63 protein-coding genes and 5 pseudogenes (2 of these 68 only partly in view) are annotated in these 54,340 nt (G+C 56.0%); 41 read left to right on the forward strand and 27 right to left on the reverse strand.

From position 1 onward, the window contains the following. Positions 1–426: the end of a pyridoxal phosphate-dependent aminotransferase gene (locus NMP98_RS01490; RefSeq protein ID WP_254859744.1), read on the forward strand. The gene continues 753 nt to the left of window position 1, outside the view; the window shows 426 of its 1,179 coding nt (coding positions 754–1,179); the start codon falls outside the window, past its left edge; it ends in the stop codon at positions 424–426. A gap of 762 nt (positions 427–1,188) precedes the next feature. Continuing rightward, a complete protein-coding gene (locus NMP98_RS01495) occupies positions 1,189–2,076 on the forward strand; it encodes a DMT family transporter (protein ID WP_254859746.1) in 888 nt (295 codons plus the stop codon). 28 nt (positions 2,077–2,104) lie between these two features. Here NMP98_RS01495 and NMP98_RS01500 read toward each other — a convergent pair whose 3' ends face one another. The 6 genes from NMP98_RS01500 to NMP98_RS01525 form a co-directional block, all read right to left on the reverse strand. Further along, positions 2,105–2,530, reverse strand: coding sequence for a universal stress protein (locus NMP98_RS01500; RefSeq protein ID WP_254859748.1), 426 nt, complete (start codon positions 2,528–2,530; stop codon positions 2,105–2,107). A 97-nt stretch (positions 2,531–2,627) separates the two neighbouring features. Next, positions 2,628–3,503, reverse strand: coding sequence for a DMT family transporter (locus tag NMP98_RS01505; RefSeq protein ID WP_254859750.1), 876 nt, complete (start codon positions 3,501–3,503; stop codon positions 2,628–2,630). A gap of 7 nt (positions 3,504–3,510) precedes the next feature. Then, the gene (locus NMP98_RS01510) at positions 3,511–4,338 is read right to left on the reverse strand and encodes an aspartate dehydrogenase (RefSeq protein ID WP_254859751.1); all 828 of its coding nucleotides are present in this window, start codon (positions 4,336–4,338) and stop codon (positions 3,511–3,513) included. Positions 4,339–4,381: 43 nt separating this feature from the next. After that, positions 4,382–5,200 (reverse strand): 3-(cis-5,6-dihydroxycyclohexa-1,3-dien-1-yl)propanoate dehydrogenase, encoded by an 819-nt coding sequence (hcaB, locus tag NMP98_RS01515; protein ID WP_254859752.1) that lies wholly within the window; start codon positions 5,198–5,200, stop codon positions 4,382–4,384. A 100-nt stretch (positions 5,201–5,300) separates the two neighbouring features. Beyond that, positions 5,301–6,314, reverse strand: coding sequence for an ABC transporter substrate-binding protein (locus NMP98_RS01520; RefSeq protein ID WP_254859754.1), 1,014 nt, complete (start codon positions 6,312–6,314; stop codon positions 5,301–5,303). A 68-nt stretch (positions 6,315–6,382) separates the two neighbouring features. Next, positions 6,383–6,811, reverse strand: a complete 429-nt coding sequence (locus NMP98_RS01525; protein WP_254859756.1) for a VOC family protein — start codon at positions 6,809–6,811, stop codon at positions 6,383–6,385. A gap of 125 nt (positions 6,812–6,936) precedes the next feature. Between NMP98_RS01525 and NMP98_RS01530 the strand changes: the two genes are divergently transcribed. From NMP98_RS01530 to NMP98_RS01540, 3 genes are read left to right on the forward strand one after another with little or no spacing between them, the layout of a single operon-like run. Next, positions 6,937–8,316, forward strand: coding sequence for an aromatic ring-hydroxylating oxygenase subunit alpha (locus NMP98_RS01530; protein WP_254859758.1), 1,380 nt, complete (start codon positions 6,937–6,939; stop codon positions 8,314–8,316). Beyond that, a complete protein-coding gene (locus NMP98_RS01535) occupies positions 8,313–8,825 on the forward strand; it encodes an aromatic-ring-hydroxylating dioxygenase subunit beta (protein ID WP_254859759.1) in 513 nt (170 codons plus the stop codon). The genes NMP98_RS01530 and NMP98_RS01535 overlap by 4 nt, the downstream gene beginning before the upstream one ends. Next, on the forward strand, positions 8,822–9,286 hold the full coding sequence (locus NMP98_RS01540) for a hypothetical protein (protein WP_254859761.1): 465 nt from the start codon (positions 8,822–8,824) through the stop codon (positions 9,284–9,286). Before NMP98_RS01535 ends, NMP98_RS01540 begins: the two co-directional genes overlap by 4 nt. A 14-nt stretch (positions 9,287–9,300) precedes the next feature. Here NMP98_RS01540 and NMP98_RS01545 read toward each other — a convergent pair whose 3' ends face one another. After that, positions 9,301–10,176 (reverse strand): alpha/beta hydrolase family protein, encoded by an 876-nt coding sequence (locus tag NMP98_RS01545; RefSeq protein WP_254859762.1) that lies wholly within the window; start codon positions 10,174–10,176, stop codon positions 9,301–9,303. 68 nt (positions 10,177–10,244) lie between these two features. Next, on the reverse strand, positions 10,245–11,906 hold the full coding sequence (locus NMP98_RS01550) for a thiamine pyrophosphate-binding protein (protein ID WP_254859765.1): 1,662 nt from the start codon (positions 11,904–11,906) through the stop codon (positions 10,245–10,247). A 188-nt stretch (positions 11,907–12,094) separates the two neighbouring features. Between NMP98_RS01550 and NMP98_RS01555 the strand changes: the two genes are divergently transcribed. Both NMP98_RS01555 and NMP98_RS01560 read left to right on the forward strand, forming a co-directional pair. Beyond that, on the forward strand, positions 12,095–12,904 hold the full coding sequence (locus NMP98_RS01555; RefSeq protein ID WP_254859767.1) for an ABC transporter permease: 810 nt from the start codon (positions 12,095–12,097) through the stop codon (positions 12,902–12,904). Further along, positions 12,904–13,731 carry an ABC transporter permease gene (locus tag NMP98_RS01560; RefSeq protein WP_254859768.1) on the forward strand — a complete coding sequence of 276 codons (828 nt, stop codon included), beginning with the start codon at positions 12,904–12,906 and terminating at the stop codon, positions 13,729–13,731. Before NMP98_RS01555 ends, NMP98_RS01560 begins: the two co-directional genes overlap by 1 nt. A 220-nt stretch (positions 13,732–13,951) precedes the next feature. Here the strand turns inward: NMP98_RS01560 and NMP98_RS01565 are convergent, their stop codons facing one another. Beyond that, on the reverse strand, positions 13,952–15,013 hold the full coding sequence (locus NMP98_RS01565; protein WP_254859770.1) for a 2,5-dihydroxypyridine 5,6-dioxygenase NicX family protein: 1,062 nt from the start codon (positions 15,011–15,013) through the stop codon (positions 13,952–13,954). Between the two features lie 237 nt (positions 15,014–15,250). On the opposite strand from NMP98_RS01565, the gene NMP98_RS01570 reads away from it, so the two are divergent. Next, the gene (locus tag NMP98_RS01570) at positions 15,251–15,832 is read left to right on the forward strand and encodes a VOC family protein (RefSeq protein WP_254859771.1); all 582 of its coding nucleotides are present in this window, start codon (positions 15,251–15,253) and stop codon (positions 15,830–15,832) included. Between the two features lie 79 nt (positions 15,833–15,911). Here NMP98_RS01570 and NMP98_RS01575 read toward each other — a convergent pair whose 3' ends face one another. Then, complete coding sequence (locus tag NMP98_RS01575) at positions 15,912–16,667, reverse strand: ABC transporter ATP-binding protein (RefSeq protein ID WP_254859772.1); 756 nt, start codon at positions 16,665–16,667, stop codon at positions 15,912–15,914. Between the two features lie 208 nt (positions 16,668–16,875). Between NMP98_RS01575 and NMP98_RS01580 the strand changes: the two genes are divergently transcribed. The 4 genes and pseudogenes from NMP98_RS01580 to NMP98_RS01595 all read left to right on the forward strand — a co-directional run bounded on the left by NMP98_RS01580 (position 16,876) and on the right by NMP98_RS01595 (position 20,149). After that, the gene (locus tag NMP98_RS01580) at positions 16,876–17,646 is read left to right on the forward strand and encodes an IclR family transcriptional regulator (protein WP_254859774.1); all 771 of its coding nucleotides are present in this window, start codon (positions 16,876–16,878) and stop codon (positions 17,644–17,646) included. Positions 17,647–18,406: 760 nt separating this feature from the next. Continuing rightward, a pseudogene (locus NMP98_RS01585) lies at positions 18,407–18,706 on the forward strand (acetyl-CoA C-acyltransferase); the annotation flags it as partial. A 327-nt stretch (positions 18,707–19,033) separates the two neighbouring features. Beyond that, entirely contained in the window at positions 19,034–19,735 is a 702-nt protein-coding gene (locus tag NMP98_RS01590; RefSeq protein ID WP_254859775.1) for a hypothetical protein, read from the forward strand. A gap of 243 nt (positions 19,736–19,978) precedes the next feature. After that, positions 19,979–20,149 carry a hypothetical protein gene (locus tag NMP98_RS01595; protein ID WP_254859776.1) on the forward strand — a complete coding sequence of 57 codons (171 nt, stop codon included), beginning with the start codon at positions 19,979–19,981 and terminating at the stop codon, positions 20,147–20,149. Positions 20,150–20,570: 421 nt separating this feature from the next. Here the strand turns inward: NMP98_RS01595 and NMP98_RS01600 are convergent, their stop codons facing one another. The 3 genes from NMP98_RS01600 to NMP98_RS01610 form a co-directional block, all read right to left on the reverse strand. Continuing rightward, entirely contained in the window at positions 20,571–21,761 is a 1,191-nt protein-coding gene (locus NMP98_RS01600) for a HesA/MoeB/ThiF family protein (protein WP_254859778.1), read from the reverse strand. A 303-nt stretch (positions 21,762–22,064) separates the two neighbouring features. After that, a complete protein-coding gene (locus tag NMP98_RS01605) occupies positions 22,065–22,466 on the reverse strand; it encodes a hypothetical protein (protein WP_254859779.1) in 402 nt (133 codons plus the stop codon). Continuing rightward, positions 22,463–22,684: a hypothetical protein gene (locus NMP98_RS01610; protein WP_254859781.1), complete on the reverse strand. Its 222-nt coding sequence runs from the start codon at positions 22,682–22,684 to the stop codon at positions 22,463–22,465. Before NMP98_RS01610 ends, NMP98_RS01605 begins: the two co-directional genes overlap by 4 nt. Before the next feature lie 162 nt (positions 22,685–22,846). Between NMP98_RS01610 and NMP98_RS01615 the strand changes: the two genes are divergently transcribed. After that, positions 22,847–23,983, forward strand: a complete 1,137-nt coding sequence (locus NMP98_RS01615; RefSeq protein ID WP_254859783.1) for an AAA family ATPase — start codon at positions 22,847–22,849, stop codon at positions 23,981–23,983. 13 nt (positions 23,984–23,996) lie between these two features. Here NMP98_RS01615 and NMP98_RS01620 read toward each other — a convergent pair whose 3' ends face one another. From NMP98_RS01620 to NMP98_RS01625, 3 genes are all read right to left on the reverse strand, one after another. Then, positions 23,997–24,293, reverse strand: coding sequence for a hypothetical protein (locus NMP98_RS01620; RefSeq protein WP_254859785.1), 297 nt, complete (start codon positions 24,291–24,293; stop codon positions 23,997–23,999). A gap of 341 nt (positions 24,294–24,634) precedes the next feature. Then, positions 24,635–25,087: an SHOCT domain-containing protein gene (locus tag NMP98_RS19520; protein WP_367997250.1), complete on the reverse strand. Its 453-nt coding sequence runs from the start codon at positions 25,085–25,087 to the stop codon at positions 24,635–24,637. 141 nt (positions 25,088–25,228) lie between these two features. Then, positions 25,229–25,510, reverse strand: a complete 282-nt coding sequence (locus tag NMP98_RS01625; protein WP_254859786.1) for a DUF8153 family protein — start codon at positions 25,508–25,510, stop codon at positions 25,229–25,231. A gap of 95 nt (positions 25,511–25,605) precedes the next feature. On the opposite strand from NMP98_RS01625, the gene NMP98_RS01630 reads away from it, so the two are divergent. The 3 genes from NMP98_RS01630 (at position 25,606) to NMP98_RS19645 (ending at position 27,453) form a co-directional block, all read left to right on the forward strand. Next, positions 25,606–25,743 (forward strand): hypothetical protein, encoded by a 138-nt coding sequence (locus NMP98_RS01630; RefSeq protein ID WP_254859788.1) that lies wholly within the window; start codon positions 25,606–25,608, stop codon positions 25,741–25,743. Positions 25,744–26,018: 275 nt separating this feature from the next. After that, positions 26,019–26,234, forward strand: coding sequence for a hypothetical protein (locus tag NMP98_RS01635; protein ID WP_254859790.1), 216 nt, complete (start codon positions 26,019–26,021; stop codon positions 26,232–26,234). A gap of 916 nt (positions 26,235–27,150) precedes the next feature. Beyond that, entirely contained in the window at positions 27,151–27,453 is a 303-nt protein-coding gene (locus NMP98_RS19645; RefSeq protein ID WP_497007560.1) for a DUF8011 family protein, read from the forward strand. Between the two features lie 225 nt (positions 27,454–27,678). On the opposite strand, the pseudogene NMP98_RS01640 reads toward NMP98_RS19645, so the two are convergent. Beyond that, positions 27,679–27,885: pseudogene (locus NMP98_RS01640) on the reverse strand (DUF955 domain-containing protein); the annotation flags it as partial. Between the two features lie 227 nt (positions 27,886–28,112). On the opposite strand from NMP98_RS01640, the gene NMP98_RS01645 reads away from it, so the two are divergent. Together NMP98_RS01645 and NMP98_RS01650 are read left to right on the forward strand one after the other, a co-directional pair. Then, a complete protein-coding gene (locus tag NMP98_RS01645; RefSeq protein WP_254859793.1) occupies positions 28,113–28,484 on the forward strand; it encodes a MarR family transcriptional regulator in 372 nt (123 codons plus the stop codon). After that, complete coding sequence (locus tag NMP98_RS01650) at positions 28,481–28,828, forward strand: type II toxin-antitoxin system PemK/MazF family toxin (protein WP_254859795.1); 348 nt, start codon at positions 28,481–28,483, stop codon at positions 28,826–28,828. The genes NMP98_RS01645 and NMP98_RS01650 overlap by 4 nt, the downstream gene beginning before the upstream one ends. Before the next feature lie 145 nt (positions 28,829–28,973). On the opposite strand, the gene NMP98_RS01655 is transcribed toward NMP98_RS01650, so the two are convergent. From NMP98_RS01655 to NMP98_RS01670, 4 genes and pseudogenes are all read right to left on the reverse strand, one after another. After that, a complete protein-coding gene (locus tag NMP98_RS01655) occupies positions 28,974–29,639 on the reverse strand; it encodes an HD domain-containing protein (protein ID WP_254859797.1) in 666 nt (221 codons plus the stop codon). Between the two features lie 176 nt (positions 29,640–29,815). After that, a complete protein-coding gene (locus NMP98_RS01660) occupies positions 29,816–30,649 on the reverse strand; it encodes an aldo/keto reductase (RefSeq protein ID WP_254859799.1) in 834 nt (277 codons plus the stop codon). 187 nt (positions 30,650–30,836) lie between these two features. Beyond that, positions 30,837–31,145, reverse strand: a pseudogene (locus NMP98_RS01665) (DMT family transporter); the annotation flags it as partial. Positions 31,146–31,156: 11 nt separating this feature from the next. After that, positions 31,157–32,401 carry an RNA-guided endonuclease InsQ/TnpB family protein gene (locus NMP98_RS01670; protein WP_254859802.1) on the reverse strand — a complete coding sequence of 415 codons (1,245 nt, stop codon included), beginning with the start codon at positions 32,399–32,401 and terminating at the stop codon, positions 31,157–31,159. A 308-nt stretch (positions 32,402–32,709) separates the two neighbouring features. On the opposite strand from NMP98_RS01670, the gene NMP98_RS19525 reads away from it, so the two are divergent. The 8 genes and pseudogenes from NMP98_RS19525 to NMP98_RS01710 form a co-directional block, all read left to right on the forward strand. Continuing rightward, positions 32,710–32,982 carry a DUF1450 domain-containing protein gene (locus NMP98_RS19525; protein ID WP_367997251.1) on the forward strand — a complete coding sequence of 91 codons (273 nt, stop codon included), beginning with the start codon at positions 32,710–32,712 and terminating at the stop codon, positions 32,980–32,982. Further along, positions 32,975–34,582: a sulfatase family protein gene (locus NMP98_RS01680; protein ID WP_254859806.1), complete on the forward strand. Its 1,608-nt coding sequence runs from the start codon at positions 32,975–32,977 to the stop codon at positions 34,580–34,582. The genes NMP98_RS19525 and NMP98_RS01680 overlap by 8 nt, the downstream gene beginning before the upstream one ends. A gap of 104 nt (positions 34,583–34,686) precedes the next feature. Then, positions 34,687–35,370: a helix-turn-helix domain-containing protein gene (locus NMP98_RS01685; protein WP_254859807.1), complete on the forward strand. Its 684-nt coding sequence runs from the start codon at positions 34,687–34,689 to the stop codon at positions 35,368–35,370. A 187-nt stretch (positions 35,371–35,557) separates the two neighbouring features. Beyond that, positions 35,558–36,811, forward strand: a complete 1,254-nt coding sequence (locus NMP98_RS01690) for an alkyl sulfatase dimerization domain-containing protein (RefSeq protein WP_254859809.1) — start codon at positions 35,558–35,560, stop codon at positions 36,809–36,811. Then, positions 36,808–38,157, forward strand: coding sequence for an APC family permease (locus tag NMP98_RS01695; RefSeq protein ID WP_254859811.1), 1,350 nt, complete (start codon positions 36,808–36,810; stop codon positions 38,155–38,157). Before NMP98_RS01690 ends, NMP98_RS01695 begins: the two co-directional genes overlap by 4 nt. A 134-nt stretch (positions 38,158–38,291) precedes the next feature. After that, complete coding sequence (locus NMP98_RS01700; RefSeq protein WP_254859813.1) at positions 38,292–39,515, forward strand: outer membrane protein assembly factor BamB family protein; 1,224 nt, start codon at positions 38,292–38,294, stop codon at positions 39,513–39,515. 235 nt (positions 39,516–39,750) lie between these two features. After that, complete coding sequence (locus NMP98_RS01705) at positions 39,751–40,521, forward strand: pirin family protein (RefSeq protein WP_254859815.1); 771 nt, start codon at positions 39,751–39,753, stop codon at positions 40,519–40,521. Positions 40,522–40,925: 404 nt separating this feature from the next. Continuing rightward, positions 40,926–41,077, forward strand: a pseudogene (locus NMP98_RS01710) (RNA-guided endonuclease TnpB family protein); the annotation flags it as partial. Positions 41,078–41,150: 73 nt separating this feature from the next. Here the strand turns inward: NMP98_RS01710 and NMP98_RS01715 are convergent. Together NMP98_RS01715 and NMP98_RS01720 are read right to left on the reverse strand one after the other, a co-directional pair. Continuing rightward, a complete protein-coding gene (locus tag NMP98_RS01715) occupies positions 41,151–41,399 on the reverse strand; it encodes a hypothetical protein (protein ID WP_254859816.1) in 249 nt (82 codons plus the stop codon). A 101-nt stretch (positions 41,400–41,500) separates the two neighbouring features. Continuing rightward, positions 41,501–41,941 (reverse strand): hypothetical protein, encoded by a 441-nt coding sequence (locus NMP98_RS01720; protein WP_254859817.1) that lies wholly within the window; start codon positions 41,939–41,941, stop codon positions 41,501–41,503. Between the two features lie 222 nt (positions 41,942–42,163). Between NMP98_RS01720 and NMP98_RS01725 the strand changes: the two genes are divergently transcribed. Then, positions 42,164–42,343: a hypothetical protein gene (locus NMP98_RS01725; protein WP_254859819.1), complete on the forward strand. Its 180-nt coding sequence runs from the start codon at positions 42,164–42,166 to the stop codon at positions 42,341–42,343. A 108-nt stretch (positions 42,344–42,451) separates the two neighbouring features. Next, positions 42,452–42,805: a winged helix-turn-helix transcriptional regulator gene (locus NMP98_RS01730; protein WP_254859821.1), complete on the forward strand. Its 354-nt coding sequence runs from the start codon at positions 42,452–42,454 to the stop codon at positions 42,803–42,805. Here the strand turns inward: NMP98_RS01730 and NMP98_RS01735 are convergent. Beyond that, positions 42,751–43,593: a hypothetical protein gene (locus NMP98_RS01735; protein ID WP_254859822.1), complete on the reverse strand. Its 843-nt coding sequence runs from the start codon at positions 43,591–43,593 to the stop codon at positions 42,751–42,753. The genes NMP98_RS01730 and NMP98_RS01735 overlap by 55 nt on opposite strands. A 59-nt stretch (positions 43,594–43,652) precedes the next feature. After that, a pseudogene (locus tag NMP98_RS01740) lies at positions 43,653–44,286 on the reverse strand (IS6 family transposase). Positions 44,287–44,387: 101 nt separating this feature from the next. Here NMP98_RS01740 and NMP98_RS01745 point away from each other — a divergent pair. From NMP98_RS01745 to NMP98_RS01770, 6 genes are all read left to right on the forward strand, one after another. Next, positions 44,388–45,194, forward strand: coding sequence for a hypothetical protein (locus NMP98_RS01745; RefSeq protein WP_254859823.1), 807 nt, complete (start codon positions 44,388–44,390; stop codon positions 45,192–45,194). Then, positions 45,187–45,630, forward strand: coding sequence for a DUF8135 domain-containing protein (locus tag NMP98_RS01750; protein ID WP_254859824.1), 444 nt, complete (start codon positions 45,187–45,189; stop codon positions 45,628–45,630). Before NMP98_RS01745 ends, NMP98_RS01750 begins: the two co-directional genes overlap by 8 nt. A gap of 39 nt (positions 45,631–45,669) precedes the next feature. Continuing rightward, positions 45,670–45,993: a transcription factor S gene (locus NMP98_RS01755; RefSeq protein ID WP_254859825.1), complete on the forward strand. Its 324-nt coding sequence runs from the start codon at positions 45,670–45,672 to the stop codon at positions 45,991–45,993. A gap of 72 nt (positions 45,994–46,065) precedes the next feature. Further along, positions 46,066–46,767 carry a hypothetical protein gene (locus NMP98_RS01760; RefSeq protein WP_254859826.1) on the forward strand — a complete coding sequence of 234 codons (702 nt, stop codon included), beginning with the start codon at positions 46,066–46,068 and terminating at the stop codon, positions 46,765–46,767. A 62-nt stretch (positions 46,768–46,829) separates the two neighbouring features. Continuing rightward, positions 46,830–47,849, forward strand: coding sequence for a deoxyhypusine synthase (locus tag NMP98_RS01765; RefSeq protein WP_254859827.1), 1,020 nt, complete (start codon positions 46,830–46,832; stop codon positions 47,847–47,849). Positions 47,850–47,896: 47 nt separating this feature from the next. Then, positions 47,897–48,346 (forward strand): hypothetical protein, encoded by a 450-nt coding sequence (locus tag NMP98_RS01770; RefSeq protein ID WP_254859829.1) that lies wholly within the window; start codon positions 47,897–47,899, stop codon positions 48,344–48,346. A 32-nt stretch (positions 48,347–48,378) separates the two neighbouring features. Here NMP98_RS01770 and NMP98_RS01775 read toward each other — a convergent pair whose 3' ends face one another. Then, entirely contained in the window at positions 48,379–48,525 is a 147-nt protein-coding gene (locus tag NMP98_RS01775) for a hypothetical protein (protein ID WP_178917577.1), read from the reverse strand. Positions 48,526–48,725: 200 nt separating this feature from the next. Here NMP98_RS01775 and NMP98_RS01780 point away from each other — a divergent pair, with 200 nt between their 5' ends. Continuing rightward, complete coding sequence (locus NMP98_RS01780; RefSeq protein ID WP_254859830.1) at positions 48,726–49,115, forward strand: hypothetical protein; 390 nt, start codon at positions 48,726–48,728, stop codon at positions 49,113–49,115. A gap of 321 nt (positions 49,116–49,436) precedes the next feature. Here the strand turns inward: NMP98_RS01780 and NMP98_RS01785 are convergent, their stop codons facing one another. Then, entirely contained in the window at positions 49,437–49,862 is a 426-nt protein-coding gene (locus NMP98_RS01785; RefSeq protein ID WP_254859832.1) for a DUF8104 domain-containing protein, read from the reverse strand. A 238-nt stretch (positions 49,863–50,100) separates the two neighbouring features. On the opposite strand from NMP98_RS01785, the gene NMP98_RS01790 reads away from it, so the two are divergent. From NMP98_RS01790 to NMP98_RS01815, 6 genes are all read left to right on the forward strand, one after another. Further along, entirely contained in the window at positions 50,101–50,442 is a 342-nt protein-coding gene (locus NMP98_RS01790) for a hypothetical protein (RefSeq protein ID WP_254859834.1), read from the forward strand. A 311-nt stretch (positions 50,443–50,753) separates the two neighbouring features. Further along, positions 50,754–50,951: a hypothetical protein gene (locus NMP98_RS01795; RefSeq protein WP_254859835.1), complete on the forward strand. Its 198-nt coding sequence runs from the start codon at positions 50,754–50,756 to the stop codon at positions 50,949–50,951. Beyond that, positions 50,948–52,663 carry an Ig-like domain-containing protein gene (locus NMP98_RS01800; protein WP_254859836.1) on the forward strand — a complete coding sequence of 572 codons (1,716 nt, stop codon included), beginning with the start codon at positions 50,948–50,950 and terminating at the stop codon, positions 52,661–52,663. The genes NMP98_RS01795 and NMP98_RS01800 overlap by 4 nt, the downstream gene beginning before the upstream one ends. Before the next feature lie 20 nt (positions 52,664–52,683). Continuing rightward, positions 52,684–53,253 (forward strand): hypothetical protein, encoded by a 570-nt coding sequence (locus tag NMP98_RS01805; protein ID WP_254859838.1) that lies wholly within the window; start codon positions 52,684–52,686, stop codon positions 53,251–53,253. 6 nt (positions 53,254–53,259) lie between these two features. Beyond that, complete coding sequence (locus NMP98_RS01810; RefSeq protein WP_254859840.1) at positions 53,260–54,207, forward strand: hypothetical protein; 948 nt, start codon at positions 53,260–53,262, stop codon at positions 54,205–54,207. Positions 54,208–54,211: 4 nt separating this feature from the next. Further along, on the forward strand, positions 54,212–54,340 hold the 5' portion of the coding sequence (locus NMP98_RS01815; RefSeq protein WP_254859841.1) for a hypothetical protein. The gene runs 282 nt beyond the window's last position; the window shows 129 of its 411 coding nt (coding positions 1–129); it begins with the start codon at positions 54,212–54,214; its stop codon lies beyond the right edge, outside the window.

Below are 54,340 nucleotides of genomic sequence, written 5' to 3' on the forward strand. Positions count from 1 at the left end.
GATGAAACGGTCGTCGACGCAGCGCTTGAATTCCACGAAAGCATCGTAACGTGTGCTCCAGCCCCCTCTCAGAAAGCCGCCGTCGAAGCGTTAACCGGTGACCAATCGCCGGTTCAATCGATGCTCTCCGCCTTCAGCGAACGGCGGGACTACGTCGTCGACCGCGTCGACGACCTCCCGAATATCTCCTGTCCCGAACCCGATGGTGCGTTCTATGCGTTTCTCGATTGTTCGGAACTTGAGGCCGACAGCACGACCATCGCTAAACAGTTACTCGAAGAACACGGTGTAGTGGTCGTACCAGGCGTTGGCTTTGGGGACCACCTCGATGATTACATCCGCATTAGTTTCGCGAACAGTCTCGACCGCCTTGAACTTGGGTTCGACCGAATCGAATCGTATCTGGAGTCAGCCGAGACCCGTTGAGACGGCCACGTCAGTGGTCCAACGATAGGGTCTGTTCTATCGTTCCAGCTGTTCGGAAAGATCGTCCATTTCCTGTGTTCTCACTTCGCGGAAGACCGGACAGGCACCGCTTTGCCCCTCGGGAAGTCATTGACTCCACATTGGTTAGCTATCGACCAAAGACCACATTGGATACTACACTCTCATGTCGATATCTGATCCCCAATGTGATGTTCGACGTACAAAATTGCCTCTCCCAAAGGATACACAATCATTTATACTTGCGTATCTATGCGTTAACGGTTGTGAAAAGTCGTATATACGGACCTGTCGGTGTCGGTAGAACGCAGCACTGTGCAACGGCATGTATCTACGGCCTGAGAACGGTGGAATCTCCGAGGCTGTCGACGTCGGTAGAACGCAGTACGAACTGACGGCGCGTATCCACTGCCCGAAGGCCGTGGTAGTGCGCCTGTTTAGCGAATAAGTTCGGATAAGTTATCTTCCAATTGAGCCATCTCTTGGCTTCGCCAGTTGTCGTATACCGGACAGGATGGCTCGGAAGACGTCGCTAACTCGGTGATAAGTGATTGGCGGAGCTCGTGGTCACAACCTGCGGAGAATCGCTGCTGGTGTGGGCAATAACCACAACACTCTGGGAAGTTGGCTTCTCCGTCTGGCATACAGCCACATTGTGTATGCGATTATAAAAAAATTTCCTCGTACGGGGAGTCATTCACAGACATAGATTTAAATCGATTCTGACTAAAGGTCGCCATCACGATGGTGAGACAGCGGTACTACCCATTATTCGCTGGCATACTGTGGGGAACAGCATATCCTTCACTACAGATCGTTCTCAAGTCATTCACGCCTACACAAGTGGTTCTCTTCCGAGTCGTCCTTGGAACGGTCTTTCTCGGGGGCGTGCTTGCAGTAACTTACGGTCGGGAATCGTTTGCTATTTCTCGGTCACAACTACTGCCACTTACCGCTCTTGGCTGGACGAGTGTCGCACTGTTTTATCTGCTACAGACTGTCGCAGTTCAATATTCAACACCGGTGAACGTCTCATTTATCATTTCAACGTATCCGATGTTCGTCTCCGTCGCCGCACCGCTTTTACTGTCTACACGCGTTAAACTGACTGATGCCGTCGGTCTATCTGTTGCTGTTATCGGTGTGTATATTATCGTCGGTGATGGCCGTATTATCAACCTTTTTGATTCGCCAACTATCATCGGTGACCTCCTCGCGTTCGGCGGTTCGCTCTCATTTATGACCTATCTACTGTTGACACGCCACTGGAACGAACGGCTCAATATTGATTACCTCTCGTTGACCTTTTTTGCGCATCTCCTTTCGATTCCGCCGCTTGCAGTGTTCTTTATTTTTAGTGGTGAAATCGCACCGACAACGGCTACGGCCCCATCAGTGCTTATGCTGGGTTACCTAGCTATCGTCGTCACTGGTTGTGGACTGTTGTTACTCAATGCCGGACTTGAACAGACATCCGCGCCAGTCGCGGCCCTCCGACTGCTAGTCATTCCTCTTGTTTCGACACTACTTTCGGTTGTCATCCTTGGAGAACCACTGACAGTCCCCAAAATCGTCGGTGGTGTTGCTATCAGTACCGGAATCATACTCCAAGCCGTGTTTAGCGAGAATTAACAGCAACCGCGTAACCGACTATCGTTCGCTACGATTCATCCGGAACGGCGATAACTGGAACCGACGTGTGCAGTAGTACCGATTGGGTCGTACTCCCTAGAAGGGCCTTGCCGACGGGTGTACGTTTTCGTGATCCAAGCACGATGTAGGACGGGTCTTCTGAGTCAATTGCATCGAGGATTCCCTCTGCAGGGGAACCAACACGACCGATGGGCGTTATGTGTTCATCACCTCCGAGCGTCTCTCTGGCGACTCGACGAACCACTTGTTTGGCGTCGTGAACCGCATCGTCCCGAAAGTAATCATCAGTCGATTCAGACCGATCCTCGTACATCTCTTCTGAAATAACGTGGAGAACGCGTAATTCTTCATCGTGGTTCATCGCTATGTCATTCGCGACGCTGAGAACACGATCTGGTGTTTCTTTGCCGTTTACGGCTGCCAGCACAGTCATGGCAATCATTAGGGAGACATCTCAAATAAGTGTTCGGCTGAGCTATTCTTTAGACAGATGGCCAGTAAGAACCACACATTTGACCATCGTCTCAGGGTTAGGTCGACATAGTCAATACAACGACCCCAGCGACGATGCCGACAGTCCCCACGATTACCCGTCGACTGAACAGTTCGTCTTCGCGGAAAAACAACCCAGTCAATAAGAAAACGAACAACGGCGACGCGTTGAATATTGGAGTGACAATAGTTACGTTACCGAGGCTGAGTGCCGTATATAATGATGCGAGACCCAGACTAGAAACGATTCCGGCGGCTCCGAACGTGAGTAGGTCCCTGTTCGATGTCGAGAACGTCTCTAACCGACCTGTCACCGCGAGGCCAAGGGTGACAAGTACGAAGGATGTCGTGAGGTTCACTGCAGCACCGATCGTAGGTTCTGCCACCAACCTGGTCCCCAACTTCCGAAATATTTGCACACTCCCGTAAGTGACGGCCCCAAACACAGGATACAAGAGGTCAGTCTTCCGGACTTGAATTTCTCCATCGCCTCGAACAGTAGAGAGGACGACGCCCCCTCCGACAGCGAGTAAAACACCGCCATAGCCAGAGAGTGTCAGTCGTTCACCGAGCAGAGCGATTGCAAGGAAAACAGAGACAAGTGGGTTCATATTGGTAATCGGTGAGACGAGATTCACACCGACTCGTTGGATACCAACGTAGTTAGCTAACCGCCCGAGTGCTGGCGCGAATACTCCAGCAAGGATGAACCATCGCCACGCCCAGAGATTAATGTGGACATCATATTGGACCACACTCAAAGTCCACAGAACGACGACGTTCACAGCCATTGTAACCACGAGGGCGACAAGCGGGCTTGATTCTTGGACACCCACACGAACTAACACAGTTGAGACGGCAAATGCGAAAGCCGTTGCGAGTGCGAATAGAACCGGCAGAAATGTTGTTTCCATACGTGTGTCAGGTACCGACGCTTACAGTAGTACTCATGCCTCGGAGCTTTTCGATAGCCGAGATTGCAGCGAGGTAGCTCGTTTTAGGGTTCGTTGGAGAAGGAACGTTCCGAACAGTGGTTTCGATAGTACCCATCCCCCCAGTTGCCTCAATTTGGTGTACATTGTTGTCCTCATCCGGATCGGCAACGATGCGAACGTTTGTCTCGTCCGGACCGATTCCAGCCAGACTTAGAGCCATCGCGACGTTGATATTTGATGGGAACGCTATCGCAGCTTCGGTGGCCGGCCCTTCAAACACAGTCCTCGCCTCGTCGAACGCGTGTACGTCAATGTCGTTCTCCACGAGATAGTTCGCGCCCGCAAGCCCGGCCGGATTTTTCCTTGTCGTGAGTGATACCGTCTCGAGGTCGCCAGTCAGGGCGGCAGCTTTCACCGCGTCGAGACCGGCAATCGCACCCGAGGGAACATGAATCCGCTGTTGCTCGTGGGTGGCAGTTCGGAAGATGCGATCGCGCAGGTCGGCGTCAGCCAGCGCCCCGACGCTCAACAGGAGCACGTCGCAGCCGGCTTCGAGACCGGGAACAGCAACGTCGGAGACCGCCGATTGGCCGGCTGCCTCAACGACTAAATCGGCAGTTTTGAACAGGTCAGAGAACGCATCAGCTGTAATCGGACGGTCGGTCTCAGCAAACGTGTCAGCGACGGTCTGGCATTTCTCTTGGTTTCGATCGTAAACGGCAGTGAGGTCGGCAGTAATAGTTCCATCAGCGAACCGCTGAGCGATTTCACGACCGATGGTCCCACAGCCGACGAGTCCTACGCTAACAGACATACAGTGACAGTACGAACGAGCCAAGAAAAATCATTCGAAGGTATCAGAGGCCGTCGGTAACGAACTCAGTGGCTCGCCCCGCGACCGATGTGATGCCACGGACGGACCGACCGAGGTCCGCACGGATGATGGTCCCAGTCATCGGTTTAGAGTTCTCCGGCGAAGCCAAAAGTACGTACGCCCCGGTGTAATCCTCGGGAGTCGGCACGATTTCGAGCGGATGGTTCGAGGCGTCGAAGTCGTCCGGTGAGACAATGCTGCGCTCACCGCCCAGCGAGTCGGTGGCACTCAGGTCCGTCGGTACGTAACCAGGCGCGACGGCGTTGACCCTGACTGTCGGCGCCAGTTCGAACGCCAACTGGCGGACGATGCCCGCGATGGCGTGTTTCGAAGGGACATAGAGGATGCCACCACCGTCGGAGTTGAAACTTGCCTGCGAGGCGGTGAACACCATACGACCCTCCGTCTCGACGAGTTCGGGGAGCGCAGCGCGGGCACCGAGAATGTACCCCAGCACGTTGACCTCGAACAGTTCGGCGAAGTTTGCCCCGATGTCGTCGGCGTCCAACTCTGGCAGCGAGACGTTGTCGTCGAATACCCCGGCGTTGCCGACGAATACGTCAAGACGACCGAAGGAATCGACGGCCGTCGAGACCGCTCGTTCGTTGTCCGCGAGCGATGTCACGTCACCGTGTATAGTCGTGATGTCGTCGTACTCGTCGTCGAGGTCATCGAGTCGCTCCCGGTCCACATCAAGGACGGCGACCTGTGCGCCCTCCGCGAGGAACCGTTCGACAACCGCACGCCCGAGCCCGGAGCCGCCCCCTGTGACCAGTGCTACCTGATTGTCGAGCCACGTCATCGTATCGCGAAATTAGTCGGCTGATACATAAGTGTATCCGGAGTTGGGAGCGCCGCGGAACGCTAGGAGGATGGTTTACAACTGAGTTGTCCGGAGAGATTCAGGGAAGATAATCGAGATTGTAGAGGTTGTCGATGTCGACGGGTTCTTCAATCCATCCGATATCGGCGGCAAGGTTGTTGACTTTCTTCAGGCTCTCCGTGAGTGGCTGGACCTGATGGGTGTAGTTTGGCAGGTCGACGTACGTCTCCTTCGGCGTCTGGACGAACCCGGCGTCGTGGATGGCATTCTTGGATTCTTCGATATTGTTGTTGTAGTAGTCAACAGCTGTCGAATAGTCCTGGAGGAACTTCTCGACGACATCGCCATTCCGTTCAAGGAACTGGGTTGAGAACCAAAGTTCCATCAGGTCGTGTTCCCATCCCGTCGTATCGATAACGTTGAATATCGGCTCTAAGTCGTGCTTCTGCATTCCCATCCTTTCGAACACTGGTGGAAACATCGCAGTATCGACTTGTCCCTCACTTACTGCATCTGGCATCGAGGGGAACGGCGTCTTCACGAGTTCGACGTCCTCGCCAGGTTCGAGTCCAACGCTTCGCACCGCCGACTGTGCCCAGAGATCACACCACGATTTAAACGCACAGATGCCGATTTTCTTACCTTCAAGCGATTCTTTGTTGAGTCCATCCATGTCCGAATCAGGCCGAACGAGGAACTTCTCGTGGAACGTATCTTCCCGTTCTTGGGCGATGTTCGCGACAACAGTGAGCGGAAGGCCGCTGTCGGTTGAGAAGATTGCCGTAATCGCTGCCGACGTACCGGCTTGCAGTTCGCCTGCTTGGAACGCCTGCAAACGCTGGTTGTTAGCCGGGAAGCCTTTGAAATCAACCTCGTATGCGTCACCCCAATGTTCGAGGATATCGGATTTGGCGTCCATAAGCCAAAGCGGCTCTTCGGACGCGATTCCATGCCCTAGCGTGAAGGATACTGTAGACGAGTCATCACCACCACCGCCATTGCCTAAACAGCCTGCTAGACTACCGACAGCAATCGCGCTACCAGTTGCTTTCAGTACGTTCCGCCTGTTTGCATGAGTGACTCTCTCAGCCATGAGTGGATATCATACGACATTAACGTATAAATCCACCGGTGAATGTACTTCTCTATAAATAATATTAGTTACTCATCCGGCGACTCCATCAGTTCGACGTAGTTGCCATCTGGGTCACGCATATAGGTTATCTGTGCCCCATTACCGACCCGCTTCGGTTCCTCGACGAACTCAGCTTCCTCGTTCAGTTCTTCGTAGAGTTTCCAGACGTCCTCGACTTCGAGACAGAGGTGGGCCACCCCTACATCATGGCCCGACGCCGTGTCATGGATGTTGTCGTTCGGCGGTGCGTCGTACGCGATAAGTTCGATAAAGAACCCACCTGCGTCGAGGAACGTGATGTCCCCTTCGACATCATCGACCCCAACAATATCGCTCTGTACGTCGCTAATTGGAAACTGCCGGTCTACGTCGAGTCCGAGCAAGTCGCGATAGAACGCCAGCGCGTCGTCCATGTCCGAGACGTTCAGCCCGTAGTGTGTGGCACCATCAATCATGACTCCGTCTAGGGCAACCCGACTCACCAACATAACCGTTTGGGGATGTGGCAGCATCGCGAGCGCACGACGCGGAAAGTGTGAGGCAAAAATTTATGTTGGCACGTATCGCTTGTTGACACACGATGTCACACGAAGTTGACCAATCAGCGTCGACTCCCCAGACCGATTTCGGTCGGGTAGAGCAACTCCTTGACCGGATGGACGAGACACTCGAAGACGGCGAGGTACCGATGCAGATTCTGAACGATGATGCTGTCCACCAACTGGAACTCGAACGGATTTTCGGGCAGACGTGGGTGTATGTCGGCCATGAGTCCGAAGTTCCCGAGCCAGGAGACTACCGTCAACGGACCATTGGTGAAGACCCATTTATTTTCGTCCGCGGCGAGGACGGCGAGTTCCGCGTCCTGTTCAACAGCTGCCGCCACCGGGGGGCGAACATCTGCCGAGCGGAGAAGGGCAACACCTCGCACTTCCGGTGTCCCTACCACGGCTGGACGTACAAGAACACGGGCGACCTCGTCGGTGTACCGCAGAAGTCGGGCGGCTTCGACCACCTCGATGCCGAGGAGAAGGGACTCCACGAGGCGCCTCACGTTGAGTCGTACAACGGCCTCGTGTTCGCCTGCGTCGCTCCGGAGGTAGAACCCCTCGAGGAGTTCTTGGGTGGTGCGACATGGTTCCTTGATATGTATTTCGACCTCATCGACATGGAGGTCATCGGCGACCCCCACCGTTGGGAGGTCGAGAACGACTGGAAAACACCGACTGAGAACTTCTACGGCGACAACTACCACATACCGATGGGACACAAGTCGGCCATCGACGCCGGCGTGGGAAGCGACACAGCGACCGGCGAGAAGGAAAGCAACCTCATCGGCATTGCAGACTGTGACGGCCACGGATTCAGCTTCTACCAAATCGAGTCCGACGAGGACAGCTACTGGGGTCACCCGCCGGAGATCGTCGAAACGTTCAATCACGACGCCCTCCCCGACGACCAACACGAGGTCGCCCGGAAATCGGGCGTGACGCTGGGAACCATCTTCCCCAATCTCTCCTTTATTTTCCTAGGTGGCCGCGACGACCCGGAGAAGGAGTCGGTTGGGACGTTCCTGCTCCGGAAGTGGGAACCCCGTGGCGCGGGGAAGATGGAGGTCGTCAACTGGGTCCTCGCCCCGAAGGACGCCCCCGAGGAGTACAAAGAGCGCGTCTATGAGGTCGGCATGTCGAACTTCAGCCCGTCTGGGAACTTCGAGGTCGACGATGTCGGCATCTGGTACGGTATCGACGAGGCCGCCGGCAGCGTCTTCGCCCGCCAGAACGAAGACGTGAATACGCTGTTCACGATGGGGCGAGGCGAGGACCCGGCGGCAACTGTCTACGAGGACTGGGTCGGGCCCGGCACCGCGTACCTAGAGGGCGGCATGACCGACGAGAACCAACTCGACTTCTACCGGACTTGGCACGAGGCCATGACCTCCGAGGGAGGTAGTCAATGAGCGAATCAGTTCCGAGCCCGACACTCCGCGCTGAGTGCGAGGAGTTCCTCTACCACACGGCGGAACTGCTAGACGACCGCAAACTCTCGGAGTGGCACGATTTGGTAACCGAGGATATCGATTATCGCGTCCCCATCCGGACGACCCGTGAGCGGTCGAACAGTACGGAGTTCAGCGACAACTCGTTTCACATGAAGGAGGACTGGGGGACGCTGAAAGTACGGACCGAGCGGATGCAAAGCGATTTTGCGTGGTCCGAGGACCCACCGTCGCGCACCCGCCGCCAAGTCAGCAACGTCCGCATCGTCGAGGACGACGGCGAAGAGGTCCAGCTCAAAAACAACCTCCTCATCTTTCGCCAGCAGGGCGACGAGACCGACCCGGATATCCTCTCGATGGAGAGACACGACACGCTTCGACGGACCGACGAGGGCTTTAAACTCGCCGAGCGACTCGTCCTGCTCGATCACACAATCATCCCGACAAACACCCTTTCAATCATCCTATGACGCCCGACGCCACTGACGACCCGACAATCACTCTCCGCGACGGCGACGAAAAGGTCTCGCTTGCCCGTGAGACGACGCCGACCGGCGAGCGACTTCGCATCGAGTCAGACGATGACTCGACACGACTCGACGCGCTCGCACTAGAGAGCCTCACATGGCAAGACAGTGAATTCTTCAGGGGACTCACTGGCACCAACCATGTGCCAAACGAGAATGCGGTCCAAACCGACGAGACGCTCCAGATTGGAAACGAGTACACCGTCGTCCAGCTAACCGTATTCGACACGGACAACGGAACGCGACTGGAAATCGACTCACCAAAGCTCGGTTACGCGTCCCTCCTGAGCGTCGCCGAGCTCGCAGCACTGAGCCGACAAGAAATGTCGCTATTTTCGGACCTACTCCACACTCCACTCGGGCCGGTCGACGAACACGACGAGGACCCGCTGTTCCACCACTGAAATCAACGGCTGTTTTATTGATGGTCGCGTGCGCGCTTGACGAACGACGCGGTGAGCTCTGCGACCCGACCTTCGCTACCCGTGAAAAAGTGGTCCGCCGCGATGGGTTCGACCTCGACGAGGGAACTAGCTGTTGCCGTCTCAGCGATCTCCTCGGCTTCCGCAGGTGTGACGTTCCGGTCCGATGAATGCGGAATGAGCAGAAGTGGTACCTCGATGTCGGGCGTCCAATCGATGGTCGCACACTTGCTTTCCGGCGACCGGTACGATAGGAACGATTCGGCTGTCATCGGGATATACTCGATATCGCCGTCAACCGGGCGTGGCAACGCAACTATTTCGTTGCCCCGACCAGCGTCGACCAAGTCTCGGGCTTCGTCGACAAAGTTCTCGTAGGCTTCGTCAGGGTCGTCGGAAACGGCCTCGAAGTAGCCACGGGTCGACCGCTCGCGGATGTCGGCGAAGGGGGCGGCAAGGACGACCGCATCGACGTCCGGGTCGTTCCGCTTCCCCTGATAATAGGCTGCTTCAGTGGCACCGAGACTCCGGCCCCAAACGACGACTTCGGTGGCACCCTGTGCCGTCGCCCACTCGACTGCGCCCGCGATGTCGCGGTCGATCTCCGCGAAATCGGAACGCTCGTACTCCTTTCCGCTGTTCCGCTTGTTGATGGACACACACTGGATACCCTCACGGGCGAGCGGGTAGGCAATCGGAGAGATACCCGCGCCGAGCGCGAACCCACGCAGGCCGTGCAGGAAGATGACGCAGGTGTGTTCACCCTCGAACGTTTCGGCGTCGCTTGTTATCTCGAAGCCATCTAGCTGGCGGCCGTCGTCGGCCTCGTAGTTAATCGTGCGAAGGTCGATGTCCGATGGTGTAGGCTCCATTACTGGCATGGCATATACACCGATTACGGGGGAGAATAATTATTCTTGTGCACACCGTGGTTCCAGAATCACCAAATCTTCCTAGAAACGTATTCGGCGGTCGGATCGATATAGATATCAAGAACAACGTGTTCGTCGGCCTCAAATGCCGTTTCTAGCGCAGGACGAATCCGGTCCGGGTCCTTAACTGTAATGCCCCGAGCGCCGAACGACTCCGACATCGCCGCGATATCTGTCGGTGGGATATCAGTTCCGATTTCCGCGTGACCATCGGACCGCTGGTAGTTCCAAATCATCCCGTATTTGGAATCGTTCATGACGATGGTGACCGCATTAGTGTCGGTTTCCACAGCTGTCGCGAGTTCCATATTGCACATCAGAAAGCCACCATCACCGATAAGATTTACAACTTGACGGTCAGGGTCGACTAGTTTTGCCGCATTTCCAGCTGGAACCGGGAATCCCATCGAGTCGTATAGCCGCGAGTGCTGGAAAGAGTTGGTGGCCCGATATTCGAATGCATCGTTTGGCCAAGCACCTCCAGCAGCCCCTGCATCGCCGGTGACGATGACATCGTCGTCAGCGACAGAACGGAGTTCATCCATTATGACGAGCGGATGAATCGGTGTCTGGTCCCGTACTTCATCAAGGTAAGCTTCGATTTCTTCACGAACCCGCTTTGACTCGGCACGAACAGCGTCCTGATACTCGGGGTCAGTGGTGCCTGCAGTCTCGGTCAACACGTCCGCAGCTGCCGAGAGGGTCGTTTCGATGTCTCCGGTGACGATCGCCGCCGCGCTTGATTGTGGGAACTCGGCCTCCCCAGAGTCGAAGTAGACGATATCAACATCATCAGAAGTTCGGTCGCCGAGCACTGCTGCCTCGTGTGAACTTGGCCGGACCCCAACAGAGAGTACGGCGTCGGCGTCGGCCAGCGCCTTGACTGCAGCCGGATGGTCTGACATGCCAACTGTACCAGCAAACGCTTCGTGATCGTTCGGGAACGAATCCGGATAGTGTCGTGGACAGACCACTGGGCAGTCGAGGGCCTCGGCCACGTCAATGAGTTCGCTAGTCGCAAAGGCCCGGAGAACACCCTTCCCAGGGTATAATACGCGCTTTTCGGCCTCTTCGATGGGGGCAAGTGCGTCAACCACTGCTTCGGCTGATGGCGGCGTCTCAGAGATGTGAGTCCAATTAAAGGCAGACTCAGGGATATCAACCGACTCCATGAGGATTTCTTCATCGATACCAACGAACACTGGGCCAGGCCGCCCAGTAGTCGCGATGTCGAACGCACGGTTCAACGCTTCCGGCACCCGCTTGGGTTCGTGAACTTGGGTGCTCCATTTGGTCGCTGGCTCGAAAGCCTTCTCGAGGAAGTGCTGATCGTCAACACCATGAAGAGACTCGGTTGGGGCGTCAGTTGGCAATACTGCACTAACGAGTACCATCGGTGAGGCTGCTGTGTATGCCTGTGCTACACCTGTCAACGCGTTAGTTCCACCTGGCCCGGCAACGGTAATCGCGACGCCCGGATCACCCGTTAGTCGTCCTCGGACGTCTGCCATGACAGCCGCATTGTACTCATGGCGGGCAGTGACCACATCCACATCACGCTCGTACAGCCCATCGGCGATGTCTACCGTTTGGTTCCCGAGCAATGTGTAGACCTCTGAAACGTCATTTTCCGCGAGCACACGCGCTACGGAATGGCCTGCTTCAGTCATCACCTGCTTATCGAACAGGTACAAAAATAAAGTTACCCCTGTTTCTGTTATCTCAGTTTCAATTGATCTCCTCATAGATCGTTGAAATCAACAGGTACATTTTTTGCAATCGTCGTCAGTACTGGTAACACGCATGATGAGTAGAACCGAACCAGTATGGACCGACGTAATGTTGACAGGGGGATATAATGGAATCTGAATCTGCCGACAGCAGCGGCTTCGGTAGGGTCCGAGAGTCCGCGAAAGCAACTTCTAGAATGCTCTTCCGGGCCTCGCCAGTCATTGTTTTGCTCCTCCTGTGGCAAGCAATAGGTACTCTTGGAGCACTTCCGGTATATGTTCCTGCACCGACGACCATCATTGCTTACCTTGGCGTGATGCGGACCGAGGGAATTCTGATCGAGAATTCGTGGGCCACACTCCAACTCGTTTACTTTGGGTTCACCGGTGGATCAGCGCTTGGCATCATCGTCGGCGTCATCACTGGCCGAATTGCTATCTTCGGGAAACTGTTTGACCCACTTGTCTCAGTGACATACCCCATCCCAAAAATCGCGTTATTCCCCATCTTCGTTATCTGGTTCGGTATTGGATTCCTTTCGAAAGCTGTTGTCGTGTTCCTCGCAGCCTTTTACCCCGTATACATCCACACTTTCGATGGTGTTAGAGGGGTTCCTGAGCTCCATATTTGGTCTGCTCAGAACTTCGACGCATCACGACTGCAGATTCTCACGGAGGTCGTTATCCCGGATAGTCTCCCGCAGATTCTCTCCGGCCTTCGGGTTGGCCTTGCTCTCTCATTCATTGTCGTCTTCTCAGCCGAGCTTATCCAGTCTGATCTCGGACTTGGACAACTAGCACTCCAAGCACGACAGTTCAACAACTACGAGCTCATGTTCAGTGCAATCTCTATGATCGCACTGTTCGGTGTTATCCATGACCGACTACTACTGCTCACGCGTCGTCGATTGCTCTACTGGCAGGGGGATGAACACTAATGAGCGAAGTAGCGCGAATAAATGACTGGTTCAGTCGGCTGAACGATTGGGCTGAGCAGACATCGTACCCGATTGGTTACGTTTCAATCATCGGGCTCCTCGTTGTTTGGCAGATAGGAGCCTTGCTGGTTTCATCATCATACGGGCCTCCACTCATCCCACGCCTCGAGGTTGTCGCGATGGAACTCTATACTATGCTTATCGCTGAGGGGACTGCGTACTCCCACATTGCCGCGACGCTATTTCGAGTATTCGTTGGCTTTACTGCGGCACTTGTGGTCGGTATCCCGGTAGGGCTTTTAATGGGCTCAAGTAAGCGCGTTGAGTTCGTTCTCGATCCGATCATCAGTACGTTCTATCCAATCCCCCGCATAGCGTTTTATCCGCTTTTACTCACCATTCTGGGCCTCGGTCATGCACCAAAACTGGTGATTATCTTTTTAGAATCACTCATTCCGATTCTTTTGGGTTCCTACTATGGAGTCCAAGGCGTGAGTGAGCTACACATCTGGTCCGGGGAGAACTTTGGCGCATCGAAACTCGAGATTTTCCGGGATATCGTCTTCCCAGCAAGCCTCCCGTACATCTTTTCAGGTGTCCGGATGGCGATGCCGATTGCACTCATCGTGACTGTCGTAACAGAGCTCGTTTCGTCGAGTCAGGGCATTGGTTATATTATTATCCAAGCGCAGGGGTCCTTCGATTACGAGACGGTGTTCGCTGGAGTCGTACTCATTTCACTAATCGGGATTTTCTTCGACCAAGCCCTTGCACGACTTCGGGAACATCTGCTATTCTGGGCAGGTGACGTCAGCATCGATATGTAGGAGCGCTACGCTTACTCTGCTCGAATTTTTATCGTTCTGTATGGCGAAATCATCTCTCCTCGTGCGATATTCTGATACCTTGTTTTAGGGACTCATAGCACATCCGTAACTGAGACAGCAGGGTGGCGTGTACGCCGATACGAATCGTTTTACGGCCAAAAGAGGTCCGCAATCGCTGCCCAAATAGGGTGTCTCGGCTGTTGGCCTGGGCTAAACAGGTTTAGACAACGTCCTCTACGACATCGCCGTTTTCAACGACTGCTGTACCATCGAGGTAGACACTGCAGCCTTTCTGTGCGATGTCGTAGTGACACGGCGCGTATCGGTCAACGTGTGTGTTCGGGCCAGTGCTCCAAAGCATATTGCCCGACCAGACACGCCCCTCACTCGCGCTGACACCCGTTTCATCGGGCTTCCGGTCGTGGATCGCCATGTTGTAGAACTCACCGTTGGGATTCAGTCCCCAGCCGAAGTGGCTCGTTGCGAAGACATCCGGATCATCATAGCTCTCCATGTGTCCACGCATCAACTCGGCGTCTCCGCCTTCGCCGTTTATCTCAACGATGTAGTTGTCCTCGACGACACATTCGATTGCACTGTTTACGTAGTCCGCGAACGGCACGACGTTGTAATCGCCCGGTGCGATCACTATTGTCCCTTCGACGTTCGTCGGATAGTTCGAAACCATGTTCTGTCCCCAAACGTCCCATTTCCCCGGCGTATCGACGAAGCCGTAGGAGTCGAACGCTGTATCGGACTCAACTTCCATGGTGAGGTCTGTGCCGTGTTCCGAGGTAATCCGCATCTCGTCGGAGTCGGCTAACAACTGGCTGTGCTTTTGCACTCGCTCTTTGACCTCCTGTGCTTCTTCCTCAGTCCACGGCATGAGACGCCGGAGGTAGAACGGTTCGCGTGCACCGACGCGGAGGATGCGTGTGCCAGCGTCACGAATCTCGTCACGTTCGGGAACGTGGATGAATCCCTCAAGCGTGAAGTCGAACACCATATCCGCGTTCTTACACGCTTCTACGGGGCCTTCCGGCAGACGCAGTGTCCCTCCTTGGCCTTGGGAAACGTCCGGACCCACGGAGTTCCGCCCGTACTCGGGGACTTGGACCTCGAATATGTCCGCTCCGAGGTCCTCTGCAGCTGCAAAACTGGCACCGACGTATTCTCGTGGGCTTTTGGCGTCCGTGACCAGCGCAACGGTTTCACTCTCGTTCACTTGGCAGTGTTCCATTTGCCTCCGGAACAGAGGCACTAACAGTCCTGCTTTCTCCATATGCACTCAATTGTACTGTTAGCAGAGTAAAAACTGTTCCGCAATATGTCAGAAATATTTTTCAACCTAGTTTCATCTTGGCATCGGCTCACACAGCGAAGAGACCGCAAAAAGGTCCGGCGCCATATCGCTGCTTGGCCGAACTGTCGTATCGATTTCGAACCACTCTAGCAGCATTATAAAGGATACTCTTCTGACAGAAAGATATATGTGGTTGGGGAGAATTTTCGAAATCGTATGGTTGTAGATAACATGGGCTTAGACCATATAGCCATCAAAGTACGAGATATCGAACAGACCGTTACGTTCTACCGGAACATCCTCAACATGGAGGTTTCCGACCGTATCGGGGATCGTGTGGCGTTTCTCCGCACGCCGAATGTCGCAGCGGCATCTCAGCATCATGAGATGAACATCACCCAGATGTCTGAGGAAGAACTCGACGTGCTTGAAGAGCGCGGCGAACTCGATCTCGACCTCCATGACTTCGAAGAAGAGTTACCGGAGAATGGTCCACCGATGCTGCCGACGACGGGGCCAATATACCATATCGCATTCGAAGTACCCGATTTCCAGGCGCTCAAAGCCGCCGAAGAAGGGCTACGTGAGCTCGATCACCCGATTTATCGCGGCCCCGGTCGCCATGGCCCTGGGGATAACTTCTTCCTCTATTTCCCCGATCCAGACGGATACCCGATCGAGTTGACTGCGAACATGGAGGACGCTCCCGAGGAAGGCGGTCGTCCTGCCCGAAAGTGGCCCCAAGAACCCGATACGTGGAACGTTTGGCACGATTCCGAGGAGCTGAAACAGGAATAACTGGACTCAAGAACTGTTCGAGCGACATGAATCGTTTCAGCCTGCGTTTCAACTCTGACTTTCTACGGGTGCGCGACGTTCAGATAGATACTTCCTCCTGAATCATATCCCAAATCTTCTGCCGGAGATCAGTAAACTCCTCAGTGTCTCTAATTTCAGGACTTCGAGGCCGACCAAACCGCTCAGTAACGTCGACGACTGCTTCGACGCTACTCGGTCGCGACCCTAACACCACAGTATAGTCCGACAGATAAAGAGCCTCATCGATACTATGCGTGACGAACATACAGGTTTGGCCGGTTTGATTCCAGATGTCGAGGAGTTCGTGCTGCATCATCTCTCGGGTCTGGGCGTCGAGTGCACCGAATGGTTCGTCCATGAGGAGAACGGAGGGATTGACAGCAAGGACACGTGCCATCGCAGCTCGCTGTTTCATACCTCCAGAGAGGGAATTCGGATATGCGTCCTCGAATCCGTCGAGTCCAATCATCTCGATGTACTCTTCGGCTTTCTGTTCTCGCTCTTCCTCGTCGATACCGAGAACCTTCATCCCCCACGTGATATTCTTCTTAATCGACATCCAAGGGAATAATACGCTCTCTTGGAACACCATCCCACGGGACGGATCTGGACCAGTAACCGACGCTCCGTCAACCGTAATCGAGCCTTCTGTTGGCTCGATAAAACCACCCAGCATGAATAGCAGGGTACTTTTTCCACAGCCTGACGGGCCAAGAACAGTCACAAAATCTCCTTCGTCAATAGATAGGGATACGTCTCCGACCGCAACGACTTCTTCGTTGTACACTTTCCGTACCGAGTCAACCTCTATCATAGTCCTGTTCTCGTGGAGGGGGTACTACTATTTAACGCTCATGGACGGCACAGCAGCCCTGAAAACGTTGTTGAGTAATGCGAAACGCTATTCGACAACAATAACAGGAGCTTCTAGACCCAAATTATCCACATCAATGGGATACACCAGTTCTACCACTGTTCGGCTTCGCAAAACAATAAAGTAGGACCGGGGCAAATCAGAGAGCATGCCAACACAAAAAGACGTCCCGGTAAAGTCCATCGCGAAGATGGTGGATTTGGTACGCACACTCCAAGAGCTAGATGGGGCCGGCGTATCCGAATTGTCCCGGAAACTCGATGTCTCGAAGAGTACAGTCTATAACCATCTGAAATCACTCGAAGAATTTGGATACGTCGTCAAGAAGGATGACGACTACTACGTGGGACTTGGCTTCTTGGACCACGGCGAGTACGCCCGGGGGCGCCAGGTCGGCTACAACCTAATTCGCGCGAAGGTAAAGGAAGTGGCTGAGGAAACCGGGGAACTGTGTCAGTACCTAGTCGAAGAACACGGATTTGGTAGATTTATTCTACGAGAGGTCGGCCCTCGAGCAGTAGAAACTAGTTCACGAATCGGTGATCGGGTTTATCTAAACCATGTGACTGCCGGGAAAACCGTCCTCGCCTACTTACCTGATAAGCGAGTCTCTGAAATCATCGACAAGCGTGGCCTCCCGGGAAAGACCGAACATACCATCACCTCGGTTAAGGACCTGGAAGCCGAGCTCGAAACCATCCGTGATCGGGGTTACGCTATCGACAAAGAAGAGCATCTGGAAGGCCTCTACGCCATTGGCGTGCCTATCCGAAACAGTGATAACGAGATTCTGGGATCGATGAGTGTTGCTGGACCTGCTAATCGAATCAATCGTGAGCAACGCGCCGAAGAAATTGCCCAGGTTCTCCTTGAGACGGCCAACGAGGTCGAACTTTCTCTCAAGCATTCGCATTCCTAGCTATACCCCGTTTCCTTATACAGAACACTCGGAAAATTATGTATGCCTCTCAATGATTGACGTGTGCTAAACCTACGCTATTGCACTGCCCCGTTACACTGTCTGCAAGGCCGATTACCCACATCGTCAGGGAAGGAAGTCACAATTACATTCTCTGGGAGTACCCTCCCATCGATTCGTGATATAGGGTCTGTTTGGTATTAGAAAACACATCACACTTGAGTCAACCAGCGGCCCACGAACTGTTCGGGATGCATTCAGTCCTTGATTAGAAGAATAGAATAACAAATATAACCTTGTTATTTGTGGGCGCGATCGCGGGGGCAAACCAACCAGCTGAAATCCTGCCGGTGCTGAAAACCGCTTGGTAAATAGATCTACACCATCGTGGCACTTCATTAGAACCGTAATACGGAAGCGGTCAATACCTCTGAGATTCAGTTGTGATGCTTGGGTGCAGATACAACGGACCATCTTAGCACCCCGTCAGCTGGCGTTCGCTTACTAAGCAATTGATACGGCCTCAGACGCGCATAATATGCGTAGATATCACAAGGCATTGGCGAACGCCCCGCCGACTTCCCTTCTACAAGGTCTGGAAGCCGCTGATTCGAGCTATCAATATTACTACCATGTTTTAAACTAATTGATAAAATCTCCATAATAGTTTTTTGATAAGGATGTTCACAGGACATAACAAAACTAACTTTGTTATACTTTACCTGATTACATGTCCCCTCAGGAAAGAAGTTCAAAGCCACCGGCCGTGAACGATTTGATGGACCGAGCGGGAACGAATATCACAGACTACAATCTCGTTGAACTGAACGAGGCCTTCGCCAGCCAAACGCTCTACTGTCAGCACGAACTCGATATTGACGATGCCCGATTCAATGTCAACGGCGGTGCAATAGCCCTTGGACATCCGCTGGGCGCCTCAGGCGCGCGACTCCCCGTGACTCTTATTCACGAAATGCGGCGGAGAGAGGCAAAACGAGGGCTCTCCACGATGTGTATCGGCTACGGACAAGGCATCGCACTGGAGTTCACTTGCCCCTGACCCTCACAGAAACCAGTTCATTGTAACGTTAAACGCTTATTTTCATATGCGTTTGGCGTTGTGGAACGCATACTGCATAAATATAGAAGTCCAAGTGGATTGGATTCCCCGGCAGGGACGGCCCTCTCGACACGTTCGGTATGTGGAGGTGCGTAACACCCTCTGACTTCACCCCGCTCAAAGGTGATTACTTCAGTTGGCACGATTGTTTTGAGGATTGGTTCACCACGTTGGAGGCTCTGAGATTCACTCCATCATTTATTTTCAATAGCTAGCGAAAATTCTTATATTAGTGAATGGTGATAAAATAAACGGGTGTAACGAACCATGGCTGATCCGCAACATTACGTCGTATTGGAAGGATTGGAATCGAACGGACGATCCGACTACACTATACAGGCAACTGGGGAAATCGAGATGGTTGACGGGATGCTGGGTGGCGTCAACGTCAGTCGGGACGCTGATGCGCCGGCACAAGGGAGTACACAAGAAGGGACCGTCTGGGCCGGCGCTGACGGCTACCGAGTCTGGGGCGGTATCAAGTCGGTCGACGTCGCGAACCCGGATCACGTCCAGCTACACGTGGGGGAAATTTCGGGGAGCCGGGATCCTGATGCGGAGGAGTGCCAAGTGACGGTCCGTGCTGAGAGTGTCGACTTCGTGAGCGGGCAGGGACCGGGCGAGGGAGCTCTCGAGTTGACCATCGAGAGCGATATTCACGGGGAGCAGTCTGAAACCAATTCGGTCCGGCTTCCCACGGGGAGCTCGAAGAACCTCGGGGCATCAATCGAGTCGTTCCAAGTGCCCCAGGGTCGGTCCCTCACGAAGCAACTCACGACGAAAGTGACCGAGCGGGAGGTAGCGTCGGACTGGTTCGTCGGGAACGACGACTATGGCGACGCGACAACGGACATCGTCCTACAGTGTGGCGAACCCAAGACTGTCAGTCAGGAAGTGACGATTAGCTCGGACCGTGGCAACGAAGGGAAGGTGCGGGTCAACTACACAATCGGCGATCTCTCGCGGTAGCACGCCCGCGCTAACCCACTTCAGAACCCTCATTACTTCGACGAGCCGATGGCTGTGGTCGATGTAAGTCGATGACAGTCATATCCTCATTGAGAAGCAGGGATAGAAAGTTGTCCTCATGTGCCCGGGTGGCTCGATCCAAATCGTTCCCATGTCTGCTGAGGCGTCGCTTTCGGTCACGCCGCTCATTGGTTGTGCTTCTGCTTCGACAATATTATACAAGACTGAGGGGTATCGAAAAACATGATGCCCCTCCAGATGTTCGGAATCAACTCACTCGGTAGTTTGGTGCTGGCACTCGTCGTCCCGCTCGTCATCGTCGTCTTCGGAACATACTTAGGGGTCCTCGGGGCGCTACGGGCGTTCTTCGGTGAGTCGTCGTGGCAGGATGTTTCGACTGTCGAGGAGAAGTGAGACCTACGCCCGCCAACCAGCGGTCGGGCCATCATCTCCGGGACTTGGTGGAAGGTGTAGCTTCTGTATTACCCAAATCGGGAGTAGAATGATTCCAGCACGATGAGACTGAAACAGTCGGATGGTTGTGCCTGCGTATCGAACAATCGGAGTTTGAGTCTACAAAAAGAGTTTATTGCGACTTGAACAGGGAGTTGTATGGTCGCTGAATTGCGCATTGACACCTTTCCCGCGCCCTGAAGGGCGAGGATTCCCGAGCATTGAGATAATCCGACATCTGCTCGAAAGCCTCGATTGTCGAGATTTTGTGTTGTTCATCCGGTCGCCCCCCTCGTGATGTATTCGGTGTTTTGCGTCGCTTGACTCATCGTTGGTGTGTTCAAAAGGGGAATATCGGCGCCTCCCGGCGCCGGAGCGTGTTTCAGTCCGAAACCGCCGATTCCTCATCAGGCTCGAAGTGTGCGTCGCCGAATGAACGCTGCCCCACGCCGAGAACGCCGTCTCTACCGCAGGTCGGGCAGTTCTCGGAGGGCGCAGTCGTCAGTTCGGTCATCTCGTGGTCGTGCTCCTCGTATCGGATGAAGTCCGGTGGCGTGTGAACACCGGTCACCAGATCGACGAGCACAGACACCGTTTTTGAGGCACACTGGCCGTTGAGGTGGATGACGGCAGGTTCGGGTGCCAGTTCATCGTCATCGATATACCCACGTTCCTGCTCTGCATCCTGCTCCGTGGGTGACAGCTGTTCGATCCGTGCAGCAGCCTGGTCATGACGTCCCAGACAGTCGAAACAAGCGTTGCTTCCGGGTGCCACCAGGTGGACGTACCCGGTCAGTTCGACTGACTGATCATCCGTCTGCACTGGATTCGTCGGCGTTCCCTCACGAGGCTCGTCAGACCTCTGTTTGGTTACCGCGTCATCCGAGTCTATCCCAGCTGGTGTTCCGTCTGGTGTATCGATCCGTACTCCGGCGTCGATGTAGTACTGGAGGTGCTTGACTGCGTACTCATTGCAGTACGAGCGGGCCGTGACCGAATCGACACAGCCGACAATGACGTCGCAGTTCTCAAGCACGGCTGTACAGTCCTGAACCCGTTTCGGAACGGCATCGACTGTCAGCTCCCCACCGGATGACTTCAAGAGATGTTCACGAACCGCTGTGACTTTTGGCTGTCCTACGTGATAGTCATAGGCGCCAACGAGGCGCGAGAGGTTGCTTGCCTCGACGCTGTCGGGATCGACGAGCACGAGTTCGCCGACGCCGAGTCGCGCGAGTTGTTCGGCAACTATCGATCCCAATCCCCCGACGCCGACAACTCCGATAGTGACCGATTCGAGTCGCCGCTGGCCGTCGACCCCGAAGGCGCGTACGTTTCGGTCATAGCGTTGCTCGAGACTCGGCCGGTCATCATCTCCGGATTCACCGTGGAATCGTGAGCGTGTTCCTGCTACCGGCGTATCGAGTTTCCACTCACCAATGACTTCGATCTCGACGGCCTCAAGACGCGTTCCAGCGTCCGCGACAGCCTCGATGCCGCTGGTTCCAACGACGGCAAAACCAAAGGACTGGTCTGGGAATAATCCTGACAGCCACTCACGGAATCGCCCCATCGAATCAACGTCGATACTACTGAACCGGGGCGTCTCCGAGAACGGGTGACTGTGGGCCAACACCGGCGCGAGCTGTTTATTGTAACACTCACTCACCCGTTCTCGTTCGACCACAGGGGCAGGCCGACAGGCCGTCTTGGATTGCCGAGCCATCGACTCATCATCGACTGGGACTACGCGATTCGCTAATAGGTCCCCCTCATCGCCGGCGTACACGAAGGCGAAGCGTTCTTGTTCGTCATCCTTGAGGAGTGTCTCCCGGAGACGACGAACGGTCGACGCTGATATCTTGAGTGTTCGCATTTAGGCCTCGTTAAACGGATTATCGCTGTTTGGGTTCGCCAGCGACGCGCGCATCATACTGGTCAGTTTGACAAGCGAGTCCCGCTCTGGATCCCAGTTGACGAAGTGATCTCTGATACACCACTTTGCCCACTCACCGTCGTCATCATCTGCCGGGTGAATCCGATTGAGCAAGTGCTCGGGTTTTCCACGCTCGTAGGAGACGGTGCCCGATACGTATACAGTCGGGACATCCCGGGGGTAGGTCTCCGGAAGGTCATAGCGCATCGGAGCAAACCGCGGATTCCATCCCTCTGGATAGTCGAAGCGCTCGATTATCACACGGCGGTTAGCCTCACTGTAGCGAATCGGATATCTGTCGCCGAGTTTGGCGGCTTCCTCGTATGCTCGGCCACGTTTCATCCGAAGACGTTGCCCTCCCCCGGTTGGAAACTGATGTTCGTTCCTTCGGGAATTGCGTCACTGATGACGTCCCTGTCACCGAGAACTTTGACCTCGCCGTTTTCCTCGTACGTTGCCAGTTCCTCGTCATCTCGACCTAATCGTTCCTTGAGTTGCTGGACTGTCGTTCCCGATTCGACTGGAACTTCAGTTCCTTCAACACGGATTCGTTCACCCATCGTTGACACCACATGCCGACTCTCGGATGGGACCGTTATAGTTGTTATCGCTAGTAATCTAGATATCGTTGTCAAAGTCGATTGAGTCGATTGCGTTAATATCGTCCGTCAAGTGAATAGGGCCGCCACATTAAATATCGGAGCAACGAAAACGAACACACGATGACCGACGATCTGATCTCGGAAATGAAACGGGAGTTCGAGTCAGGAGGGAACTGGCCGTATGCTCCGGACGGCCACCGGTTCGAAACCAATCCCTTCGCCGAGCAGTGGCCCGACCCACGCCTCTTTGCCGGCTACGAAGACGAACTCCGACGCCTCCGTGAGAACATTCAGCGGAACATTAACACCTTCATCACGGGACCGTTCGGGACCGGCAAGACTATTCTGACGAGGACGATGTACGAAATCCTCCAAGATATTGAGGGCTACCAACCGGTCTTCGTTCCTGTCCAGAAGGGCCGTTATAGCAAGACGATGGCAAAGCGCATCCTGGATGAACTCGAGGAACCGGTTGACTCGACAGCGGGGCAGGCCGACCTCTATGAGGATATTATGGATGCTCTAGAGCAGCGCTATGAAAACGATGTCCGGACGGTCATCTTCTATGACGAGGTCATAAACGGGAGTGACGGCACGCTCAGACAGATTTTACACCTCCAGAGAGATATCGACAATTGGGAGCCCGTTCTCGTGTTCAACGGGACGGCGCATATGCTTGATCAGATTCACTCGAAAATTGAGCCCCTGTCGGATCGCATCGGTGACGAGATTACGCTTTCGGGACTTGATCCCGACGGTGCTGCTGATCTGGTAAACAAGCGACTTCGATATTACTGTAAAGCGAGTGAATGGAGCGACGGCTCGGGGTGTAGTCATGACACAGCTTCCATCGAACCATTTACTCAGGAGGCGGTCGACCTCCTCCATCAGGACGTGACCCCGTATCCCCGCCACCTCCGTCGGCAGTGTAACAAGGTCATAGAGGAAGCTGCCCGCGAAGATCTCGAGACTGTCGGCTTCGAGTTCGTCCGCGAAGTTCTCTCCGCTGACGCCGCACAGAAACTTGATGAGTTGTCCGAGTTGGCCCTTGAGATCGTCGAGCTCCTGAACGAATCCGGTGCTTTGACCGCCAACGCTGTCAGTGAGTCCTTCGAGGTCAGCGCATACAACGTTCAGGAATCGCTGACCGAACTCGAAAAAGAGGGACTCATCCGGGCGACCGATGGGAACCGTGGTATCGAATACAAACTAACCGATCAGACGAGACGCGAGCTCTCGAATATTACGCAGAGTTAATATGCAGATTCCATCACGAGCCGAACTCGAACGCTTCTTTGGCGAGGACCGAGCTAAAGAGGTGCAGTTCCTCGAAACAGTTGCTGCATGGCCGAGCCTCCGAATCCTTGAGTACCTCTATACGAATGAACCCGCGACCACCGGTGACGTTGCCCGAGGGATTAATATGGATATGCGGGATGTCAGAGACCGACTTGAGGCACTCGAAAACCACGAAATCGTCACACAAGAGGGAGACAGCTGGCACACTCGAACCAACAGCATCGAAATGACCATCACACAAGGGGAAAATCAATTGGAGATCTCCCATACGATAGAGTCCTCTTCGGAGCCGGTAGAAGAATCTTCTGAGGGCGTCATTACACGGCTAAGCCGGCTTCTTAATCCATTCCAGTAATCGTTTTTCAGATTGGAATGGTTCAACAACTAGTCGGCCCGTCCGCCGCTCGCCAACGCATAATAATGCCGTACCCTGACCGCTGGGACTGGGGCGGGACTGAATTACGGTCCCGCGCTGATCGGAATATCGACTCTGTTGAACTCATCAAGCGGTGATATATTCTCGGGACCGTGTTGCATATAGGGCGCATATTGGTCACGGAATGCACCGATGTGAACCATCAGAAGAATTGCTCAATATAGGCATCGCATTTATTCTCGTCCTCTATCGTTGGGAACGAGGGTAGATCGATTCTCACTCGATTCGGCTTGACGATCCGCGTCTAATAGCGTATCCAGTTGCTTTTCGAATTCCGAATCGGAGATCTCACCCTCTGCGTACCGCTGTTTAAGTTGCTCCAGCGGATCACGCTGGTCACGGCTCTCGGTACTTTCGGCACTCTCACTATCGAGACGACCCGTCCAACGGAAACGAACCCACCGTATAAAGATCCATAGCGCGAAAACAATCAACACAGCAGCCGAGACGACAGCTGCAGTCTCTCCCGAAATCCGGCCGACGTACCACAGTACCCCGACGATTATTATCGTGTCAACTCCAAAGGCCAAAAAAGCGCCCAGCATCATTCCGGTGACAATACGTGAGTCCGAGCGGGGCACAACTGAATTTGAGACCGCTACAACTTGTTCGTTCCGCAGAGTCATCGACTAGCTTACTCACCGGACCCGATGTGAGATTAATATGGTTGACTGCTGACTACACCCTCTGTATCTTCCACGCCGTACGTCTCACACCCAACCCTAGTGACAATTCTGACACTCGATTCCGGGCGTTATCGAGAGGCGTTATTCGTCACTGCTGAGCTCTGCGGTGGTCAGTGCCATTCCGAAAAGGAAGAGCCCGTAGCCAGCGATTCCCGCTGCGAACGACTGCTGGAAGAGGCCGACCATACTTCCCGCACCGATACCGCCGCCGAGCATCCCGACCTTCCGTGACGCGCCTTCGCCCGACATCGTTCGAATCGTCTGTACGTTGTCGAGTGCAAATGCCGTCGTCGTCCCGTATATGAGTGGAATCATCACCACGAGACTAGGGAGGCTGTCGTCGACGACAACCGTCAGTGCCATCATTCCAATTCCGACAGCAGCCGAGAGGGCATACCGAATGGACCGTCGCATGGTGATGCTTCGCCCATGCGTCTCTTTATTATCCGGGGTTGTCGTTGGTACGGCACCTATGTCTACTTTCGACGACGGGATTCGAGGAGCAGGAGGTGAGGACGATTATGGAGTTGTTCGGGACGGTGATGACGGTCAATGAGGCCGGCGACATCCGAGTCAACGAATCCGTGGATCTGTAGCACTCCCTAAGGACCTGCTGGGACTTGGACGCGTGACTTCATTGCGCTGGCCACTATTCGACCGGTATGGCGCGGGTCGATTCCAGGACCCGTATCGGATACACGAAGCTCCAGTGCGAAATTTATGGTCTGTACTGAGCGATTTGTGGGACAAGTCGGTCACAGAGTATTCAGATAAAACATACCCTAAGAGTCGGTCAATACAGTAAATGCACATCGCTCCAGCGTTGATACTCGCCGGGACTGTTATTTCCGTGGGGGTTGAGTAATCACCTATGAGCAAAACTACATTCACCGATGCACCACGCAGTCAACAAGGGATTTTCATCGCTGGTCTGATAGTGCTTGCAGCCGCAGTCGCGGGGGTGCTCTATTTCACTCTTCAGTTGGAAATGCCAACCGTCTTCGCTATAGTTGTCGGCCTCCTCCTCGCGGCTCTCGCTATTGGTCGATTCTATCTCGTTGCAAAGCATCAATTATTCAAAGAATAGAAGTAACATTTTTCGTGTAGTTGTTAGATTCGCAGGTCGACTGACCGACTCTTCCGGCGAAGTTCGACTGGAATCTTCCGTAATCGACTTCTTCGACAAATCGCTCGGTACAGGGTCGTTACTAAGTGATGAATCTCCAAGTTCTGTGGTACACTCGCTATGTGATTGTGATAGGAGTTTTATATATTTGGCTCTGAACACCGGATGTATGGGTCCTCTGCGTCCTCAGGTGAGCGGGGTGATTTCGTTGGAGGACGTTCAGAAGCCAGATCTGGTAGCCCTCGGTGGGTTAGGAGTTCTCGTGTTGCCGTACGTGCGTATTCCTCAAATCAATCGGTATCTCTCCGAATTCAATCCACCGATGAATAGTCCGGAGCTATTCTTGCTGTTCATGACGTTCTTATTGCCGGTACTCCCCAGTATAGTCGTCGGGTACGCTACGCGAAGTAACCCTGCAGGTCAAACGGGTGTTCGTCAATATTTCCATGGCCTGTCGAGATACATCGCAATCGGTGTGGCCCCCAGTATGGTTCCTAGCGGATTCATCGCAAGCGGGTATCTGATCGGATGGGGAGGCCAACCTTCCATATCATCGTATGTAATGGCCTATACCGTTTCTGGCCTCCTAATAGCAGGTATTGCTACGTTCGGCGCAGTTCTCGGGTACACAACCGGATATATGACTGGACGGCTCCGTTCAACCTCGCAGTGAGAATCGAGAATTCGAATGGATCAGACCGCTCGGTACGCACGCTCGTTCTCACGGGAGGTCCAGTCTCGTCGCTGTGTAACAATCCCCCTCCTGATTCCCTCAATACAGGCTCTGTATCTATCGTTGGGTACTGGAGACTGGCCGTGGCTTGACGGTGTTTATTTTGCTACAGCTATTTACATTATCCGAGGAGTAGATTATCCGATGCCCTCCAGAATCAAAGACGTTGTTTTCAGTGAACCATCTGGAAGACGCCAAGCGGCCGTAATGTTTGCCAGCTCGCTCGCTATGTTGAGTATCTACATCTACTATGGTGTCCTACGCGATGGGTCCTCCATCAGTTCGCTTATCATGGCGGTTGGATTCGCTCTGTCTGGGGTTGCTGAGGCCCTCCCAACGGAGCGTCGACGGATAGCAGGTGGTTTGCGTGTCACCGCGATTCTGTGGTTGACTGGTCTACTCTGTCTCACTGTCTTCGTCCCCGAAGTTATTCTCGGGCCACGGTAGGAGAGCCGTCTACTGTGTCTAAGGAAGACGATTTCAAGGGAGCCGAGATTTCGGACGGACAGGAACACCGGACGAACGGAGAGATGTCCTGAGAGATGGTCAGGAAGCGAGGTACGCCGTACACTCATCGATCATCCGGTCTGCGAACGCCGTTGTCACTTCACCTTGCGGATTGGCAACGGCTCGATATTTGTTCGTCGCCACGATTCAGTGGATCGGCCGGCGTTAGTCCTCCAACACGTCGATAAGCAGCTCTGCCGTCCGGCTGATTCGTCCGAGCCGTTTCCGGACGACCGATGGATCGTCCGACTCCCAGGCGGCCAGATAGAACGTGGACCCGCTCATGTCCAGCCCGAGGTAGCGACCGACGACATAGGCGACGCTCTCGGCTTCGACTTCTCGCTTCGCTCGTTCTATCTCGTCGTCGACATCGCTGTCCGATGTCCGGGCTGTCGAACGCGACCGAAACCTCAACCGCCAATACGCCCAGTGAGGGTATCGGTCGACTTCGTTCCGCGAGAGACTCCCGGCCTCACGCTGGAGAGAATGTCACTGCTACGGCTGGTCATCTCGTGGCCACGAGTGAATAATTCCTTCACCATTTTCATAGCTTTCACGCCGAACACTCTTTACAGTGGCTGCCGTACCTTCACACAACGATGTCGATCGACCGAGATACCTTCGAGAACACGAGCGAGGAAGACCTCGCGGAGCTGTCTGTCCCCGACCAGGTTCTGGGGTTTCTCGCCGCAAATGACGATCAGGCATTCAAGGCACGCGAAATCGCCTCCCAGATCGGCGTCGACGAGGGGCCGGTCAGCACCGCGCTCTCGCGGTTGAAGAATCGCGACCTTGTCGAACATAAGGCGACGTACTGGGCGGTGACCGACGACGCCGAGCGGCTTGAGGAATACAGCGGCTACGAGCGGGCGACCGCCCTGTTCAACGAGCGGCTCGGGACCGAAGACGAGGAAGCGTGGCGCGAGCACGCCCCTGAGAAGCCACACTCGAGCGTTGAGGACGAACAGTGACCGAGGGGCCGCCAATCTTCGAGCGTGGTGATGTCGTCTACGGTGCTGACCCGTTCAAAAGCGAGGGCGACGCTCGGCCGTGGCTCATTCTCTCGAACCACGAGGGGCGCCCATTCCACGGCGAGCAGTACATTGCACTGACGCTAACGTCGAAATTCTGGCTAGACGGGCTCATCGAGATTCCAGAGACGGGCTGGATTCGTGGTGGCACACCAGACGACAGCCGAATCGTTCCGTGGGCTGTCCAGTCGATTGCTCGCGAGGACATCGACTTCTGGCAGGGCCGTCTCGATGGGACGCTCGTCGAGGAAGCGGTCGCTGCACTCGTCGAAGAATTCCAGTAGCCGAGGCCGTCGAAAAGCGGTTAGGAAGACGCTTCCCGTAGCGAGACCCGTGTTACGTTGACGTGCATATTGATCGAGACCGGTCTGAATATATTATTCCAAAGCCTGCTGATGCTCGTTGATCTCAAGTTACGGTAGAGAGACACTATCTTCGCCCTTCAATCCCAATTTCAGCATCGAATTGCTCAAAGAACGTCTGCATGAAATCCCACCGAGACGCGCCAAGCTCCTCACCCGGGTCCGTGTACAAGGCATTGAGTCGCGCTTTGGCCCACTCTTTCAGGACCGAGATATCCGGCCTGTCTGAAGACTCTATTTCGGTAACTGACGTATCGTCTATCACAGCGAACCCTTGGCCAGTACGGCCTGACCGTTCACCAACGATGCAGGCGAGTCGAACCAGTCCACGTGCTCCGACAGCGTCCAGCTTGTCCGCGTCGAAGAGTAGCTTCGCTTCGAGCGTTTCTGGTTCCGGCGAAGAGGCTCGGATACTGTGTGCCCGCAGACAGTGCTCGATTGCGTTGAGTTGATCGGTCGGCACTGACTCAGCAGCAAGGAGTTCGGCTGCTTCGTCTGCGGCCCACTCGCCGTGATGCTCGATTGCTCCTGTCCGCTCGCGTGGCCGGCCAATGTCATGTAACCAAGCTGCTGCCGACAGTACATCCCGGTCAACAGTCTCCTCACACTCGCCTGCTAAGCGAATCGCGACATCGTGAACCCGCTTCGCGTGGAAGCGATCATGCGCTGGCAGGGCATCTTCGTAGTACGGTGCGGACAGTTCTCGAGCAAGGGGACCTAATTCGTGTACCATTGGAGGGGAGCGGACGTTTTCCCGCAGTCTATGTAGTAGCTATGGAAATTTTTGGTCGAAAACGAGGCGCTGGTGAAATCTTCAGTAGGCGACTGGAATCGAATACAGCAGAACATGGAGAACCTGTCGCTCATGTCGATGGATATCTCGCACACGATGTTGTTCAGCGGGATTGGTCAGATTGGAAGGTGGCGTACGACTGACGGTAAGTGGTTTCGAAGCCTAACAGTTAGTGGGCCACGGCAGTCGTCGATTTGCGTCATCTCTGTGTCAGTAAGGCTGAAATCGAAGACATCGAGATTCTGTTCGAGATGGTTTTTACTGCTGGCTTTCGGGATTGCAACAACCCCTTCTTGTTGAATCAACCAGCGGAGCGCGACCTGTGCAGTGCTTTTGTCGTATCGTCGCCCGATACGTTCTAAGGTTTCCTCTGACAGCACATCCCCTCGAGCCAAGGGGCTGTACGCAGTAAGTGCAAGCCCGTCAGCTGCGCAGTACTGCTGGAGTTCAGATTGATCCGTATAGGGATGATAGAGGACTTGATTCGCTACGATTGGGAGTTCCGAAATTCGTCGTGCATCTTCGAGTTGTGACCGCGTAAAGTTGCTGACGCCAATACTCTTGACGACACCCTCGTCGTGGAGTTCGGATAGGGCTTCGAGTGTCTCCTCAAGGGGAATACGAGGGTGTGGCCAATGGATGAGAACTAAATCGACGTAGTCGACATGGAGGTTGTCGAGGCTCTCGTGAACTGATTCGAGCACGTCCTCATATCGAAGATTCGACCGCCACACTTTGGTCGTCAGGAAGATGTTCTCGCGGTCGATGTCGGCTTGAGCGATGCCGTCACCGACCGCTTGTTCGTTGTCGTAGGCCTGTGCCGTGTCGATATGTCGGTATCCAGCATCTATGGCTGCTTCTACCGTTTTTGAACACTCTGTCCCGGTGTTCTGCCATGTCCCGAGGCCGATTTTCGGAATTCGCACACCAGCAGTTTCGACGTATTCCATCTACGAACAGATGCAACTGATATCAAAAAGTGCGTTTCGTATGGTGAAATCGGTACTTGGGTTTCCCGTATGCGTCACAACAACCGAGTTTGTTTCACCAGCGTTCGGCTGAAGTATCCGGCCAATAGACGTGCGTATGTACGGACTTTCGTTCGGGGGTCAAATTAGTTGAGAGACAACTGACGGTTTAGTGACCGCCCGAGACAGCGTGTAGACCGACAATACCGACGACAATTACGCCGATAAATGAGATTCGGGCGAGGGTAGCTGGTTCATCAAAGAGAATAATGCCAAGCGTGGCTGTCCCAACAGCCCCGATACCTGTCCAGACAGCGTATGCTGTACCGATGGGAAGGTCTTTGACGGCTTGAGCTAGCAGTACCATGCTAATAATAAGGGCGACGACGGTTCCGACTGTTGGCACTGGTTTCGAGAGCCCGTCTGAGTATTCAAGTCCGATTGCCCAGCCGATCTCAAACAAGCCTGCAAGTGTAAGCTACCCCACGGCTAAAGCCGTGGGCTTTCAGCGTGGACTCCCGCTCTGGCCGAATCTTCGGCAGGAGGTGTATACGCTCCGTTCGCGTTCAACATCCCGCTGTTCAAGCGCACGCCTACGGGTGCGCCTCCACCGTCTCCAGTTTGGTTCCGGCGGAGATACCGCAATCCAATGTTCTTTGCGGCATTGTAGTCAGCGTGGTTCTCGTAGCCGCATTTCAAGCATTCAAACGATTCACTCTCACGGTTGCTCGGGTGCGTGAACCCACACTCAGAGCAACGCCGTGAGGTATTCTCCGGGGCAACCTGATCTACGTCGATGCCGTACTCTGTGGCCTTGTATTCGACGTACTCGTAAAGACGGTTGAACGCCCACGTGTGGCCCCACGACGCACCGGTTCGTTCACGAATATCGGTCAAGTCCTCAAACGCAATCACGGAACACCGGTACTCGCGGGCTTCAGCCACCAACTCGTTCGATATGCGGTGAAGTGTCTGCTTGAACCGACCGTCTTCTTTCCGCCCGACCGCCTGCATATTCTCGTGTGCCCACCGCGTACCGCATTGCTGCAAGTCGCCACGGCGTTTCTCGTACTCCTTGCGCCAGTGGTCGAACTCGTCGCCAGTCCAGAACGTGCCCGTACTGGTAACGGCCAGATTAGTCACGCCGAGATCAACCCCGAGAACCGTTCCGTTCTCAGTGGATGCCTGTTCCGGCGTCTCAGACTTCACTTCCTGCTTGCAGTGGATGTGGAGCATCCAGTTGCCATCTGAGTAGTGCAGTTCCGCCCCAGTTGTCTCGTACTCGTCCGAGAAATAGTATTCCGCATGGGGCGTGTCCCGCTCATCGGCAGGAAGCACGTAGTCGGCTTCAATGCGACCGTCCGTGGTGGCGAGACTCACAGACTCGTCGTGGAAGGTGGCGGTGCGGTGGTCGTAGACGACGTGTGGACTCGTGAAATGTGGCATCGACGCCTTCTTGCCCTGCTGCCACTTCTCGACCACGCTCTTGCAGGCGTCAGCGGCCTTGTTTCGGGCGGCTTGGACGTGGTTGCTGTGTAGTGCCGTCTCGTCGCGCACGTCCGCGTAGGTGTCGTCGTGGAGCGTGGTCTTGCTCGTCGTGACGTATTCGCCCTCGAACGCGTGGCGTGTCACGGAGTTGGCGGCCCACAGGAACTCGTCTACGGTGTCTTCGAGGAGATCTGCGTCGGCACTGTCCACATCAAGTTTCACGGGGACAGTTCGACGCTTCTCCATACATCAAATGGAAACTTGATTGTTCAAAAATGCCAGGGAGTCGGCCCTGTCGTCGTCGGTGAATTGCTGCACAGAGCGGACGCGCTTCCTCCCATCCCCGAAGGGGTGGGTTTCCGCGCTGTGACCGCTATGACACCTGCTGAGGATTTCAACAGAGCCATTGAGTCCTATTCGGTGCGTTACCCTCGATTAAGAGGTCGGCCACGGGATTGATGCTCACGATCCGTGATAGAAATCATACCAATAACTCATAAACACCTGTCTATACGAAGGAATCGTCGTTAGTCCGTTCCCGACTGCCTCCCTGCATGCCTCAATCCGAGGGCAACCCCCACGGCTGTAACACCACGAATCACCGGAATCGGACGAGGAAGACCATCGAATGCTGCCTCGACAACGTGAGCGTCGACGAGCACCTGGAACTCGCCGCCAGCGATACTGATGTCGAAATGCAGTACTGCCTTCAGCGATGTGGAATCTGCTATGCCACGCCCTTTCTCGTCGTCGACGGTGACGTAATCCAAGGCGCCGGCCATCGAGAGCTCCTCGACTGCCTAGAGGAGGATGTCGCCAATGAGTGATTTGAACGTCCTCTTCGTCTCGATCGACAGTTTGCGGCGGGATATGTTAGGCGCCTACGACACGCCCTTCGACTGGGTTGCAGATTTCGACGTCGCAACGCCGAATCTCGATCGCTTCGCCGACCGTGCGATTACCTTCGAGACCCACTACGCGGGAAGCCTCCCGTGTATGCCGGCGCGTCGAGAATGGGACACCGGCATTCAGGAGTTCCTGTGGCGCGGGTGGGGACCACTTGAGGCCTACGACACAACGCTTGCCGAGAAGGCTCGAAACGCAGGGGTACTCACGAAGTTGCTCACAGACCACTTCCACCTCTTCCAGCACGGCTCCAGCGGCTACTACGAGGATTACCACGGCTTCGAGTTCGTTCGCGGCCACGAGGACGACCTCTGGAAGACCGCTCCGTACGACCCCGACCCCGACTTGCTGCGACAGGTCGGCTACGACCTTGACGGTGAGCGCGACGAAACCACCGCCGAGGTGACAGACGCTGCTGCCAACCCCAATCACGTCCTTGACCCGTACGACCTCCAGCACTATCGGCCACGCTGGAAGTACGTCCGAAACGTCGCGGGATTCGACGACGACGATGAGACGGACTTCTTCGCGGCGAAAGTGTTCTCGCGAGCGGCCGAGTGGCTCGACGCCAACACCGAGTGGCCACAGTGGCTGCTCCGTGTCGACGAATTCGACGTCCACGAACCCTTCCACTGTCCGGAGCCGTATGCCTCGATGTACACCGACGAGGACCCGCGCGACCCCGACCTTCCGGTGTGGCCGTATTATGGCCGCGTCGACCGCGGCCAAGCGAAACTGACCGACCGTGAGCTTGCGTTCGTCCGCTCGCAGTTCGCCGGGAAGGTCACGATGGTCGACACATGGCTCGGTGAGCTTTTCGACGCGCTCGACCGCAACGACCTCTGGGAGGAGACGGCCGTCGTCGTCACCGCAGACCACGGATTCCTGTTAGGCGAACACGGCTGGGTCGGGAAGATGAGCCCCGACTTCGATCTCGTTGCGCGGACGCCGCTCTTCGTCTGGCATCCGGACAGTCCGCGGCTCGGCGAGACTGTCGAGGCATTGACCTCGGCCGTCGACTTGCACGCGACAGTCCTTGAGATGCTGACCGAAGATGCCGGCGATGCACCGCACAGCCGGAGTCTCTTGCCACTTATCGAGGGAGAGACGACACAGCACCGCGAGAAGGCGCTATACGGCTGGTGGCACTCGGATATCAATGTCACTGACGGGACGCATACGTACATGGTGCCCATCCAGGAGGACGTCCCGCTGTACAACTACTCGACAACGCAGATGAGTGCCCAGAGTCCGTTCACGCCGACGAGCGGGTACGATAATCCCGAAGCAGGAGCGTTCCTCCCGTACACAGACGTTCCGGTGTGGCGACAGCGATATCCCTCCGCCTCGCTCCTTAGTGAGCCCCGACTGTACGACACCGATGCCGACCCCGCCCAGTCACGGGACCTCATCGATAAAGCGCCGGAAAAACGGTCGGAGCTAGGGACCTTATTGAGGAAGGCACTTGACGAGTTGGCCGCGCCTGATGAGGCCTACGAACAGTACGGAGTGTCACAGTGACCCGCGAAGCAGGACATCCGCACTCACCCAAGTGGGTACTGGTACCCGAGCACCGATCAATAAGTCGCCCGAGCGTTAATACAGTCGGGGGCTAATCAGAGGATATGCGGTTCGTCACGATAGTCTTCCGCCATCCAGACGGCTGGTTCCAGTCACTGGGTGGAGCCTTCGCTCGAGCGGACGACATCACGCGCGTCGCGGTCCACTCCCAGCAGTTAGTCGCCGACGGCCAGGCGATCTACCTGTACGAACTGGAGGGTGAAGCCGAGACAGTACGGGACGTCCTCGAAGCGACAGACATCGCAACGAGCTACGAAGTCGTCCAGAGCGGTACATCGGCGTTCGCATACATCCACTTCGAGCCGTCGCCAATCATCAAGCGTCTCCTCGGCGCACCCGAACGGTACGGGCTCGTCATCGACGACCCGATTATCGTACAGGACAACGGCCAAGTCGAGGTCACGCTGGTCGGTGAAGAGGAAGACCTCCGAGAGGCGCTCCGATCGACGCCCGACGAACTCTCAGCGACTATCACGCGTGTGGGCGATCATACGCCCAACCCTAACCAGCTGTTGTTGAACCTGAGTCATCGCCAGCGCGAGGTCCTCAAGACGGCCTACGCTCTCGGCTACTACCGGCAGCCGCGAGAGGCGACCTACGATGACATTGCCGCAGAGTTGGACTGCTCGCCGACGAACGCGGGCGACATTCTTCGTCGAATCGAGAACCAAATCGTCGGAGAGCTGCTTGCCAGCCACAACGAGACGAATCCAATCCCCGGAGACTGACAATCACTGCGTCCGTCGCCAGCCCAGACTCGCCGCTCTGATACCGCCGCTCCCCCTGACATCTCGCTTCTACGTCCCGTTTTCGACCCAGTCCGTCACGAGAAAATCCAGTGGACCAGTTACCCCTACTTGAATACCTGTCTATAGAAAGGGATTAGCGTTAGTCACACACACCCACACTCCCGGTATGCCAGCCGCCAACCGCAGTCCATACGATATCGAGATGTTCAGCAGTAACCGTGAGACGAGTACTGTTGCCGAACGAACGTATCACTGTGCCGGGTTTAGTAGCGTCACGGCCTTTGAGACGAGCGAGGGCCTCGTACTCGTTGATACCGGACTCAAGAGTGAATCCGATGCGATCGCTACCCAACTTCGCGAACGGACGAATGCACCTGTCCACACCGCGATCTATACGCACGGCCATCTCGATCACGCCTTCGGCCTCGATGCGTACCTTCGCGACGACCAGGAACCCCCGCGGGTGATCGCCCATGCGGCGATGCCCGAGCGATTCGATCGGTATCAACGGACTGCGGGACACAACGAAGCCATCAACAGTCGGCAATTCGGCGGGACCGCCTCACCTTCGGAGGCGGATGCCGAGGAGAGCCGCTTCGGGTGGCCTGACCATCCGCCAACCACCCTGTATCGTGACGAACTCAGCATCAACGTTGGCGACATCACGTTTGAACTCCACCACGGCCGCGGCGAGACCGACGATCACACTTGGGTGTACTGTCCCGAGCGGGATGTCCTCTGTACCGGGGACTTCTTCGTCAACGTGGCGCCAAACGCTGGCAATCCACAGAAAGTCCAGCGTTATCCGTGGGAGTGGGCGGATGTCCTCCGCACGATGGCTGGCGTGGGGGCAGCAACGATGTGTCCAGGTCACGGCCCACCGGTTGTCGATGACGCCGCAGCAATCCGTGAACGACTGCTCTCAGGAGCAACGTACCTCGAGACGATCGTCGACCGAACGCTTGAGGTACTCAACGATGGGTCGCCACCACACGTCGACATCATCCACGAGGTCGAACTCCCCGAGCCCGACTCGGACGAGCCGTGGCTCGCCGAGGTCTACGATGATGGTGAGTTCATCGTTCGGAACGTTCTCCGCTACTATGGAGGCTGGTGGTCCGGACGACCAAGTGAGCTCCAGCCCGCAGCAAGGGACGATCGGGCCGCCGAATTCGTCACGCTTATCGGCGGTATTGAGCCACTACTGGACCGCATCGAGGAGCGCCTTGCGAGTGATGATTACCGGCTCGCCTGCCACCTCGCTGATGTCGCTCTCGAGGCTGCACCGGCTGATGCAGACGTCCAGACAGTCGTCGAGAAGGTATACGGACAGCGTGCGGCAGCGACCTCCAACCTGATGGCACAGAACATCTACGCGGCTGCCGCCGAGTACGCGGCTGAAGGGAGGCCGTTCCGATGACGGATACCTTCGATGCGTTCGGTTTGGATCGCGGCGCGGTGTCAGTGATTGGAGCCACGGGGCTCGTCGTGGGGAACGTTATCGGTATCAGCATTTTCACCCTCCCGGGGCCGCTGGCTGCCGACGCCGGCCCCGTCGTCATCTTCGGCATCCTGCTCGCGGCGATTCCGCTGGTCTTCGGTATCGGCATCACCTATCAACTCGGCTCTGCGATTCCAACGACAGGTGGGAACTACATCTATGCCTCGCGCCTCGTCCACCCGTTTGCGGGATTCCTCTTGCCGTGGCTGATTCTCCCTGGCGTCTGGGCAGGATTGCTTTTCATCGGTGTCGGGTTCGCGGAGTACGTCGGCCTCTTCGTGGCCACGCCAGACCTCGTGTTGATCTATCTCCTGCTCACGACGTTCCTCATCTTGAACATCCTTGGCATCCATCCCGTTGCACGCGTTCAGTTACTGTTCGTTGGTGTGCTAATTGGGAGCATGCTCCTCTTTATCGTTCCCGGCGCCTTCCATATCGAACCCAGTAACTACACGCCATTGTTACCGAATGGCGTTGGGCCGTTTGCGCTCGCTGTCGTCTCGCTGTACTTCCCGCTGCGGGGGTTCTCGATGGTCGCCAACATCGGCGACGAACTCGAGAACCCCTCTCAGGCGATTCCTCGGGTGTTGCTACTCTCGGCACTCATCGCGTTATCGCTGTTTATCGCGCTGGTCGCTGTTCTGGTCGGCGTCGTCCATTATACGGAACTCGGCGTCGGCGACGGCGCGCTGGTGATGGCTGCCGAGCGGTTCCTACCCGGACCGCTGGCTGGCCTCCTCGCCGTCGGGGCGGTCGCGGGGGGCTTCACCTCGATTAGCACGACGTATACGGGGTTTTCGAGAGCGTTGATGCGGGCGGCAAATGATGGCATCTTCCCGACTGTGTTCGCGGCAGTCCACGACCGCTTCAGTACACCGCACATCGCGCTGTTGGCACTAGGCGTGCCGCCACTCCTCCTCGCGCCACTCCAGCCATCGCCAGTAATCCTCTCGATATTTCTCGCAATCGCCATCCTCACGGTCAACTGCCTCAACGCTGTTGCACTCTGGCGACTCCCGCAGGTGTTTCCAGATCGCTACACGAACGCTAGCGTGACGCTTTCACCGCTTAGTATCCGGATCGTTGCGATCGGCGGGGCTGTGAGCTCACTCGTTCTGATTGGCGTGACGAGCCTCCGGCTGCCGTTGATGGTCGGCGTCATCGCCGCCTACATCGCGGTCGGTTATCTGGTCTTTCGACTCCGTGTCTGGCAACTCGCACAGCACGATACTGACCTCCGAGAGGTGATGCGCTCACTAGATTGAACTGATGGCGAGCGAGTTTTGAGCGGGCGCCGATGGGGTTAGCTCTCGGGAAAATTCAAAAACCAGAGTCACAGACGACTGTCTCGTCAGTTTACACAACAGGGACTAAGACGGTTCTCCGACGAACGATTCGTATGAGTTGGAGCCGCCGCCGCCTCCTCGCTGCGACCGGCAGTGTCGCCGCACTGTCGGGGTGTCTGAACCTCTTCGCAGACGACGATCGCGCCCTCTCCGAATCCCCCACCGGAACGTGGCAGCAAGCGGGTCACGATGCCCGAAACACGTCCGCATCCGATGTCACCGTCCCCGACCGCGGGACACCGGCTTGGAACGGTGGTGGTGCCACAACAATCCCACCGCTAATCGCTGGTGAGACAGTGTATGCGGTCGGCGATGCGTTGACCGCGTTGGATGCGAAGACCGGCGACCAGGAGTGGCAAACCGAGCTCGATAGCGAATCCTCGAGGGTATCGTCCACCCAGCCGGCCATCGCTGGCGAGCACGTCCTGTTTGCCTCAGAGGGTCAGTTACGCTCGTTCGATGTCGAAGATGGCAGTGAACGATGGGCAGAATCGATTGACTGCGCTCCAATCGGGCCGATAACCGTCGACCCGGACAACGAAATCGGAATCGTCCCCTTCGAACGACCGAAGACGGGCGAAGCCGTCATGGAACTCGTGGCATTTGCCGTTTCGTCGGGTGAGACCGAGTGGACGGCGCCACTACTGGCGTCCGTTTTGACCACGCCACCAGCGATATCCGACGGCCGGGTCTTTGCTGCGGGATACGCACGCGATGAGACGCCGGTTATCCGCTGTTTGGAGGCCGAACGTGGCGAATTCCTGTGGGAACGAGAGCTGGACGACATAATGACCCGGCCAGTAGCCACAGAAGACAGGATTCTCGTTGGCGATGGCGGGAGTCTCGCCATCTACGACCCTGCGGGAGGTGAGCGTCTGGCGTCGATGGAGATCGAGGGCCGCGAAATCCAAGGAATCGCCGTCGACGACGGAACGGCGTTCGTCCTCTCCGACGACGGGCTAGTCGCACTGTCGGTTTCGGACAGTTCGGAACGCTGGTTTGTCGAAGGCGACCCACATGCAGACGGACTCGCAGTCGGTCGAAACAGTGTCGTCGCTCCACTCACCGGAGATACCTTCGATCTCGACACGCCCTGGCCGTGCATCGCGGCCTTCGATCGGAGCGACGGAGCGACTCAGTGGTATTACGCGATCGACGAGGGTTTCGATCCGGCGATCGGTGCGCCACCAGTCATTGCCGACGGCGTTGTGTTCGCGATGAGCAACAAGCAGTCCGGGATTACTGCCCTCGGCGATCTGCCGTCCGAAAATGACTAAATCCGACATCGCTCGACTCCCTCCGACCAATACAGGTTGTGCTGTTCTCCCCAATCGAGCGTGAGTGAGAGAAAATAAGCACTACAGGCCGCTCGCGGCCGAAGCGCACAGCGAGCCGCGGGAGTCGAGCGCACCGAGGACCCTCCGTGCCTCGGCTGCCTCTGCAATCGCGTCTCTGAACACCACCTTGCTGCCCTCCGAAGCCATTTATCTCTCAGTGCCGTTCGTTCAACGAATGACGACCCCACCGACGACCCAATCCGCTCCACACATTCACACGGCGCCCCGAACGGATGTCTCACAGAACCAGGGCAAATTCAGGATTCACTTCAACTTCCCCGGCCGCGCCGTTCCGGACCACGACGATCACGGTTACGGCCCGCTGGCGACTGTCGTTGAGTCGTTCATGGACCCCGGAACACTGATTCGAATGCACCAACACCGGAATGAGGAAATCATCTCGTGGGTCCCTGAGGGCGTCATGCGACACGACGACCGACAGGGGAATGAACTGGTCACAGACTCCGAGCATCTGATGGTGATGAACGCCGGCAGCGGCTTCTGGCACGCCGAAGAGACGTATGCGGAGGACCCACCACTCCGGATGCTCCAGATATTCGTTCGACCACAGACGCTCGATTTACAGCCGAAAATTCAACACGAGCCGATTCCCGAGTCGACGCCCGATGCGTGGCGTCACCTCTTCGGCCCAGAAGGAGGGGACGCTCCGTTGTTCGTTCGCAACGACGTCGACTTCTATGACTGCCGGCTTGCCGCCGGGGCGACTGTGTCGGTACCCACCCACCCCGATTGGGACACCTACCTCTACGTCTTTGAGGGGGCGGTCGATGTCGAAGACGCCCAACTCGGATACACTGAGAGTGCGCTGATACAGGGCAACGGCGATGACGACACCTCCATGACTGCCAGCGAGGACTCGCTTCTCGTCGCGTTCTGTATCAACCCCGAGGCACCGATAACCCGCCAAGGGACGATTGGCCGCTAGCAGCCACACTCGAAGGACTAGTCACGCCAACCGAAAACGAGGAATTGCGTCTCTCGGGCTTGCCACTACCGCAGGGTCTCAGCCCAGGTACTGATGCATGCAATCTCCGCTGAGATGGCTCGGAAGCCGTCTTTCGATTGTCTCCCACAAACCGGACGCGTCTGTTTTAGAAGACCACCTTATGTTTCAGAGTTTGAAACCCGGCAGGGCGATATAACAACAGTGGGGTTGAATGAGTCGTATGGACTGGGCATTCAGACTCCGAAAAGATGTGCCACCGTGGGTACTGAAACTCGTACTTCTGGTCTCAATCCTGGTGGTTGCTGGTCTCCAGTATTTCGATATAGTATGAAATCCCCCTGTCTAATATGAACCGTCGGACGTTTCTGTCGACAGTAGTTGGCGGCGTGAACATCGCAGACCGCTACCTCAGCGGAGAGAGTCGTTCCAGAGAACACGAGAACGACGATGACTCGGCTGGGGATGGGGGCGAGCCCCACAAGACAGCCAAGCCGATGCTACCCAGCAAGAGACGCTTGGAACGTATGCATCTTGAAACCGTAGAGCCACGCCCGGCCTGAACGTGGTGGAAGTCCCGCGTCTTCAGGCGCCGAGGGAGGTCAAGTCAGCTACCGGCGTGAATTCCCTTCGACGTAATACTCCTCTTCAGAGAGATGGCCGTACGGCATCGGGATGTCGTCGGGCCACTCAGCCATCCCATCACCGCCATCTTGATGCCCGGCTATTCGACCAGCCGCTTCCAGCGTGTCGTTATAGCGATCGATGGTTTCGTCGTCGAGCAGCGTCCGCGCAGCGTATTCGCTGATTTCCTCCTCGCTATAGAGGGTGAGGATGAGATCCGTGGTATCGTTGTCCATGCATGCTACAGAGTACTGGGTACGTATAGGTGTTGCGCGGTAGCGCTCATAACGATCTCACGGAACTGCCGATACCAGCCGAGCACTCACACGGCGTCGGCTCAGGCGGCCGGAAGCGCCCACTGCCACGCCGATCTGAGGGCGACGACACCGAACGGGCCGGCGAACCCGGCGGCGACCGCCGCGATGGTGGGGGCGGAGTAGGCGAGGCCCGCCACGACGGCGATGCCACAGGCTCCGACTGCGGCCGCCACCCCGGTCACGCGTCGGTCGAGTGGGCCGAACGCCGTCGTCTCGAAGGCCCCTGCACAGGCGCTACAGGCGCCTGCGAGCAACCCTCGCTCCTGCGCTTCCTCGAACGCCTCGGTGACCGGATGCTCCGGGTTCGCCGCCAATTCGCCCGGCCATTCGGTGGCGGAGCCATCGAAGAACACTTCGACCTCCTTGCCGCCCTCGTCGAGGTCCAAGGCGTACTCGAGGGCGTTTGCGGTCTGTCCGACTTCGTCGGTGCTCGTGTTGAGCAGTACTGCGAATCTGTCCATCGTCGTGCCTCCAGTAGAGTATCGGCTCATTTCGTGATATGTGTTATATAACCACACGGTGACGGCGTTACGAGAGACACACGATACGGCAGTCGCTGACGCCACCCGCAGCTCGCGCCCATCCGCGACGGTCGGTGTTACAGTACGGTAACCGGGTTACCGGAACGTAGGCGAGCGCTTATTGGTTACTATACGTAACTCACACACGAGTGGTGACTCAAAATGGAAACGGAAACCGACTGTTCGTCGGGCGACTGTCCGACCGTCGGCGTCGATGCCGTGTCACTTGACCGCTTCGCCGCAATCGATACCGGCGGTCCCGAGCTATTGATATACGACCGAAACGGCGAGGACGCCTGGATACAGTCGGACGTGTACTTCGGCCATGAGACGTGTATTTGAGCATCAGCGCGGAGTCCACGTGTCGTCGACAGCCCTCACAGATAGATAACCTAAAGAAACTAAGTATTGTAACGTAACTATAAGCATGTCCGATACGAACGTCACCCCATGAACGACCAACGTAAAGAGGTCTGGTGCGCCGGCGAGGAGTGGTGTCCGATTACAACGACGTCGTCGTTGATCGGCAAGAAGTGGCATCCAGTCATTATCCATCGTCTTCTCGAAAACGGGCCACTCGGATTCAATGCCCTGAAAGAGGAGGTCGACGGAATCTCGAGTAAGGTGTTGTCCGATACGCTCGACGACCTCGAAGGAAACGACCTCATCAACCGTGAAATCGTCAGCGAGAAGCCGTTTCGCGTCGAGTACTCCCTGACGGAGTTCGGCCAGTCCCTGAAACCGGTTATTTACGAAATGCGTGATTGGGGGTTGGAGTATCTCCGGCCACCGGAGGAGGCGTAGTCCTCAAGCACCGACGTCACGTAGTCCCGGCCGCCACGGTGCCAGTACAGGCCGACCACCCGGAGCGATTTCTCGACACGATATGGGACGAGTCCGTGCTTCTCACAGAACACCTCCCAAAACGTTTGAACCATCGCGCGGTCCTCGCGGTTCCCGATGTCGACATCGAGGTCGCCGAGGGCTTCCGTCACGGCGAACAGCGTATGGTCGACCGGCAGCGGGACCCACCCCATCCCCGCAAGCGACGCAACGCGGTCGTGCATCAGTCGCACCCAGAGCGGCGTACTGACGGCATCCGCGATACCTGGCAAATCAGCCTGCCGAACCACTCGCGCTGCATGGGGTGCGACGTGGGCAGCGTGGCGCAGTAACTCCTGGGGATCCCCATCGAAGCGTTCGTACAGCGTGCCAGCAGACGTGAACCACCAGTGAGCGTCGTAGGCGTCCATAATATCGAGCCGATCGAAGAACGCCTCGAGTTCCTGTTTACCCTCGGTCGTAACCAACCGGTGGGGGTCGTACACCCACTGATGCTGTTGCCAGAGGGTCTTACAGACGCGCCAGAATCCAACGCGCCCGATCTGCGGTTTTGGCCGCCCGGATGGATGGGCGTGAAACGGGACGAGCGACAGCGTCAGAAACCGGGCGGCCTCAGTGGCCGTGAGATCCAACTCGTCGACGACCGTATACTCCGGAAGCGAATGGTCCGCGAAGAAGTCCGTTTTAGCTTGTTCTGCTTGCTGGAGCCGCAAGACGAGCGCCAGTAGTTCCGGCTCGTCTTGAATCATCGGTACTGTCCGCTCGAACCGAACCCCCGTAATGGTTTGGCGCCACCGCGCGGTAGTGTTCAGATAAGCTGATTGCATGCGAAGGCGAAGGTTTGAAGCCAATTGTCGGTGGTGTCTGCTTCGGCGTTGCTGAAACAGTTTGAGAAGCTGGTAGTTCGCCGTTTTACCTCACAAAAGACACGTTCGACACTATTTCGATTTCCATGTTTTTCGTATCTGAAACCGAGGCTATGTCGTTGACAGGCGTCTTTCAGCGGTGCAGCGCCATCGACGAGAAACACAGCGGTTTCAACGTCGTGTTTCTCGCGGAGTTCGGCAAAGAACGCGTGGGCGAGAACGTTTGTTCTAGTCGGTTCAATCTTTGTGTGGAGTAATTCGTTTGTTTCGGGATCGACAGCGGCGTACAGCCAGTAGCGTTCATCATTGAGTTGGATACGGTTTCGTCGACCGCAACGTGATCCGGATTCTGATCAGATTCAGGCTGTAGATTAGCTTTGTGAACCCAGTTGTGAACGGTGGATCGAGCCCGTTCGACACCGAATATCTCAAGAATTGAAACGGTATTCGAAAGTGATAGGAAAGCCAAATGGAGTTGAATACCGAGCTTCATCAGTAATTTCGTGTCGCTTCTCGTTCCACAAAACCTAACTCAATCTCGTCTAAACAGCCGTTGAGGCGGGCGTTTTTGGACATAGACACTCAAAAAACGCACCGCCTCACTCTTCATCCTTATCTGAACACTGCCTCGCGATACGGCCGAACCCTTAACTGCGTGTCGTCGGTAAGAGGTAGCAATGGCTACGGAGTCGGCTGACGAGCCCGAAATCTCGGTGACGTTGCCGCCACCGCTCGAACGGTGGCTCGAAGACCGAGCCGACACCCTCGATGTCGACCGGGAGGAACTCGTCGTCCAGTTGCTCAGCGCCTACCGGACGACAGCCGACCTTGACGGCGAGGAGGCCCCCGCCATCGAGTCGCCCGAACTCGACGCCGAGTTCCTCGAAGACATCGAACGCCGAATCGAGACGGTCGATGAGGCGGAACTCGAGCGACTGGAGCGCCGCGTCGGCTCGCTGGAGTCCGAACTCGACGAGCACGTCGACGACATCAGAAACCGGGTGCTCCAACTCCGCGATGGGTTACAGGACCGCGCGGAGGAAGACCACGACCACACCGAAATCGACCAACTGAACCAACGGGTGAACGGTCTCGCCGATGACATCGACGGACTCGGCACCGACGTGGCGAACCTCTCGGATAGCGTCGAGGCAGTCGACGAGCAACTCGCAGACGTGACGGCGAAACTCAACCGACTGGCACGCATCATCGTGGCGCTCCGAAAGCAAAGCGACGATGTCGACACCAAACGGGAGCAGCACCTCGAGGACCTCAAACGGCGGGCCGGTCGGGAGGAAATCCGGTCGGCGAAGTGTGCCGGCTGTTCGAGTTCCGTCGACATCGCGCTGCTGACCGAACCCGCCTGCCCGAACTGTGGTATCGAGTTTGGCAACCTGACGCCGTCGACCTCCATCTTCGGAAGTTCGAAACTGACCGCTGAGGATCCGCCAGCAATCGAAAGCGGGGAGGACACCGATGGGTGACGACGACGGCCGCGATGGGGTCCGCGACGAGGAACGCGACGACGACCCCTTCGCGGAACTGGACGGCGATTTCGACGGCGACTCTGTCGACATGGACTCCGATGAACTGTTCGACGAGATGGACGTCGGCGACGTCGACGAGGAGGCCCTCTGGGATGCCCTCGAAGACGGTGAAGCGTCCGGCGCCGTCGCTCAGGCGGATTCGGTCGCGGCAACCGACGACGCCGTCGAGCGCGAGGGCGAGACGGCCGTCGTTCCCAAGAGCCGATACTGCCAGTCGTGTGAATACTTCTCGGCGCCGCCGGAGGTGTCCTGCTCTCACGACGGCACCGAAATCGTCGAACACGTCGACATGGAGTCCTTCCGGGTTCGGAACTGTCCGATTGTCGCCCAGCGGCGCGGGCCGACCGACCAGATACTGACCGATGACGAGTGAATCCACACGGTTTTGCCGCTCCGACCGCTAGCGACGGCCATGCAGTTCTGCGACGAGTGCGGGTCGATGATGCACTCAGAGGACGGCGAGATGGTGTGTTCGTCCTGTGGGGCGAAACAGTCGAAAGACGAAGAGCGCGCCGCGGAGTTCGTCACCACGGAGACCCAATCCGAGACCGAACTCATCGAGACGGAGGAGGGAGCGAACTTCGAAGGAAAACCGACCGCCGACGACGTGACCTGCGAGAAGTGCGGTCACGGAAAGGCGTGGTACACCATCAAACAGACCGGCGCCGCCGACGAACCGCCGACGCGGTTTTTCAAATGTCAGGACTGCGGGTACCGCTGGCGGGAGTACAACTGACTGCTCGGCGGGCCGTTCGCATAGTCTGTCGCCACGGTAACATTTTAACGCCAGTCGGTGGTCGTAGTGGTTATGCCAGCGAAAGCGACGGACTCCCCCATCGAATACGAGGAAATCGACCGCTGGATGGGCGGCGTCGGATGGATTGCCCATCCCGAGGAGACGATGCAGCGAGCCAGCCACGCCCTGTTGACGGACGACGGCGTGTGGCTGGTCGACCCCATCGACGCCCCGGGAATCGACAGTCTCATCGAGGAGTTCGGCGACGTCGCCGGTGTCCTCGTCCTCTCGAGTCACCACACCCGCGATGCCGACGCGGTCGCCGAGCGCCACGGCGTCCCGGTGACGCTGCCGGCACCGATGACCGACGTAGCCGGTGTCCTCGACGCGCCCACTGACCGGCTCGACGTGGGCGGGACGCTCGGCGAGTACGAACTCATTGAAGTCGCCCGGAGCGGCAGCGCATGGCAGGAGTACGCCCTCTACGACGGCGAGACGCTCGTGGCGTCGGAATCCGTCGGCGCCGCCGACTACATGCGCGTCGGCGACGAGCGCCTCGGCGTCATGTTGCTCCGTCGGCTGACGCCACCCCGTGAAGCGTTCTCCAGCCTCCAACCGAATCGGGTGCTCTCGGGCCACGGTCCCGGCGTCTTCGAGGATGCCGACGACGCCCTGGCGGATGCCCTCGAAAACGCCCGTCGTCGATTCCCGAAGGCGCTGGCCGCCAACGGTCTCGCGCAGGCCCGAACCATCGCTGCCGCGTTGCGCACCTGAGACGGCTCGCGTTCCGTCCGGAAATCGCGCCCTTGAAACGCTCGCCGGACGACTGCCACACAATGAGCGACGACAGCGAGGCGTACGAACCGCCGGAGCGCGAGGAGTTCGACCACGACCCCGTCGAGCACGCATGCGTCACCGCGGGGATGTCCGTCGCCGACCTGGCCGACGAATACGGCAAGGCGGGCATCGGTGCCGCGAACCTCGGAGAAGCCATCGACGTGACCGGCGAGATATTCGCAAGCGAGGAGACGACCACCTTCTTCGGCCTCGCGGGGGCGATGGTTCCCGCCGGGATGCGAGCCATCGTCGCCGACCTCATTCGAGAGGGCCACATCGACGCTCTCGTGACGACTGGTGCGAACCTCACCCACGATTCCATCGAGGCCATCGGCGGCAAACACCACCACGGTCGGGAGGAACACCCCGACCTCGAAGAGCGGGACTTCGACGAGCAGTTGCGCCACGAGGAAGTCGACCGCATCTACAACGTGTATCTCCCACAGGAGCACTTCGCGCTGTTCGAGAACCACCTTCGAGAGGAGGTGTTCGAGGCCGTCGGCGAGGAGGTCGTCTCCATCGCCGAGTTCACTCGGCAACTCGGCCGGGCCAACAGCGAGGTCAACGACCGCGAGGGCATAGACGAGGACGCCGGCATCGCCGCCGCGGCATACGAGAACGACGTGCCCGTCTACGTCCCGGCGATTCAGGACTCCGTCCTCGGGTTGCAGGCGTGGCTCCGCTCGCAGGTGTCGGGCTTCTCGCTGGACGCTCTGAAGGACATGTCGCCGCTGAACGACCTCGCCTACGAGGCGGAGTCGACCGCGGCCATCGTCGTCGGCGGTGGCGTCCCGAAGAACTACGTCCTCCAGACGATGCTCGTGACGCCGGAGGCCTACGATTACGCGGTCCAGTTGACGATGGACCCGCCGCAAACCGGCGGTCTCTCTGGGGCGACACTAGACGAGGCGCGGTCGTGGGGGAAACTGAAGGAAGACGCACGGAACGTCTCGGTGTACGCCGACGCCACCATCACGCTCCCGCTCGTGGTCGCGGGGGCGCTCGACCGAAGCGAGTAGCCGAAACATCCGTCGGATTTTTGCCCGACGGCGAAGAGACGCCTGCCATGGGGGCGTATCAGGTGTTCGTCTGGCTGTTCGCGTGGGGATTCGTCGGCGCGTCAATCGTCGTCGCATCGACATCCGGTGACCCGACGACCGTGTCCGACAGCCTGGTTCAGTTCGTCGGACTGTTCTATCTCGATACGGTTTCGACGCTCCGGGAGTTCACCGAACTGACCGCAATCGCTCCCCGGTGGACGGATGCGGGGTACGCAGTCGTCTCCGTCGTTCCACTCGGGCTTCACGTGTTCCTCGCGACTGCCGCGGCCGCCTATCCCGACGAAGAGCCGCTTGGGGCCGGGGACGCGGTGTTCGGTCTCGGCACGATAGTCGGCTTCTGTGCGGTGCTCGGTGCGCTCCTTTTCGGCCTCGGTGCACAGTTGCTCGCGGGGTCGATTATCGCCGTCGGCATCGGCGTCGCGATGTTCGGCATCGAAGTCGCGTTCGGTTCTTGACCGGTCGCTTCTCCCGGCGCCGAACCGCCCTCTCAAAGGGTGTGTGTGTTCGTACTCCCACACTCCGGACACTGGGTGAGCGTCCCGAGCGGTGGATGTTCGACGCGACTCCACGCGTCGGACCCCGGGGGTGCCTCGAAGCCACACTCCAGACAGCGTTGTACGGTACCGAGGGACATGGTACTCATTCGCGTCGGAGCCTACTTAACAGATATTCCAGCAGGCTGTCACGTCGTCGGGGCGAGCGCATCGGCCCAAAACGATACGGGGAACGGCATCGATTCGTGCGTGCCACCATCGAAACCCTCGCCGCTGGAAGCGAGGCGGATTTCGAGAGAACCGCCACGCCTTTGCCGCCCCAAATCGTCGGCAGATTCACATGAGCGACGCACAAGAGTTGTTCGAGGAACTGCAGGCACAACTGGAAGACACTGGACAGACACTCGGTGACCTGCTCCAGCAGGCCGTCGAGGACCCCTCCTCGGCACCCGACATCGCCGTCGAACTGCTGGAGGAGGCCGCAAACACCGGCCAGTCCGTCGGCGAACTGCTGCAGGACGCCGTCGAATCCAGCGACGAAATCGCCGGAGAGTTCACCGACGGGAACTTCCTCGTCGACTTCGGCGAGGACACGCTGTCGATGGACTTCGACGACGACCTCCTGCTCGTAGACCCATCCGACGAGGAGTTCGCCGAACTCCTCCGGCAGTTCGACGTTTTCGGCGTCGGCGAGCAGTTCGGCTTCATCCCCCCGGCCGACGAGGAGTAACGACGGAACGCACTTGCCGTTCGACGTTTTATCCGTGAGTGGCCGATGACGAGCCAGCGGGCCGAGTTGGTGTAGGCAGCCGACAGTGACGAGCCCTATGAGTGCCGAGGCCTCTTCTCCTACATAGGAGATTTGCACCCGTCTACTAGAATTTAACGGAAGCTACGTGGGGAACTGGACATTTGAAAGCCGATTTTGTCGTCAAAGAAAGGTGAGAAATAGGGGTGCAATTTCAGTTACTGTGGAGATTTCGGCGACAATCGCCTTAGAGCCAAGTCACATCCAGAGGTCTGCTGTAGTCCTCGTAGGGCTTCGACATTTTCATAGTATCTTTTCGAGGTCTCTGCTTTCTTCGAGTTCTCGGAGTTCTCTTTCCAGACTACGCTTTTCTTCGAGAAGATCCTGCTTGTCTTGCCAGACGGATTGCTTTGCTCTCCATTTCTCCTGGTACAGTGATTCCAGTCTATGCCGTACTTGTGTTTCGTTGCCTCCTGCTCCTCTCTGTACTGATTCTAACCGGTTTTTCTGTCGGAAGATCTCGTCTTCGATGGACTCCACTTTCTCTTCGTGGATTTGTTCTCTTTCATCGAGTTGGTGGTAGATCTGCTGTAATTGTTGTTCGAGACGTTCTTCCTCGTTGAGGAGGCTTTGTTCTAGGAATCCGTCGACGTCGTTCCAAGAGGCGTTGTCGTAGAGTGTGTAGTCTGCAGGTTCCTGAATCACGTAATCGATGGGAGAAGAGGACATTGAAACTGTATGTGGAGATAGGAATTAAGAAACTTGGCTAAACGTGCTGTCCTTTTTAAAGTACTGAGTGGGTTATCTATAACCGAGGCAAGTCCTCGTGATACTCCGTCAAAATCCTATACTATACAGGCCCTGCCAACGCTGCGATGAAGATGTATACCTCTCGATTGGAGATCTGCTTTCCTGCAATCAGCGTGTGCTGTGCTCGGTCTGTAAAGAGCTCAAACCGTGAGATCAGTTGAGCAAGATCCTCTATACACTATTGAAAGCGTTTCTGAAGACCGGTAGACTCGCTGTTTTCAAAGGCCTTGCCAGGATCAGAACACTGTTCTCTTCGAACCTGGGGTTGCTGGGTTGGCTTGTGCTGGCCTCAATACTGTTTTTTGATCATCAAACTGCTATCGAGACTGCGGTGGAAACCGGGTCGGTGAGGCCTATCGTGGTCTCTTACGGTACCAGTCTTGGGAACAGTATCGACACGTTCATCGGTGCTTTGCGGCAGGTTCCGCAGTCATCGGGTATGGAGTACGCGGGTTTGCTGTGGGATGGTGTTAGTTCGGCGGCTTCTGTTCTATGGTAGTTTAAGGCGTTTTATCATGTCAGTGCTTGGCTTACTGGTGACAACGTTCCTCCGTTCTATTTGCTGGGGATCGCGGGCTTGGTTTATTTCCTTCTCGTGTTTGCGGTGACGGGTTGGATCCCGGACACTGGGACGTTGGAGGCCTTGTCGAATGTTCCAGAGTTGTTTGATCTGGGCAGGGTGAATCCTTTGAGTGATCCGGGGAATGCGACGAATGTGACGAACTCGACCGGTGTTGACGCGGTCAATTCGACTGTTAAGTGAAAAAATACCTGTTCCTTTATAAGTAGTTATCAATATATTTACCGGTAGTGGGAAGCACCGGTGAGACAGATCTCGGCATAGAAGAACTGGACGAAGAACAGTTCTCCGAGAAAGACGTCCGAGAGAAAACCAACGGCCAGAAAGTAGTAACCGTCTCCGCCGGCTGCGATATCGAAGCGGGAGAAGAAGCCGTAGTCATCCGCTCATCCCTGTTCAACGAACTACGCGAGGTACTCGATATATGAAGTCAAAGAAGACTCTGCTGGCAGTACTTTCACTCATTCTCTTTGTAGCATCGACAGCAGCAACTCACAATGGAGCTACCGAGATAGAACCTCTCAACAAGACAGTTCTCGACACTAACTCCTCGATCAACGATTCCAATATCTCACAAAACTCGTTCCCATTCGGATTAGAAACAGAGAGTGATACTCTTACTTCCAACGTTTCCCTTGACTTCCCGCCACAGAACTACACTGGTGAAGTCGTCCTCGAGAACAACTACAGTCACAGCTACACGGTAGACCTTCAGAGATCCGTGGACTGGAGCCTCAACAAGGACGAGATAAATGAGACCGTCAATGTAGGGACTTCAGGCAGGTTCACAGACCAGTCTATAACACTTCGAGGAAATACAGATACGGACATCTCAACGGAGATCTCCGGAAACGTCTCACAGTACCTCGACGTCACTGAGGAGACCACGGTCTTCCCTGGTGTAGACAGCAGGATCGTTCTCTCCTACCAAGTACCTCGAACTACTGAATACGGGAACTACACAGGAGTACTGAACCTGACCGATGAATACGGGAACCACGAGGAAGTCCCTCTCAACTTCCAGTTCAAGGACAACATCACCCCTGAGATAGAGTCGGTGGACGCTCCGAGTTTCGACGCTGGATTCCCCAACGAGTTTACTGTACAGGCCTCAGACAACATCGGTGTAGAGGCAGTTAACGCTCAAATTCTGGAGACAGTAGTGGACAACGGGACTGAGGAAAACCGGTCTGTAGAACAACTGGACTTCGCCCATCAGAATAACACTGATCGTTGGACGGCAACACCGCCGGGTGAAGAAAACGGGACGTACTACGTCGACGGCACGGTCGTCGACGAAGCTGGAAACACAGCCAATTTCTCGTCTGAATACACGGTAAGGCCTCTGGACGCCGTCAATATGGACTCTGGTTCTATCGAGTTGAATAATTATCGTGTGGAGACAGAGATTTCCGAAAAGTTCGGTGAGATCAATCGCTCCACAAGAATGAACGTTGAACTTGAGTCGTTCAGCCAGCCACTGCAGAGTCCTAACGAGACATGGACTCTGGCTGTACTCACTGATTCCGGGAAGCAGTTCCTCCGGGAGGAAGGATCTACGGTCACGGTGAACGGGCCGACAGATCTTGACTTATTCGTGTACAGTAACGTGGCGGAGAGATTCAACGGTGAGCTGAGCTTCGATCCTGAAGGTGAGCATGTCCCGGTGGAGAACAAGACGTTCAGTGGCAGCTACCTTGACTGTCCTGTCCCGGAGGAGAAGACAGTAGGTGTGTTTAACAAGACGATCAAGTTTACTCCGACGAATAGCGATAACTGCGGCGATGCTGCGTTGAATGTCTCGTACCAGATCTTGATGGAGAACGTGGACAGTATGGACGAGATCGGGGATAGCATGGGCCTCTACTTCCCCAGAGAAGTAGAGGAAGATATCGATCAGACTTGGAAGCAGAGACTCGATGATAAGCAAGAGCAGCTCGAAGAAGCCCGGCAGAACGCCTCATCTGAAGATTTCTGGGGCGATGTTGCTAAGGGCCTACTGGCCCTGACAGTACTGGCTTTGGTTTGGGAGAAGAGAGAAGCTGACTCTTGGCACCACGTTCATCTCAAGGATACAAAATCGTTTAGAGAAAAAATGCGGCTTTCCGATGATGACGATAAGGAAGGCGGCGTACTATGATTTGAGGTATAATCTATACTATGGCGAAAGAAGGCTTTGTAGTCGATAAATTCCATGGCGAGTACTTCGGAGGTCTCGTCAAATTCAAAGACTCGGAGGATTATCCGAGTCGTGTAAACCCCGTAGTAAAACTGCTAAACACACATCCCACAGATCTGTTGAAGAGGTCGAAAAAGAAGGAGTTTCCGTACGCCTTGGATCCAGAGAAAAACATCCGGAGGATCGAAGGGAAGGGTGATTTCCCGATTATCATCTTGGAGCCGACCGGCGACATCCCGGATCTCACCAAAGAAGAATACGAGAGTACGATCGGTTACCAGGAAAATGATTCAGAGAAAGAGGAAGCTGAGAAATGGCGTGAGAAGTACGAGGATAAGGAGAAAGAGTTAGAGTCCGTTAGGAAAGAGAAGGACCGGCTTCTCAAGGAAAAGAAAAGAAGGGAAGAGCGTGAGCAGGCCTCGAAGAGCTCCGGTTCAAGCGGCGTGACCTGTTCGAACTGCGACGAGACAAATCCTCAAAGCGCTTGGGAGGACAACAACGGATACTGCCCAAGCTGCGATGATGTAACTCTCGATGAGGTCAAGGGGTGATGTTCAGTGGCTAACTTGATCAACGACGATGCTTTTGACAAGTTGGAGCAGGAGATGGTGCAGAACCAGGAGCTGAGCCGTGCTGTTGAAAGCCTGAAAGATGATATTGAGGGCGAGATCGACCAGGACAAAACCATCGGTCAGTACAACCTGGAAAGAGAACTGGATAGTAGGGAGAGAACGATTGATTCTGCATTAAGCAGTGCCCTCGCAAAGGCGAATAACGTCAAAGGCAATTCTGAGGATCTCCAGGACCGAACTGAGGAAGATGATTTTGAGCGGAATATGCGGCGGGATGCTGTCGATAGTGATGATATGGAAGAGGCCTTAGATATCATCGAGGAGTACGAGCAGTTGGTGGCCCGGCTTACTCTTGTCCTGAAGATCTACCGTGATGACCGTCAGCTGCTTCGTGGCGGAATTGATATTCAGCAGCAGCGGGCGAACGAGTCTGAGGTCATGGATATGTTGAAGAACATGACCGAGGCCCAGCAGGAGCAGTTCAAAAGCATGGCTAATGAGATGAGTGATGAGCTCAGTCAGAGGCTTGAGAGAATGATTGATGATAAGATGGAGGCCTCCGAGCAGCAGAAGGAGTTGATGGAGCAGATGCAGGAGACTGCACAGGAGTTGAAAGAAGCTCGTGAAACTCCGGTAGAAGTAGTTCATCAAGGACAGTCAGAGGAAAACACCGGGGATCAGGACAGCACTCAATCTTCTTCGGATAGTTCCGAAACCGAGTCCAGTAAGAATGGTACAGGTAGCAGCAGCGAAGAAGAGGATCATCCTGATCTCACCGAGATTCAGACCGAGCTCTACAATCTGGTTCAGGACAATCCGGACGAGGATGTGGAATGGTACGCAGATCAAATGGATCAAGAGCCGCGGCTGCTGAAGATGTGGAAGTCCAAAATCCAGAAGGTAGAGGGTTACGAGGACTTCAGTCTCGAATAAACTATTGGAGGTGAAGAATCAGATTTCACTAGAGATAAGAAAATTCCGGGATAATAAGAAAAATGAGGATGTTACCGTCGAGGATGTCTCGAAGAGTAGTTTCAACAGTATAGAGGAGATCGCCTATACCGAC

It is taken from the genome of Natronomonas gomsonensis, from assembly GCF_024300825.1.
Classification (GTDB): Archaea; Halobacteriota; Halobacteria; order Halobacteriales; family Haloarculaceae; genus Natronomonas; species Natronomonas gomsonensis.

Bases quoted from the DNA above. Each gene is read 5' to 3' on its own strand.
- NMP98_RS01700 (WP_254859813.1), top strand. From the start codon at position 38,292: ATGAGTTGGAGCCGCCGCCGCCTCCTCGCTGCGACCGGCAGTGTCGCC.
- NMP98_RS01735 (WP_254859822.1), bottom strand. From the start codon at position 43,593: ATGATTCAAGACGAGCCGGAACTACTGGCGCTCGTCTTGCGGCTCCAG.
- NMP98_RS01610 (WP_254859781.1), bottom strand. From the start codon at position 22,684: ATGGGTGAACGAATCCGTGTTGAAGGAACTGAAGTTCCAGTCGAATCG.
- hcaB (WP_254859752.1), bottom strand. From the start codon at position 5,200: ATGACGTGGCTCGACAATCAGGTAGCACTGGTCACAGGGGGCGGCTCC.
- NMP98_RS01715 (WP_254859816.1), bottom strand. From the start codon at position 41,399: ATGGACAACGATACCACGGATCTCATCCTCACCCTCTATAGCGAGGAG.
- NMP98_RS01805 (WP_254859838.1), top strand. From the start codon at position 52,684: ATGGCGAAAGAAGGCTTTGTAGTCGATAAATTCCATGGCGAGTACTTC.
- NMP98_RS01510 (WP_254859751.1), bottom strand. From the start codon at position 4,338: ATGTCTGTTAGCGTAGGACTCGTCGGCTGTGGGACCATCGGTCGTGAA.
- NMP98_RS01730 (WP_254859821.1), top strand. From the start codon at position 42,452: ATGAACGACCAACGTAAAGAGGTCTGGTGCGCCGGCGAGGAGTGGTGT.
- NMP98_RS01690 (WP_254859809.1), top strand. From the start codon at position 35,558: ATGCCAGCCGCCAACCGCAGTCCATACGATATCGAGATGTTCAGCAGT.
- NMP98_RS01495 (WP_254859746.1), top strand. From the start codon at position 1,189: ATGGTGAGACAGCGGTACTACCCATTATTCGCTGGCATACTGTGGGGA.
- NMP98_RS01535 (WP_254859759.1), top strand. From the start codon at position 8,313: ATGAGCGAATCAGTTCCGAGCCCGACACTCCGCGCTGAGTGCGAGGAG.
- NMP98_RS01605 (WP_254859779.1), bottom strand. From the start codon at position 22,466: ATGAAACGTGGCCGAGCATACGAGGAAGCCGCCAAACTCGGCGACAGA.
- NMP98_RS01800 (WP_254859836.1), top strand. From the start codon at position 50,948: ATGAAGTCAAAGAAGACTCTGCTGGCAGTACTTTCACTCATTCTCTTT.
- NMP98_RS01575 (WP_254859772.1), bottom strand. From the start codon at position 16,667: ATGATAGAGGTTGACTCGGTACGGAAAGTGTACAACGAAGAAGTCGTT.
- NMP98_RS01770 (WP_254859829.1), top strand. From the start codon at position 47,897: ATGGGGGCGTATCAGGTGTTCGTCTGGCTGTTCGCGTGGGGATTCGTC.
- NMP98_RS01570 (WP_254859771.1), top strand. From the start codon at position 15,251: ATGGTTGTAGATAACATGGGCTTAGACCATATAGCCATCAAAGTACGA.
- NMP98_RS19645 (WP_497007560.1), top strand. From the start codon at position 27,151: ATGCCCTCCAGAATCAAAGACGTTGTTTTCAGTGAACCATCTGGAAGA.
- NMP98_RS01565 (WP_254859770.1), bottom strand. From the start codon at position 15,013: ATGGAGAAAGCAGGACTGTTAGTGCCTCTGTTCCGGAGGCAAATGGAA.
- NMP98_RS01760 (WP_254859826.1), top strand. From the start codon at position 46,066: ATGCCAGCGAAAGCGACGGACTCCCCCATCGAATACGAGGAAATCGAC.
- NMP98_RS01685 (WP_254859807.1), top strand. From the start codon at position 34,687: ATGCGGTTCGTCACGATAGTCTTCCGCCATCCAGACGGCTGGTTCCAG.
- NMP98_RS01505 (WP_254859750.1), bottom strand. From the start codon at position 3,503: ATGGAAACAACATTTCTGCCGGTTCTATTCGCACTCGCAACGGCTTTC.
- NMP98_RS01765 (WP_254859827.1), top strand. From the start codon at position 46,830: ATGAGCGACGACAGCGAGGCGTACGAACCGCCGGAGCGCGAGGAGTTC.
- NMP98_RS01500 (WP_254859748.1), bottom strand. From the start codon at position 2,530: ATGACTGTGCTGGCAGCCGTAAACGGCAAAGAAACACCAGATCGTGTT.
- NMP98_RS01590 (WP_254859775.1), top strand. From the start codon at position 19,034: ATGGCTGATCCGCAACATTACGTCGTATTGGAAGGATTGGAATCGAAC.
- NMP98_RS01635 (WP_254859790.1), top strand. From the start codon at position 26,019: ATGAGCAAAACTACATTCACCGATGCACCACGCAGTCAACAAGGGATT.
- NMP98_RS01720 (WP_254859817.1), bottom strand. From the start codon at position 41,941: ATGGACAGATTCGCAGTACTGCTCAACACGAGCACCGACGAAGTCGGA.
- NMP98_RS01530 (WP_254859758.1), top strand. From the start codon at position 6,937: ATGTCACACGAAGTTGACCAATCAGCGTCGACTCCCCAGACCGATTTC.
- NMP98_RS01670 (WP_254859802.1), bottom strand. From the start codon at position 32,401: ATGGAGAAGCGTCGAACTGTCCCCGTGAAACTTGATGTGGACAGTGCC.
- NMP98_RS01595 (WP_254859776.1), top strand. From the start codon at position 19,979: ATGATGCCCCTCCAGATGTTCGGAATCAACTCACTCGGTAGTTTGGTG.
- NMP98_RS01525 (WP_254859756.1), bottom strand. From the start codon at position 6,811: ATGATTGATGGTGCCACACACTACGGGCTGAACGTCTCGGACATGGAC.
- NMP98_RS01695 (WP_254859811.1), top strand. From the start codon at position 36,808: ATGACGGATACCTTCGATGCGTTCGGTTTGGATCGCGGCGCGGTGTCA.
- NMP98_RS01655 (WP_254859797.1), bottom strand. From the start codon at position 29,639: ATGGTACACGAATTAGGTCCCCTTGCTCGAGAACTGTCCGCACCGTAC.
- NMP98_RS01520 (WP_254859754.1), bottom strand. From the start codon at position 6,314: ATGGCTGAGAGAGTCACTCATGCAAACAGGCGGAACGTACTGAAAGCA.
- NMP98_RS01745 (WP_254859823.1), top strand. From the start codon at position 44,388: ATGGCTACGGAGTCGGCTGACGAGCCCGAAATCTCGGTGACGTTGCCG.
- NMP98_RS01755 (WP_254859825.1), top strand. From the start codon at position 45,670: ATGCAGTTCTGCGACGAGTGCGGGTCGATGATGCACTCAGAGGACGGC.
- NMP98_RS01750 (WP_254859824.1), top strand. From the start codon at position 45,187: ATGGGTGACGACGACGGCCGCGATGGGGTCCGCGACGAGGAACGCGAC.
- NMP98_RS01580 (WP_254859774.1), top strand. From the start codon at position 16,876: ATGCCAACACAAAAAGACGTCCCGGTAAAGTCCATCGCGAAGATGGTG.
- NMP98_RS01645 (WP_254859793.1), top strand. From the start codon at position 28,113: ATGTCGATCGACCGAGATACCTTCGAGAACACGAGCGAGGAAGACCTC.
- NMP98_RS01785 (WP_254859832.1), bottom strand. From the start codon at position 49,862: ATGTCCTCTTCTCCCATCGATTACGTGATTCAGGAACCTGCAGACTAC.
- NMP98_RS01705 (WP_254859815.1), top strand. From the start codon at position 39,751: ATGACGACCCCACCGACGACCCAATCCGCTCCACACATTCACACGGCG.
- NMP98_RS01660 (WP_254859799.1), bottom strand. From the start codon at position 30,649: ATGGAATACGTCGAAACTGCTGGTGTGCGAATTCCGAAAATCGGCCTC.
- NMP98_RS01545 (WP_254859762.1), bottom strand. From the start codon at position 10,176: ATGGAGCCTACACCATCGGACATCGACCTTCGCACGATTAACTACGAG.
- NMP98_RS01600 (WP_254859778.1), bottom strand. From the start codon at position 21,761: ATGGGGCGATTCCGTGAGTGGCTGTCAGGATTATTCCCAGACCAGTCC.
- NMP98_RS01620 (WP_254859785.1), bottom strand. From the start codon at position 24,293: ATGGGAGATCTCCAATTGATTTTCCCCTTGTGTGATGGTCATTTCGAT.
- NMP98_RS01555 (WP_254859767.1), top strand. From the start codon at position 12,095: ATGGAATCTGAATCTGCCGACAGCAGCGGCTTCGGTAGGGTCCGAGAG.
- NMP98_RS19525 (WP_367997251.1), top strand. From the start codon at position 32,710: ATGCCTCAATCCGAGGGCAACCCCCACGGCTGTAACACCACGAATCAC.
- NMP98_RS01560 (WP_254859768.1), top strand. From the start codon at position 12,904: ATGAGCGAAGTAGCGCGAATAAATGACTGGTTCAGTCGGCTGAACGAT.
- NMP98_RS01625 (WP_254859786.1), bottom strand. From the start codon at position 25,510: ATGGCACTGACGGTTGTCGTCGACGACAGCCTCCCTAGTCTCGTGGTG.
- NMP98_RS01780 (WP_254859830.1), top strand. From the start codon at position 48,726: ATGAGCGACGCACAAGAGTTGTTCGAGGAACTGCAGGCACAACTGGAA.
- NMP98_RS01680 (WP_254859806.1), top strand. From the start codon at position 32,975: ATGAGTGATTTGAACGTCCTCTTCGTCTCGATCGACAGTTTGCGGCGG.
- NMP98_RS01725 (WP_254859819.1), top strand. From the start codon at position 42,164: ATGGAAACGGAAACCGACTGTTCGTCGGGCGACTGTCCGACCGTCGGC.
- NMP98_RS19520 (WP_367997250.1), bottom strand. From the start codon at position 25,087: ATGACTCTGCGGAACGAACAAGTTGTAGCGGTCTCAAATTCAGTTGTG.
- NMP98_RS01615 (WP_254859783.1), top strand. From the start codon at position 22,847: ATGACCGACGATCTGATCTCGGAAATGAAACGGGAGTTCGAGTCAGGA.
- NMP98_RS01540 (WP_254859761.1), top strand. From the start codon at position 8,822: ATGACGCCCGACGCCACTGACGACCCGACAATCACTCTCCGCGACGGC.
- NMP98_RS01550 (WP_254859765.1), bottom strand. From the start codon at position 11,906: ATGACTGAAGCAGGCCATTCCGTAGCGCGTGTGCTCGCGGAAAATGAC.
- NMP98_RS01775 (WP_178917577.1), bottom strand. From the start codon at position 48,525: ATGTCCCTCGGTACCGTACAACGCTGTCTGGAGTGTGGCTTCGAGGCA.